Origin of the sequence: Leptolyngbya sp. KIOST-1 (assembly GCF_000763385.1) — a bacterium.
Taxonomy (GTDB): domain Bacteria; phylum Cyanobacteriota; class Cyanobacteriia; order Phormidesmidales; family Phormidesmidaceae; genus Nodosilinea.
This window is the reverse complement of sequence record NZ_JQFA01000005.1, coordinates 226,964-283,001: the sequence shown is the minus strand read 5'-3', so window position 1 is coordinate 283,001 and position 56,038 is coordinate 226,964. Positions and strand designations below refer to the sequence as shown.

Genomic DNA, 56,038 nt, shown 5'->3' with positions numbered 1-56,038 from the left:
CGATCGCAGTCACTGGGGCGTAATTCAGATGACTGGAGGCGATCGCCTGCGCTTTATCCACAACCAGACCACAAACACCTTCACCCAACGCCAATCAGGGGAAGGCTGCGACACGGTGTTTGTGACCTCCACCGCCCGCACCATCGATCTGACCACCGTCTACATCACCGATGACGCCCTGCTGATACTTACTTCTCCCGGCCAGGATCAGCGCCTGATCGAGTGGATGGACCGCTACATCTTCCCAGCTGATCGGGTATCGCTTACGAACCTGACCCAGACCATGGCTGTGTTCTCGTTGGTGGGTCCCGGCAGTGCTGGCATTCTGAAGCAATTAGGCATTGAACCAGGCGCTGACCTGCCCTACGGCCACCATCAGAGCGTTGACGTTCGGAGCGTTTCTGTCCGGTTGGCGGTGGGGAGTGGTCTGGGGCTGCCGGGGTACACTCTGCTGGTGCCGGCTGAGGGGGTTGCCCATCTGTGGCAGTGGCTAACTGAGACAGGCGCCACCCCAGTGGGGGAAACTGAATGGCAGCAGCTGAGAATACGGCAGGGCCGCCCGGCTCCAGGCCATGAACTGACTGAGGAGTACAACCCGCTGGAGGCAGGGCTATGGCAGTCTGTTTCCTTTGATAAGGGGTGCTATATCGGGCAAGAGACCATTGCCAGGTTAAACACTTACCAGGGGGTGAAACAGCAGCTCTGGGGGATTAAGCTGCATGGTTCTGCCAGGGTTGGCGAGGTTATCCGGGCCGGGGATGAAAAAGTTGGTCTGCTCACCAGCGTGATTGATACCCCCGATGGCTCTATGGGACTGGGCTACATTCGCACCAGAGCAGGGGGAGCGGGCCTGGAGATTGTCGTAGGTGAGACTCGTGGGGTAGTCGTTGAGGTTCCCTTTTTGGCACGAGGATATTTGGCGGCAGACGGCTGAACTCTCTGCAGCTTAAATGGGTAGTCTAAGTGGACACCCTGATTCCATATAAACTTGGTAAGCCGAGCATTGCCGTACAAGATTGCATTCCTATGAGTCAACCCAAACGAGCCCTAATCACTGGCGTCACCGGTCAGGACGGATCCTATCTAGCAGAGTTGCTTCTAGAGAAAGGCTACGAGGTTCACGGCATCATTCGCCGCACCTCGACCTTTAATACCGATCGCATCGATCACATCTACATTGACCCTCACAGTGCCGAAGCTCGGTTGTTCCTGCATTACGGCGACTTGACCGACGGCACTATGCTGCGGCGCATTCTCGAGCAGGTGCAGCCTCAGGAGGTATACAACCTGGGCGCCCAATCCCACGTACGGGTGAGTTTCGACTCCCCTGAATACACCGTTGACGCGGTAGGGATGGGCACCCTGCGACTGCTCGAAGCCATTCGCGACTACCAGCACCGCACGGGGCTTGAGGTCCGTTTTTACCAGGCCGGGTCTTCGGAGATGTTTGGCAAGGTGCAGGAGATCCCCCAGAAGGAGACGACGCCCTTTTACCCCCGTAGCCCGTACGCCTGCGCCAAGGTGTTCGCCCACTGGCAGACGATCAACTACCGCGAGTCCTACGATCTGTTTGCCTGCAACGGCATTTTGTTCAACCACGAATCGCCCCGTCGCGGCGAGACCTTTGTCACCCGCAAAATCACCAGGGCTGTGGCGCGGATTGTAGCTGGTCAGCAGAAAAAACTGTACCTGGGTAACCTTGACTCTAAGCGCGACTGGGGCTATGCCAAAGACTACGTGCGGGCCATGTGGCTGATGCTGCAGCAGGACCACCCCGATGACTACGTTGTGGCCACCAACGAAACCCACGCCATCAGTGAGTTCCTCGATATTGCCTTCAACCACGTCAACCTCGACTGGCATGACTACGTGGAGTTTGACCCTCGCTACCTGAGGCCTGCGGAAGTCGATCTGTTGATTGGTGATGCCACCAAGGCCCGGCAGGTGCTGGGCTGGGAACCGAGCGTTAGCTTCGAGGAGTTGGTGCACCTTATGGTCGAAAGCGATCTGGAGGCCGTGGGTATCTCTCACGAGAATGGCACCTCTGCCGATGTGGCAACGATTCGCAAAGCCCTGTTAAACCTGGCGCCTTAGGGTTCTACCGCTAAAGCGGTTGCAGCGCTCAGCGTGGGCACCTACCCCTAAGGTGTGTCATCAATTGTGGCCAAAAGCTCGGTATATCACGCTTTGTCACGCCCGACCCAAAAGCCAGGCTAGGGGCTGCAACCCTTAACTTTTAGGCGTTTGGCAGCTAACCGATGACAGCCCCTAGGGATGGTGTCTTGCTTCTGGATGGCCTACCGCAGGCAAAGAATGGCCCAACCCAGCACCAGTAAGGTTGACGCCAGGCTGAGATACCGGGTGCGAGAGCGCCGGGGGGCTGACTCCGCTGGTGGTCCGGCGGGGCGCTGCCTGAGCCGACGGAGGAGCAACCCGACAACCAGAGCCAGCAGGCTCCACCACAGGGTGACGGGCAACCAGTGCCAGGGGCCCAGCTGATAGCTAAGGGCCAGCAGCAGCACGGTTTCGGCAGCGGTCTGCACCTGTTTAAGGCGATCGCGTGACCGTGGTGGGCGAGCCAGCTGCCAGCTCTGGAACAGCAGCATCCCGCCCAGGACAGCCATGACCAGCAGCGAGCCCAGGGGGAAGTCACGGGTCGGCAGCGGTTCTCCCGCCAGCAGCGCAGTGGCGATGCGATCGCCCAGATCGTCGCTGGTGTTGGTGAGCAGCACCAGCCCCCGCCCCGCCTCCGGCAGCCAGCCTAGAAAGGCGTAGTAGCCGCCCGTGCGCCCATTGTGCATCACCATGGGCGCATCCCCCAGCGCTGTAAAAATCCAGCCCAGGCCAACGTTAGGCTGGCAGTCGGTATCCGGTATTTGCAAACTCAGCGCCAGGGGGGGCCAGTCCGCCGCCATCGCCGCTGTCAGAAACCGCCCCATATCGGTCAGGGTTGATTTGAGCGCCCCCGCCGGGGCATAGGCATCGAACTGCCAGTTTGCGGTGGGCAGGGCGTTCTCCCGGTGGCCCTGGGCCAGGCGCTCCTTGGCTGCGGGGGGAAGGTCAAGGTAGGTATCCGTCAGGCCCAGGGGAGTCAGCACCTGAGTCTGTACCAGGTTTTCGTAGGTATCCCCCGCTGCGTTGGCCAGGAGTTGACCCAGTAGCGCCGGTCCCAGGTTGGAGTATTGACAGATCCCAGGCTCGCTGGGAGCAGCGGCCCCCAGGGCGCGGTAGAGTTCTGCCGTCCGACTGCCGCGGTAGGGGTTGGCGGGGTAGAGGATACCCCACAGCGCCCTGGGAACGGGAAGGCGGGGGAGCCCAGCGGTATGGGAGGCTAGCGCCTGGAGGGAAATGGAGTGGCCGGAAGCAGTTCCCGGCACCAGGGCTTCCACCGTGGTGTCCAGGGCCACTGCCCCCTGGTTGACCTGGTTGGCCAGCAGCAGCGCGGTGAAGACCTTGGTGATGGAGCCAATCTCAAACAACGTGTCTGCGCTCGGAGCCGGATGAGCGGGGTTGCCCGTTTCCCCGGCAAAGGCGGTCTCGGACCCCTCGGGGGTAATCAGCAACGCGGCCACCCCCTGGGACCCGCGACCCTGAGCGGCGTAAGCGTCCACCTGCTGCTGGAGGGTGACTGTGGGCTGGGCCAGACCGGGGGGCCAGCCGTTGAGCAGAGCGAGCACCGCCAGCAGGAGACCGATGCAAAGCTGATTCCAATGACGCATTCCCAGGTTCCGGCACGGCTACTGGTATTTTATCGGCGATCGCGGTTGCGCCCAGGGCCATGACCCTTACCACCGCTGAAAACTGGAGTACTACGGCGTAGGGTCACCGCTGGTGATTGCCCAAAAAAAGCCCCCGCCAGGGGAAGGCGAGGGCATCGGATAATCTGCCTATGCAGGATACGCAGCAAACTGCCCCTGTCAAGGGGCGAGGGTGTGGACTGGTTCAGACCGCGATCGCCCTTTCATCTGGAGCCTATAGCCATCAGTGGACTAGATCTCCGATGCCGAACCTTTCTGCCAAAAATTGGGGGTAAAAAATTAGATGTAGTGTATAATCTGCCGGAACGCGACGCTCGAACGCTAAATATGCCGAGTGTCACGCGCCATCTGCCCTACTGCCTACCATGAATGCAACCCCCTCCAGTTTGGATCCCTGGGCTCTAGACAGCCTTGAGGTTAGCAAAGCCAATTTTTTGCCCCACGAGCCAGGGGTGTTTATGGCCTACCGTAAGCGACGGATTCTCTACATTGGTATAGACGGCAAGAGCATTCGCAACGGCTGGTTTAGAAAGCAGCCCAGCACCTTTCTGGAGGAGACCGATACGATTAGAATTGCCTACCAGGTGCTGCCCCACTCATCTACGGCAAGTTTGGAAGCCCTGTACCAGGATCTGGTTGATAGCTACGACCCCCACTACAGCGGAAAAACCCAAACATCCCTGCGGGAGTACCAGGGGGTGATTAAAAAACTCATGACTGAAAACAAAGCGCTTAAGACCCTAATCAAGAAAGAAAGGGCTGTCCACGCCATGGGGTTATGCCAGTCAAAAGTCTACTTAGTTGCCAAACTGCTGAGCGATTTAGAAGCTGGCCTGAGCGGATCCAGGAGTCTGGAAGCCTGGATGCAGGAGGACAAAACCTCGCAATCGGTCCGGGCGGTGCTGGCGGTGCTTGAGGAAATTGAGGTGGTCATTGCGCCCTACGACACTACCTCACCTGGGAACCAGTAAACGCTCAGATTTTGCAAACAGCCTATTTGGATAAGTTGAGTCCAGACGGGTGGGCAGGCCTCACGCTATGGTGTCTTTTGTAGGGTTTTTTGTCCCGCCCAGGTCGGCACGGGTAGCTGTAACCGCTAGGGTTTGAACCTGAAGGTCTGGTCCTCTGGGCCGCCCCTGGGACAACGGCAGCAGGGAATGTTCGCCAGAAAACACAGACCGGGCACCGAATTGGGCCAGCACCGAACAGGATAACGGCTGGGACTACTCAAAGTTCTGGATTCAGGGGGTAAGTTCGTCGCCGAGGGAGTTCAGCAGGCGCAGGATGGTCTGTCCGTGCAGCCGCAGATCTTCCAGGCTGGAGGCGATCGCCCCAGTGCGGTCAGGGGATTGGCTGAGGCGATCGCTGTAGGCCAGAATGGTGTGTGCCGCGTGGATAGCGGTACTCAGGGAGGGGCTAGACGGTGGGTCTGACGGTGCCTGGTTGTGGGTCAGCACCTGCCTGTGCAGCTGCTGAATAGCGAGTTGGTGCTGTACCCGAGCTGTGACCTCAGCGTCATGGAAAGGCTTGGTGATGTAATCGACGCCTCCGACCTCAAAGGCTCGAGTTTTATCGCTGGCGTCGTCCAGGGCGCTGAGAAAAATAATGGGAACGTGTCGAGTCACCGCACTGGCCTTGAGCTGACGACAGACTTCAAAACCATCCATGGTGGGCATCCGGATGTCGAGCAAAATAATGTCCGGTGGAAAGGCCTTAGCTCCAATCAGCGCCATCGTTCCACTTCTGACCGCTCTTACTCGGTGTCCCTGACTAGCCAGGGTATTGGCGAGAATGCGCAGGTTGTCTGCCAGATCATCGACAATCAAAATGTCGCCCTGGCAGAGCGGAGGACTAAAATCCATTCTCTTGCATAATACTTTTGCGCTATAGCAATTTCAGTTGACTTGTATCGGTAGGGTAGATAGAGAATATAGCGACGGCGATTGTGCTTAGGACACCACCCCTTGGCCCTGGACATAACTGGAACAGCGCAATGGCGTATAGCCATCGCTGCCGGGATGTGGATTAGGCCCTAGCGATTCTGGCGATCGCTACAGTAGACAAAGCACAGCCTTTTTAATCTATCCAAAATTTGTAAGAAAGTAATATGGTCGCCCTTCAGGGGTTGGTATCAGCGGCGTCAGGGGACGGCGGCTTGCCGGAGCAAGCTGTGGATAACATCAAAGGCAAAGTTGTGGCGATGCAGACTGAGCAGTTCGGCCAGGGGGGCTTGATCGGGGCCGAGCTGACCAATCAGCTCGATCAGGGCATCATTGTCGAGCCTAAGGGTGGCCTCTTGAAACCGGCGGAGCAGGTCTGGGGGTAGCGATCGCAGGGCGGCAATCGCCGCTGGTTCGCTCATCAGGGTTGACGGCGCTGTCGCAGACTCTACGGTATAGGCGTACTGCACCCCCAGGTGTTCCCTCAGCCTGGACAGGATGTCGTTTAGCTGAAAGGGTTTGCGGACAAAATCATCGCAGCCACTGTCCAGGGCCTGGGCCCGGTCTTCTTCAAAGGCGTTGGCAGTCAGGGCCACGATCTTGGTGGTGGGTCGGTGGTTTAGCTGCTCCTGGGTGCGAATGTGCCGGACTACCTCGTCCCCTTTCATCATGGGCATGCGCATGTCGAGCCAGATCAGGTGGGGTTGCCAGGTCTGCCAGAGGGCGATCGCCTCTCGTCCGTCCCGGGCTTCGCTAACCTCAAACCCGGTGGAGCGCAGGAGATGGGTCAGCAGACGCCGGTGGATGTCATCGTCGTCGGTCACCAGGATGCGGTAGCTGGGTTGGCCCGGCAGCAGCTCAGCGATCTGGTTGGGCAGCACCGCTGCCGGCAGGTCATCTGCCCCCGCCGCGACCGGTACGGCCAGGGTAAAGGCAAAGGTAGATCCCTGGCCCAGCTGGCTCTCGACGGTGAGGTTGCCCCCCAGCAGCTGCACAAACTGGCGGCTGATCGACAGCCCCAGACCAGTGCCCTCGTATACGCCGCAGCCCTGATTCACCTGCACAAAGGGCTCCAGCAGGCGATCGAGGTTTTCGGCCGCAATGCCAATGCCGGTATCGCTAACGGCAAAGGTAATGGCCAGGCTGCTGCCGACGGCGGGGCTGGTGGCCGGGGGAGACACTGGGGCAACCCGCAGGCAGACCTGGCCTCGCTCGGTAAATTTGATCGCATTGCCCACCAGGTTGATCAGCACCTGGCGCAGTTTGGGTTCATCGCTGCACAGGTACCGGGGCAGTGCCGGATGGCGATCGACGCTAAACGTCAGGCCTTTATCCCGGGCGCGGAGGCCAAACAGATCGGTCAGAGTGCTGAGCAGATTGTCCAGATCAAAGCGCAAGGGAGTGATCGTCACCTGTCCGGCTTCGATTTTGGCCATTTCAAGAATGTCATTGATCAGATCGAGCAGGTGTTCGCCGCTGCGGTTGATGATGTCGAGGGATTGCCGATTGTCGCTATTCAGCTCAAAGTCGCGGGCCATCAGCTGAGAAAAGCCCAGAATAGCGTTGAGCGGCGTGCGGAGTTCGTGGCTCATGTTGGCCAGGAAAGTGCTTTTGGCCCGGCTGGCCAACTGGGCGGTCTCCATGGCCTGCTGGAGGGCCAGGGTGCGCTCCTGCACGCGCTGCTCCAGCTCCTGGTTCATACTCTTGAGCACGTTTTCGGCCTGCTTGCGATCGCTGATGTCCTCGTAGCACCCCAGTACCCCCACCACTACCCCGTTGGCGTTGGTCAACGGCACCTTGCTGGTTCGAATCCAGGTATCCTCCCCGTTTCGATTGGTGGTGAGTTCTTCGTAACCCAGCCGGGGAATTCGACTCGCCATAACTTCAATATCGTTAGCCCGGTAGTCGGGGGCATGGGCCGCCCAGGGCAGTTCGGCATCGGTTTTGCCGATGATCTGCTCGGGGGTGAGCCGATAGTCCTGGGCAAAGGCCGGGTTGCAGCCCAAAAAGCGCGATTCGCGATCCTTCCAAAACACGCGCTGGGGAATGGTGTCCAGCACCATCTGCATCATGTTGCGCGACTCCTGCAGGGCCTGCTCAGTCTGCTTGCGATCGCTGATATCGATAATCACGGCAATAAAATACTGCGGCTCCCCGGTCCCGTCGCGAACCAGCGACACCGAAAGGGTGGCCCAAACAATGCTCCTGTCATGGCGCAGGTAGCGTTTTTCCATCATGAAACTTGAGGCTTCGCCCGCCAACAATCGCTGGACCTGGGCGCGGTCGGCGGCCACATCGGCGGGGTGGGTTAGCTCGATATAGGACTTCAGAAACAGCTCGGAGTGGGTGTAGCCCAACAGCTCGCAGAATCTTTGGTTGACCCGCACCAGTTGCCCGTCGAGGTTGCCCTGCACCATGCCCGCCGCCGCTTGCTCAAAGGTAGCCCGGAAGCGCTCCTCGCTTTCGCGCAGGGCGTGCTCGGCCCGCTTGCGATCGCGAATATCATGGACAACCCCCAGCAGGTACTGGGGACGCCCCAGCCCGTCGCGGACAATTGAGACTGCCAAGCTGACCCAGATGACCGTCCCGTCGCGGTGCAGGTAGCGCTTCTCCAGGACATAGGCCGTTTGCTCGCCGCTGAGCAAACGGCGCACATTGTCGTTGTCCGCATCGACATCGCTGGGGTGGGTTAAGTCCATGTAGGTTTTGGACAGTAGCTCTGCGGCCGAGTAGCCCAGCAACTCGCAAAACTTCTGGTTGATCTTGACGATGTGCCCGTTCAGGTCGGTTTCGATAATGCCAAGGGCCGCCTGCTCAAAGGTGCTGCGGAAGCGCTCTTCGCTCTCGCGCAGGGCCTGCTCAGCCCGCTTGCGATCGCGAATGTCCCGACCGATGGTGGCCATACAGAGGGGAGCCTGCGACTCAGGATCGCGCACCAGGAATAGGGCCTGCTCAGCCAGGATCGCCGCCCCCGTTTGGCCATGGCGAAGCATTGACTCTCCCTGCCAGTAGCCCTGGTCCATCACCAGGGGCAGGGCCTCCTGCTCGAGCTGAGCTGCCGCCACCTCAGTGAGTACGGTTGTCATGGGGTTGCCCACTATGTCGTCTGGTGTCAGGTCCAACAGCCGCTGCCCAGCCCGATTCAGGTAGAGCAGATCGCCCTCAAGACTGGCCATGGCAATCAGGTCGGGGCTGTTCTCGACGATCGCCGCCAGTTTTTGAAGCTCCTGGGTGCGCTCCTGCACCCGCTGCTCCAGCTCGTTGTTGAGCTGATGCAGCGCCAGCTCCGCCTGCTTCAGGTCGGTAATATCGGTCGTGGTGCCCAAAAAAGTCGCTGGCTGACCCTGCTCGTCCAGGTGCAGCTGCCCCCGCGACAGCATCCAAACCAGCGATCCATCTTTGTGCTGAACGCGGTATTCCTGCTCATAGCTAGGAAGATTGCCCCTGATCAAGGCATCAAAGCTGCTCTTCATCAAGGCCACGTCGTCGGGGTGAATATTTTGCTGCCAATTTTCCAGATCGGGGGTGATTTCAGCGTCGCTGTAGCCCACTGTGGCTTTGATGCTGGGGTCAACGTAGAGGAAGCCGGTTTTTAGGTCCAGCTCCCAGACCCCGGTTTTTGACGCCTGGGTGGCGCGGCGGTAGCGGTCTTCGGTCTGCGCCAGGGCTTGCTCCGCGGCCTTTCGGGCCGTCACGTCGGTGAGCATACCGAGGGCACCCACGTACTGGTGGTCGTCAAACATGGGGCTGATCGAGACTAGCGCCCACACCTCACCCCCGCCCTTGTGCCGAAACTTGAAGTCCAGCTGGTCACCATTGCCCTGCTTCAGTTGCTCGATCTGGCGCTGGGCCAGATCCCAATCCACCTCGTCGATAAAGTGAAACACCGGCTGGCCCAGCATTTCGTCGGTGGTATAGCCCAGCATGGTGGCCATTTTGGGGTTCACAAAGGTGGTGCGGCTGTCGGCGTCAACCACCCAAACCCCCTCGTTGGCGGTGTCCAGCAGGCGTCGATAGCGGCGCTCACTCTCCTGCTGGGCCAGTTCAGCCTGCTTGCGGGCGGTGATGTCGTACATCACGCCGGCGGCCCGAAGGATTTCTCCCGCCTCCGTATAGACCCCCCGGCCCCGGTCCGCGACCCAGCGCAGGGTACCATCGGGCCACCGCACCCGATATTCCAGGGTGAAGGGCTGTTGGGTGGCGATCGCCTGCTCCATGTCTGCCAACACAGCCGCGCGATCGTCGGAGTGAATGGCCTGGAACCAGTCGTCATAGGTCGGCAGCTGAGGGCCGGGCGATACCCCCATCAGCCGGTAGGCCTGGTCGTTCCAGCTCACCTGCTCGGTCGCCCCATCCCAGGTCCAGATGGCGATCTGGCCAAACTCCAGGGCCACCCGCAGCTGCTCCTGACTCTGCTGCAGAGCCGCTTCAATCTGCTGGCGATCGCTGATGTCCCGCACCATCGCCAGCACCCAATGATCCTGGTAGGGGACAATCCGCACCTCCTCGTACTGGAGGCGATCGCCGAAGCGCAGCTGCTGCTCAAAGCGCTGGGGCTGTTTGGTCGCCAGGGTGAGCTGAATGGTGGCAAGCCACTGCTGGGCCAAGTCCGCCGGAAAAATATCGCTCAGGTAGGAGCCCACAATGCAATCGGCATCGATGGAAATCAGCTCGCCAGCAAACTGGTTAAACGAAAAATCGACATACTGCCCCTCGTCGGTCAGCACCGTCATCACATCCGGCACCGCCGCCAGAATGGCGCGCCTGTGGGCCTCGCTGTCCCGCAGCGCTTTGGCGGTCTGGAGGCAGTTGGCGGGGGCGGGGGCGGCCAGCTGACGGTCGAGCTGGCTGACCTGGTCAACCTGCTGGCGACAGTCGCTCAGATCGGCCTGGAGTTGGGCTATCTCCTGCTCGTAGCGGTAGCGCCGCAGCGCCTCAACCACCGTCAGCCGCAGGCCAGGCCCAGACCAGGGCTGGGCCACATAGCCGCAGATCTGGCCAGAGATAGCGGGAAATATCTGGGCGAGGAGCGCCAGCCCAGGGGTGGATTGGGGGGATTGTGCCCCTGCGCTCTCCAACAGCACCACTAAAGCCCGGGGCCAACGGTGGTGGAAGGCTGCGAGCCAGTCGGCGGCCACCAGGGCCTGACTGACGATCGCCAGCGGCACCTCGGCCTCGGCGCCGTCGATCGCCTCAATCTGGGCGATCGCCTCGGTGGCGTTCGTCGCGATCGCCATTCGATAGCTCAGCCCGGCCTCTGTCAGCTGCGCCTCCACGAAGGCTGGCGTCAGCGCATTGTCGTCCACACAGAGAATAGTAGCCATGGGCAGGGGAGCCGGGATTGAAAGCGTTAGGGAAATAAGCCGACCAGACGGCGGCGCTACCGCCCATGCAGACAGGGCCAAAGCGTAGAAACCGCTTCCCCTCAACCGTCAAACTGAGCCGTTGACATTCAGGCCCCCCCGACGGCGACTCGACCCTGAGGGTAGCTTCAACCGCTGACCAGCGCAGTCAGGAACTGTGCGAGGTCGGCAATGTACCCAACCAGAGTTCACTGCCTTCTAGGATAATTCCCAAGTCCAGGGCTATAGCCTTCAGTTGCCTGATTTACCTGGGCCCCAGTGCTCTCTCTGGAGTCGCAAGCGGTTAGCCGTTCCGGAGGCCCCACCCCTGGCTCCCGGTACCCTCGTCTAGCGCCCGCTCCTGCGGAGGCTTTGGTGGTCCCTCCAGCGGACTGGAGCCGTCTGGCCCCCCAGACCCTGGCCCATCAGTTTCTAAGCCATAGCGGTATTCGATCGCCAGGTGGGCGGCTATCTTTTGAAGCATAACGCCGGCATTGAGAGGTTTGGACACAACATCATCACAGCCAACGGCCAGGGCGCTAAGGTAGCCCTCCCCAGCCCTGGCGGCCAGGGCAATAATTTTGGTCGGTTTAAACTGCTCCATCGGCGTTTCGGGCCGTAGCTGGCTTTGCTCTATGTGGCGCAGGCGACGGGTGGTTTCGTAGCCATCCATCGCCGTCATCTGCAGGTCCATGCAGATCAGGTGAGGTTGCCATGCCGCCCAAATCGCGATCGCCTCATCCCCGTTGGTGGCCACCCGCAGATCAAACCCCAGCGGGGCCAGCAGCGTCTGCAACAGCACCCGGCTGGTCCAGTCCTCTTCCACAATCAAAATGCGACAGGGCGGCTGGTCCGAAGCCAGGGCCACCACTCGCTGGCCTGGGGGCAGTGGTTCTGTTACCCACTTCTTCGCCATCCCCAGCATGTCATTGATCAGACTGAGCAGGTGCTCACCGCTGTTGTAGATCAGGTTGGCCCCCTCCTGATGCTGGGCCGGTAGCGCTGTATCTTCAACCAGCAGTTGGCTGAGGCGCAAAATATTGTTGAGGGGGGGGGCGCAGATCGTGGCCCAGGTCGGCAATCAGCCGGTCTTTTAACCGATTGGCGGCTTCGGCGGTTTCTTTGGCCTGTCTGAGCTCAGCTGTGCAGGCCTCCACCCGCTGGGCTATTGTCTGGGCTCGCAGCGCCAGTTGCTGTACCGTATGGGTAAGGCGGACCTGAGTAACCTGAGTCTTGATCAAGTAATCGTCCGCCCCCTCTGTTAGCCAGGTCATAGCGTCTTCGGCCTGGGTTGGTTCGAGCAGGACGACTACCCCAGCGGTGGGCCACTGGGAGGACAGGGTAGCTAGGCTCCCGCTTCCAGCTCGGCTGTCCAGCAGAATGACATCGGGGATAGGCCTGTTTCCCGGCCTGCACCCGTCGAGATTTTCCACAAATTCGACCCGGAAATAGGCGGAATCTCCCAGCCACTGATAAACAAGCGCTTCGGAGGCTGTTTCACAGGCCAGGCACAGGATCGTCGTTGGAGCTGTTGTAGGAGAAGGGTACATACAGGTAACGATAAAGGCGGGCCAGGGCCAACACCCTAACTATTGAGGGTAATTGGCTATGACCCGCCTATCGAGAAAGTCGATTGTTCAGGAACATCTCCATAATGAAAAATAACTGTGACAATCTTGTGAAACCAGAACATTTTTCTGGATCACTTTTTTCTGGATCTATAGCCATCGCCTAAATTTTGGGGGTCAGGTTTCTGGGGCCAACGGGAGGCCGTAGGGCCGGAGAAGAGACCTATTCCTCTTCGTTGTAAGCCGCTTCGCAGCTCGTCTCCGCGGGGAAGGCATCGCCCAAAACACTCAGGCAGGTCTGGTTACCCCCCTGTCCCTTAGCCCGGTAGAGGGCTCTGTCGGCTGCTTCCAGCAGCCGATCGACAGGTTGGGACAGGCTGGGAATCTGGCTGGCGACTCCCAGGCTCAGGCTAACTTGCTCAAACTCCGGGCGCGGTACTACCAGCCGCAGTTCGGCAATCGCCCCCTGGACCTGCTCGGCCACCTGGGCTGCCCCCTGCAAATTGGTGTGGGGCAGCAGAATGGCAAATTCCTCCCCGCCGTAGCGAGCTACCATATCGGCCGGACGCTTGACCACCGAAGCGATCGCCTCGGCCACCTGCCGCAGACACTCATCCCCAACCCCGTGGCCGTACAGGTCGTTAAAGCGCTTAAATCGATCGATATCGCCCATAATCAAAGCGACCGGCGCCTGGAGGCGGGCCAGGCGCAGCCACTCCGCCTGCAGGTATTGGTCAAAGGCCCGCCGATTGGCTACCTGAGTCAACCCATCCTGGGTGGTCAACACCTGCAGCTCGGCAATGGTTGTCTGCAGTTGGTTGACGACCTGGCTGTACTGGGAGATGTCTCTCAGGCGGGCCACCAAACCATCGCCCAGGCGGGTGGCCATCAGCTCAAACCACAGCGGAATGTCGCCGTTGGGTTCGCAGAGTAGCTCATACTGAAGCGACTCATGCCGCTCAACCACCTGAATAAACAGATCCAGCAGGTTGTCGTGGGGAGAGTTGCTCAGTAGTTCGGAGAGGGTAGTCCCAGCCAGGTCGGCGGGCGATCGCCCTAGCCACTGGGCCAAGGCCGCATTGCCCACCAGGCAATCAAAATCTTCAATTTTGCCCTGCCGGTTGCGAATAGCCCTGAAGGCTGCAATGCCGTCGGCCAGGGAGTTTAGTACCTGGTTGAGCAACTGGTAGGACTGCTCTATGCGGGTGAGCGATCGCTGCTGAACCGCATTTTCCTGGCACAGTCGATTGTTTTCATTCTGCAGGCGAGTGTGCAGTTGCTGGGTCTGAAAGTGATAGCTGACCCGTGCCAAAACCTCCTCAATTTGAAAGGGTTTGGCAATGTAGTCCACCGCTCCCAGCCCAAAGGCTCTCACCTTATCCTCCACAGCATCGACCACACTGAGAAAGATGATCGGAATCTCGCGGGTTCTGGCATTGGCCTTGAGCCATTGGCACAGTTCGTACCCATTCATCTGGGGCATCCGAATGTCCAGCAAGACCATATCGGGCAGCGCGGTCTGTACCCGGGTCAGGGCCAGGGCAGCACTTTTGGCACAGCAAACCACATACCCCTCCGAAGACAGCGCCTGCAGCAATAGTCGCAGATTGTTAGGGGTGTCATCGACCACCAGAATTTCTTTTGGCCGTTCTCTCTGGCCTACTAGCGCAGACTCGTGCGACATAGCTCAGGAACTCACTCCGTAATCAGTAGGCGATTGTAATGGTTACTACCCTCCTCTAAAACTTGCTATCCGTAAGTTTAGACCGTTACCGATCCAAGAAATGCCTGTGGTGTCGCTCCTGGATTCATTGCTCTCCCCTCAACGGCATGCCGCCAAACAAGCCCTAACCAGAGCAGCCCTACGGATCTCTATCCTGAACGCAAACAATTGCCCTGAAGCCAACTTATAGCGATGGCTATAGCAGGCCAGGGTGCGATCAACTCGCCATACCCGCACGGGTAAGGATCCACGCGGGCATGGGGGGCTCCTGTGGATGGCCCAATGAAGGGCGGTAACCGCCGCTGACGGACCGTCTTGCAAATTCTAAGGGCTCTGGCGGCCAACCATAGCGATGGCTATTGCGCTTAGGACATTAGCCTCTTCCAAAGGCAAAAACTGGGGCGGCGCAATGGCCTATAGCCATCGCTTCAGGGGCATTGGCCATGTCCAAACCGTTCTGGCGATGGCTATATTAGCCTGTGGGACAATGTCCTTCCCAGCATCGCTAGGTTACTGACTAGGGTACTGACGGTGCAGCAGGAAAAAGAACGGTTGTGTTGCCCCCTTCAAGTCCATCAGCCCTAGCAGGGTATGGTCATCAACCTTACGAAAAACATCGTTGATGGGCAGGGTGTCGTAGATCATGGTGGCGCTTTCCTTGCCGCGGAAGGTCGTCATCCGCAGGCGGGCACAGGAGCGATCCGTCGAAAATAGGACAATGCCCAGCTGAAATAAATGGCCCAGGGCTGAGGCCTTGGGCAGGGGCCAGCGATCGAGCCAGGGGAGTAGGGGTAGCGCCCAGAGGGGATTGACGCTGGTGGTGCCGCCCCCGAGAGTCTCAAATACCAGCGGATGGACATCGTCAGCGGTTTCAAACCGTTTGCCATACCAGTGAAAGGCCTCCAGAGCACCGTCTAAGGGGTGCTGGGTGGGAAAGCTCGCCCCTTTCCAGGCGCCCATCATACTGTCAATCCCGACCGCATCGAGACTGTCGAACAGCGCCAGCGCCTCGGCTGGGGTGACTTCGCCCCTCTCAACTGCTTCCGAAAAGGTTTTCACGGCGAAATCTAAGGGGATTTATAACAACAGCGTCTGTCCAACCAGGGCCAGGGGGAACCAATGCCCCAGGCCGATTGAGCACCAACCCTTCTCTGCGTGTACCCGGCTCGCAGGAGCGTTGCCGCGCAATCTCCCTACGCGATCCCTGGGTTGAATTGGGATTTCCGCCAAGCGGATTTGGTGCAAGCTCACCCGCGCCCCGGGTCAGAGCCTTAATTGTAGAGCGTAGAGCCCAGTTCGACTCAGAGCCCCCTACTAAAAGGTATAAAAATCTGCAACCGTCAGGCCCTCTTCGCCACTAATATTGCACAGCCGATCGCGTGTAGTCCCGGAGGGGAATGGCCCGATTTAGCGCCAGGTTTTTTGCAAATCTAAACAGGCTGTCGTAGTTTCGCTGCCGACAAACTAAACGTCCATCGCCAGCATACTGGCTGCCGTAGTCGCATAGATCAATGGCAATGTCAGACACGTAGACCGCGAACGTTCGAGTTGCTGTAGTCATTGGGGTTGGCAACCTTTTATATGCAGATTTTTGGCAGGGTGAACAATCCGTTCAACAGCCCTCAAAAGGCTTTGAGTTGAGCCGGATCGACGTAGTAGCAGGCCGCGCTGTCTAGACAGATGCGAGCCCATCCGGCATCGCTGACATCAACCAGTTCGTAGGTGGTTTCTTGAATAAAAAAACCGCGATGGTCTCTGGTGCCAGGCAGCACAGAGTAACGGTATTTGCCGTCGTTTAGGGTATTCATGGTGGGTTGTTATAAAGACTTTTGTTGGGCAGGAGGATTTTCCTACCCTTTAAGTTTAGATGAAGCAAGTATGAGACAAGTCTATTTTTTGCGAATTAATTTTAATCTTTACTTTAAATTTCTAAATTGTTGTTTCAAATACGTTTTCAGTCCTTGGGGCATCAATACCAGGGACAGCGGCGGCTCTAATCGATAGGCGATAGCGTCACAATCCGCTCGGCTACCCGCAGTTTGGCCGAGCGCGCCCGGGGGTTTTGGCTGACTTCAGCGTCGGTTGCAATGACAGGTTTTTTGGTGATCACCTTGAGGTCGGGGGAGTTTTTGAGTGAATGCTTAACCAGCCGATCTTCGAGGCTGTGAAAACTGATGATCACCAGTCGTCCCCTTGGGGCCAGCCAGGTGGGGGCCAGCTTCAGCAGGGTTTCTAGCACCTCCAGCTCGCGGTTGACCGCAATCCGCAGGGCCTGGAAGGTGCGGGTGGCGGGGTGAATGCGGCCGTAGCGGTAGCTGCGGGGCACGCAGGCGGCAATTGCCTCGGCTAGGTCGGTGGTGGTTTGCCAGGGGCGCTGATCGACAATTTTGCGGGCAATCCGGCGCGAAAGTCGCTCTTCGCCAAGGGTGTAGATCAGATTGGCCAGCTCGGTTTCGTCCCAGTGGTTGACGATATCGGCGGCAGTGAGGACCTGGCGCGGGTCCATGCGCATGTCGAGGGGGGCGGGGTGCCGAAAGCTAAAGCCGCGATCGCCGCGATCCAGCTGCACCGAACTCACCCCCAGGTCGGCCAGAATACCGCTAAAAGCCGCTCCCCCAGGCGTGAAGTCGGCAAAGTTGCCGTGCCAGAGGCTGGCCCGATCGCCAAACTCGGCCAGGTTGGCGCGGGTAGCCGCGATCGCCGTGGCATCCTGGTCGATCGCCACCAGGCTCACCGTCGGGTCCGCCTCTAAAATCAGGCGACTGTGGCCTCCACCCCCCGCCGTAGCATCCAAATAGCGCCTGCCGGGCTGAATATTAAGTCCTTCGATCACCGACTCAGGCAGCACCGGCACATGACTAAACTCTGGCTCTGCCATCAGCAATCTCAATCCTTGCCCCAGGGCGTGTTATCCATTCCGGCTACAATCCTTCGCCTTCAGAAAGGCTAGGGGTTGTAGCCGCCGTCTCGGCGGCCATCACCAGCGAAATGATGACAGCCCCTGTGTCGCAACCTGTATCGCAAACTTAGGCGATACCCATTAAGATACTCAAAGATATAGCAGAACCGTACTTTGGCCATTGGGTAGCCCCTATGTCAATTATTGAAACCAAGACCGAGCCCATGGTGCTCAACATGGGTCCTCACCACCCCTCGATGCACGGGGTACTGAGGCTGATTGTCACCCTCGACGGCGAAGATGTAATCGACTGCGAGCCGGTAATTGGCTACCTGCATCGGGGCATGGAAAAGATTGCCGAAAACCGCACCAATATTATGTTTGTGCCCTACGTCAGCCGCTGGGACTACGCGGCGGGCATGTTCAACGAGGCCATTACCGTCAACGCCCCCGAAAAGCTAGCCGACATCGAGGTGCCCAAGCGAGCCAGCTATATCCGCGTGATCATGCTGGAGCTGAACCGGATTGCCAACCACCTGCTGTGGCTGGGGCCCTTTCTGGCCGACGTCGGTGCCCAGACCCCCTTCTTCTACATTTTCCGCGAGCGGGAGATGATCTATGACCTGTGGGAGGCGGCCACCGGCTACCGCATGGTCAACAACAACTACTTCCGCATCGGCGGGGTGGCCGCCGACCTCCCCTACGGCTGGCTCGACAAGTGCATCGACTTCTGCGACTACTTCATGCCCAAGGTCGACGAGTACGAAAAGCTGATCACCAACAACCCCATTTTCCGCCGTCGCATCGAAGGAATTGGCACCATCACCCGCGATGAGGCGATCGCCTGGGGGCTGTCTGGCCCGATGCTGCGGGGCTCTGGCGTCAAGTGGGACCTGCGTAAGGTGGACCACTACGAGTGCTACGACGACTTTGACTGGGAGGTGCACTACGAAACCGCTGGCGACTGCATGGCCCGGTACCAGGTGCGGATCCGCGAAATGCGGGAGTCGGTCAAGATCATTCGCCAGGCCTGTGCCCAGATTCCCGGCGGCCCCTTCGAAAACCTGGAGGCCAAGCGCATGGCCGAAGGCCCGAAGTCGGAGTGGAACAGCTTTGACTACCAGTTCATCGGCAAAAAAATCGCTCCCACCTTCAAAATTCCCGCCGGGGAGCACTACGTGCGGCTGGAAAGCGGCAAGGGTGAGCTAGGCGTCTTCATCAAGGGCAACGACACCATTTTCCCCTGGCGGTTCAAGGTGCGCGCCGCTGACTTCAACAACCTGCAAATTTTGCCCCACCTGCTCAAGGGGGTCAAAGTAGCCGACATTATGGCGATTCTGGGCAGCATCGACATCATTATGGGGTCGGTGGATCGCTAGGCGGGCGCTCTACACTTGCCCTCGAGTAGCCTCAAAAGGGCCAAAAGGGGCCATACCCCAGCGCAGGTTTTAGAGCGGATCGACTACTATAGCGGTGGCTACCCTGCCTGGAGAACTGGCCAGGCCTCTGGCCGTGGGCTGGGTCAGCTTCAGCTCAGCCCCCCTGTTCCTGATCATCCCGTCGCCTGTGACCTCTCTCCCCTCTACTCCGTCCCGCCAGCTTGCTCGACAGCGCCGCATTCGGCAGGCCAAACGACGTCGGGCTGTAACCCTCGCTGTTTTGCTGCTGGTGGGAGTGGGGGGCCTGGGCCTGCGATCGCTGCCCACCCGCTCCCTGCGACAGCTGCAAAGAACCGTGTGGGTCAGCCACCCGGAGCCGCTGGCCATGTCTGGCGGCGATCCTTACATTCGGGCGTTGATGCGTACCATCTCGGCGGCTGAGTCCAACATTAACCAGCCCTACAACGTGCTCTACGGCGGGAAAATCATCCCTCAACTCAACCGTCATCCCAATATCTGCATCGAGATTGTGGCTGGTCCCAATCGGGGACGCTGCACTACCGCTGCCGGTCGCTACCAGTTTTTGACCGGCACCTGGCAGGAAAAAGCCCGCCTTTACCATCCCAAATCCTCGAGCTGGTTTGGGGCCTGGGGCGACTACAGCTTTGACCCCGAATCGCAGGATTTGGTGGTCTATCACTGGCTCAAAGATACTTCGGCCTGGAATTTTGACATTGCTACGGCCCTGCGCGATGGCCAACTGGACGCAGTGCTACGGCGCCTCTCTGGCACCTGGACCAGCCTCGGCTACGGAATTGAGTCCAACAGTATGACGGCCCGTTTGCCCCGCATCTATGACAATTTGCTGAGGGAGGAGCTGGAGCAGTCTTCTTCCACTCAGCTGCGCCAGTAGTCTGAACTATTAGTATGAATATTAATCTGAATAAAGACCCGACCCGCCGATATGGATATACCGGTGGGCCGGGGGACTCAACATTAGCCTGGCCAAGGGGGAACTACAGCCCAGACAGCCCCCATTCCGCAAAGTCATGACCAACCGGTTATCATCCCAGCGGCAATGCCAAGAGCGCCGTTATCATCACCAGGTAGAGGGGTATCGCCACCGAGATGAAGCTGCTGGCAAAGCGCGTATCCAACTGATTTTCCTGGACAAAGATCAGCGTCAACAGGCTGGGGGGGAGTCCCGACCCCACCAGCACCGCTGCCCGCTCCACCCCGTCCAGGCCAAAGACCATCGTCGCTACCCAGCCCAACCCCAGGCCAGCCCCGACCTTGGCCAGAGCCAGCAGCAGGTACCGCCAGCCTTCCCCCAGCTGCAGCTCAAACTCCATGCCCACCAGCAGCAGCACCAGCAGCAGGAAACCGTTGCTTACAATATCCAGCAGGCCGAGCAATAGGGCGTCGGTAGCGCCCAGAACGTTTAGCAGCAGCCCCAGCAGAATGGCCCAAAAAAACGGCGTTCGGGCGAGCTTTGTGCCCACCGCCCGCGCCGTCACCCCGGCCTGGCCAAACCAGGCCGACAGGCAGTACACCACCGTCAGCAGATAAATAGCCTGGGCCAGATCAAACAACACAATTCGGCTCAACCCTACCTCACCAAAGGCCAGCAGCATAATCGGATAGCCCAGGGCACCCCCCTCAAAGGTGGGGAACGTGGTGATTAAGGCTCCGGCCCTGGCCCGATTCCAACCCAGCCAACGCAGTCTGAGGCCGGCTATGGTCGTCAGTCCCAGGACCACCAGCAGAGCCGAGAGCGGCAAATAGACGAGGTCAGGCGCTATGGCGGCGGTGGCCAGGGCCCTGAGAATGACCGCCGGCAGGGCCAAATGGGTGAGCAACCGGCCAATGGTTTTGGCATCGCCTGGGCCCAGCACCCCAGCTCGTTTTAGCCCATAGCCGATGCAGCCAACTAAAATCATCGGCACAAGTTGAATAAGCATAGGCGTGCGGCGCTGGCGGGACTTTCACCATCATCCCCCAGCTGCGTCGCCGGCTGAGGGCTGCTCAAGGGGGGGTGAGGAGTTGGACCGCCTCACCGAAGCTGGTGAGGTTACAGGGGGGGAGACTTCCGCCTTTTTGTATAAATTGAACTTTCTAAAATTGCCGATAATAGTGGGACTAGTTTCACCAGGGGCATTCTCCGTGCCCCTGGTTGGGGAGGTTAGCTCTCCCAGGTCTGAGCGCCCGTCAAGCCTACGGTGGGCTGAGAACAGCTACCTTGCCACGCGGCCGGAGCCATAGAGCTAGCCAGGAACCAAACTCCTCTGAGCCTGAAAATCGTCTGCGCTAAGGCTACAGAGTGTAATGTGTGGAGTATGGCTAAATGAACGAAAAACCGACGTCTGACTCGATGGCGGTGCCGAGTTCGCTGTTTTTGATTCCCTATGCGTTTTTGTCGGCCTCCAGTCTGGGAGACGGGATGCTCGACGAGGTGGTGATAGATGCGCTGTGTGCGATTCGCCTGCACCTGGACATGGAAGTCGCCTTTATCTCTGAGTTTTCGGAGGGCTATCGGCGCTTTCGCTACGTCGATTCGGCTTTGGAGAACTCGCCCATTGCCGTCGGAGATTCAGGCCCGCTGGAGGAGAGCTACTGCCAGCGGGTGGTCGATGGTCGGTTGCCCGAGCTGATTCAGGACGCCAGTCAGGTACCGGCGGCGTTGGATCTAGCGGTTACCACTGCCCTACCGGTGGGTGCCCACCTGAGCGTGCCCATCCGCCTGGACAGCGGCGAGGTCTACGGCACCTTCTGCTGCTTTAGCACCCGGCCCAACTTTACCCTGGGCGATCGCGACCTGGCCATCGTGCGTCTGTTTGCCGACTTTACCGCCCGCCAGATTGGGCGCGAGTTTGCCGCCGAGCGCGATCGCCGGGAGATGACCCAGCGAGTGTCCTCGGTGCTTCAGGCCGAAGCCTTTACCGTCGTTTACCAGCCCATTATCGACCTGCTGCGCAACCGGGTGGTTGGCGTTGAGGCCCTGACCCGGTTCTGGTCGCGACCGATTCGCAGCCCCGACATCTGGTTTGCCGAAGCCTCCCAGGTGGGCTACAGCGAGCAGCTTGAAATAGCGGCGATCGCCAAAGCGCTGGATTGCCTCAACGCCATTCCCGAGGATGTGTACCTGTCGCTCAACGTTTCGCCTGAGAACATTCTCAACGGCGCCATTCATCGGGTCCTGGAGGGGATCCCCCTCCACCGCATCGTGCTGGAGGTGACCGAACATGTCGCCATCCCGGACTATACCCAGTTTGACGAACAGCTATCCCGCCTGCGCTACCCCCCGCCGTCGGCAGGGGCAGAGCCCAGTGCCGGCGGCGATCGCGGCCTGCGGCTGGCCGTCGACGATGCCGGGGCGGGCTACGCCAGTTTTCGCCACATCCTGCAGCTCAACCCCGACATCATCAAGCTCGACATCGCCCTGATTCGCGACATTGACACCGACACTACCCGACGGGCCCTGACCGCTGCTCTGGTGGGCTTTGCCCGCGAAACCAACAGCCTGCTGATCGCCGAAGGCATCGAAACCGAGGCAGAGCTAGCCACCCTCCAGCAGCTAGCGGTCAATACCGTTCAGGGCCACCTGCTGGGGTATCCCCGTCCCATTGACGAAACCAGTGCCCTATTCTAGGGACCGTCATCCCCTGGCGGTGTTTCAAGCAATGGCTGCAACCGCTAACCCGGTTGTCGGGGCGGGTGGGGCAAGGCCTGGGGTGGGAGGTTCGTGACCGGGACGGCTGACCCGACCCAGACCCCCTGGCGGGATCCGGCACTCCTGCCGATCGCATCTAGCAATTCACCGTGTATTCTATAGTGTCAGTCCGACCCGAGACCCCGATCCGTAGCCCCAGGCAGTTATCTAAGGAGACAGCGTATGTGTGGCATTGTGGGATACATTGGCACCCGGCCCGCCGCCGACATCTTGATGGATGGCCTGCGTAAGCTCGAATATCGCGGCTACGACTCCGCTGGCCTCGCCACCGTGTACGAAGGTGAGCTGCACTGCGTGCGGGCCAAGGGCAAGCTGCAAAACCTCCAGGACAAACTCGACGGCCAGGCCAACCCCGCCCGCCTCGGCATTGGCCACACCCGCTGGGCCACCCACGGCAAGCCCGAGGAGTACAACGCCCACCCCCACCGCGACGGCTCCGGGCGGCTGGCGGTGGTGCAAAACGGCATTGTCGAAAACTACCGCGAGCTGCGGGAGACCCTCAAGGCCCAGGGCCACCAGTTTGTCTCCGATACTGACACTGAGGTGGTGCCCCACCTGATCGCCCAGCACCTCAGCGAGCTTGGCTCCGCCGAGATCCAGGGAAAATCCCCGCTGCTGGAGGCCACTCGCCGCGCCTGCCAGGAGCTGCACGGGGCCTTCGCCCTGGCGATTGTCTCCGCCGACTATCCCGACGAGCTAGTGGTGGTGCGCCAGCAGGCTCCCCTGGTGATTGGCTTTGGCCAGGGCGAGTTTTTCTGCGCCAGCGACACCCCGGCGATCGTGCCCTATACCCGGGCCGTGCTGCCGATGGAAAACGGCGAACTGGCCAGCCTGACGCCATTGGGAGTAGAGGTGTACAGCTTTGGGGGCGATCGCCAGCGCAAGCACCCCATCACCCTGAACTGGAACCCGATCATGGTGGAAAAGCAGGGCTTCAAGCACTTCATGCTCAAAGAAATCTACGAGCAGCCTGGCGTGGTACGCACCGCCCTGGAAACCTACATCAACAGCGCCTGGACGCCGGATAGTGCCAACACCCCCCTCTCCCCCATTGGCCTGGGCCTGCCCGACGAGGTGCTCGACGACCTGGAACACCTGCAAATTGTGGCCTGCGGCACCAGCTGGCACGCCGCCCTGGTGGGCAAATACCTGATCGAAGCGCTGGCCAACCTGCCGGTGATGGTGCAGTACGCCTCCGAGTTTCGCTACTCGCCCACGCCGCTGATTCCCAACACCCTCACCGTGGGCGTCACCCAGTCGGGGGAAACCGCCGACACCCTCGCCGCCCTGGAGATGGAGCAGGAGCGCCGCGCCGCCCACCCCGACCCCCGCTTTGCCCCCCGCATGGTGGGCATCACCAACCGTCCCGAAAGCTCGCTGGCCCGGCTGGTGCCCCACATCATCGACACCCATGCGGGCATTGAGATCGGCGTGGCGGCCACCAAAACCTTCACCGCTCAGGTGATGGCCTTTTACTTCCTGGCCATCGATCTGGCCTACCGCCGCCAGACCCTGGGGGGCGATCGCATCGAGGCCATTCTCAACGGCCTGCACCAGCTGCCCGCCTACATCGAGCAGGTGCTGGAAAGCCAGGAGCGCTACATCGAAGATCTGGCCCACGACTTCAACGAAACCCAGGACTTTATCTTTTTGGGCCGGGGCATCAACTTCCCCATCGCCCTGGAGGGGGCGCTGAAGCTCAAAGAGATCAGCTACATCCACGCCGAGGGCTACCCGGCTGGGGAAATGAAGCACGGCCCCATCGCCCTGCTGGACGCCAAAGTGCCGGTGGTGGCGATCGCCATGCCCGGCAGCGTCTACGACAAAGTGCTCTCCAACGCCCAGGAGGCCAAGGCCCGCGACGCCCAGCTGATCGGCGTGGTGCCCATGAACGACACCGATGCCGCCGAAACCTTCGATCGGCTGCTGCCGGTGCCCCCGATAGACGAGCTGCTGTCGCCGATCGTGGCGGTGATTCCGCTCCAGCTGCTGGCCTACCACATCGCCGCCCGGCGCGGTCTGGACGTTGACCAGCCCCGCAACCTGGCCAAAAGCGTGACCGTAGAATAGGGAGAAAAATAGGGGGGATGGCTCTTTTGCTACCCCCCCTTGAGGGAAGCCTGCATTTACGGAGCGGAGCTGGGCGGGCTCACTTTACCCCCCGCAGGGCCAGCATCCAGCGGTTGGGCTTGCTCTTGGTGCGGGCGGTCACGTGCCAGACCCGGCTGCCGGAGAGGTGGTTGACCACCGCTACCATGCCAATCAGCGCCTTGAGCCAGAAGTAAATGGGCGACAGCAGGCAGTACAGCACCCCGTGGCGGCGGGTGTAGGTGCAGGCGGTGGGGCGCAGCTCCATGGCCACCGCCACCTGAAGCAACACGCTGAGGGTGAGTAGGCCCATCAGCACCAGGTTGAGGTTCTCGAAGTTGAGGTCGCGATCGCGATCGCTGAGGTAGATGCTGAGCAGCATGGGCACCACCTGCCACACCAGGGCGTAAAATCCCTGGCTGAATAGCAGCATCAGCGTCCAGTAGGGTTTTTGGGCGGCGTCCAGGTGGGGCGATCGCAGCACGGCCCCCAGGTACAGCCCGGCCACCTCCAGCCAGCCCTGGCTCCAGCGCTGGCGCTGCAGCCACAGTCCGCGCAGGTTGTCAGGGGCCAGTTCCGTGGTGACAATGGCCGGATCGTGCACCGGGCGGCAGCCCTTCAGCAGGCTCCGTACCGTGATGTCGATATCCTCGGTCAGGCGGGTGGGGTGAAAGCCCAGGGGGCGCAGGGCCGCAGTGCGCCAGTAGCCGTTGGAGCCGCCAAACAGCGCGGTATCTGCCAGCAGCGATCGGCCGTAGTGGCTGACCCCGTAGATGCACTCAAACTCCACCGCAATCAGCTGAGTCAGCCAGTTGTCCTGGGCATTGCGGACGATGTTGCGCCCCTGCACCATGTCGTAGCGGCCCTGGTAGAGCCAGGCCCAGGCCCGGCTGAGGCAGTCGGCGGCCGGATGGTGATCGGCGTCAAAGATGGCGGTCATCTCGCCAGTGGCCACCTGCAGCGCCGCGTTCAGGTTTTCGGCCTTGGAGTGGCTGTGGGCCACCGGCAGCAGCACCAGGGCCGGGTAGCGGCGGGCCAGGGCCTGCAGGTGGGTTTCAACCGGCAGGCGCACTGGGGTGTTGTAGGCCAGAATAATTTCCCATCCCTGGGCGGGCGGGGTCACCTGGGTCAACCAGTGGAGCAGGGTTTCCTCAATAATGTCCTGCTCGTTGGGCAGGTAGGCAGCCACGATGATAGAGACAAACGGCAGGGCAACCTGGGCGGGCAGCCGCTCGGGGGTGAGGGCAGGCCGAGCAACGGTTGAGGGCGGCCGGCGGCGCGGCCGGATAGGGCCCCAGCGCTGCAGCAGCCCCCGGTTAAACCAGGGGTTGGACCGGCGACAGCTGTAGATCACCACGGCGGTTTCGGTATTGATCACCACCAGTCCAACCAGGGAGACCACCAGCAGCGCCCCCTGCAAAATTCCCAGACTGTAGTTGTGATTTAGGGCAACAATGTACACCGCCACCGGTATCCACAGTAGCCAGGTGCTCAACCAGAGTAGCCGCCTGGCCGTGGCCAGAACAGGCTCAGCAAACAGCGCCAAGCTCGACTTCATAGGCGGGGAGTAGCTCCTTAGGGGTGGGTAAAAAGGCCAGCAGGGCGATGGTATAAACCCGTGGGTCCGCTGGCGGAGGACAGCATTGATCTCAGATTGATCGGGGTGGCTAACCCCTGGTGCCGCGCCTGGACAGGCCAGTCCGCTGGGATAGACTCAGTTGACAGGTTGATCAAAGGTCTAATCCCTATCGTGATGGCTCTCCCTGGGCCGCTAACGACCGTAAACCATTATGACAAGGCCGATAGGTTGGTAGGGAACCCCCAACCGGAACCACTGGTATCCCAACTCCAACCGGCGCTGCCCATCTGCTGATTGTCCCAAAAAAGAACGTTTTTTCGTGATCCCTGGGGGCGATTCCTGGACCCCAGGCGCTAGTCTCGCAGGTCACTATCCTGGCGATCGCGGCGGTAGCGGGGGTCGCGCCAGGCCCCGCCTACGCCGCGCAAAATGCCGCGCCCAATCAGTCCAATGCCCCGCCCGATCACGTCGGTGAGGACGTAGACAATGCCGCTGCCCACCAGCGATACCGTCGAGCGAAACCGGGGGGCGATCGCGTCGCGGGCCTCCACCGCCAGGGTGACCGCCCGCTGCACCCCCGACAGCTGCTCCAGTTCGTCGCGCCGGGGCGAGTAAATGGTCTCGCTCTGGAGGCCGCGCTCGGTGAGCACAAACAGGCGGTGCTGGCTTTCAAAAATGGCCTTGGGCTCGTTGATCAGCCCGTCCCAACGGTAGCGCCAGGACAGATCGTTGCGGAAGCGCTCGATGTCGCGGCTGGTGATCAGGCGGCGGTGGTAGAGGTTTTTCTTCAACAGTTCCACGTCGGCAAAGTGGTTGAGCACCGGCTGCACCACGGCATTGGCCAGCTGAATCAGCAGATGCTCCAGCAGGATCTGGCTGCGGGCCATGGCATCGGGGCTGGCGGCTTCGTAGATGCCCCCGTCCACCATCAGCGATTCGTTAAACAGCAGGTGCCCCAGCAGCTCGGGCACCAGGGGGATGCGATCGAGAATGGCGGCCTTCACCACCGGGGCCTCCCCCACCAGGGTCGGCACCACCGGCTGCTCCAGGTTGCCCACCTGGAGGGTGTAGTAGCGGCCAAAGAAGTCGGTGATGGTGGCCTGCCACAGATCCTGCAGCACCAGGGAACTCTTTTCGCCCAGCTGACCGGGCAGCACTCCGGCCTGACGCAGGCTGTCGAGGCTGTCTTCGACCTTGCGCAGCACCAGGTAAAATAGCTCCCGCTTCTTGTCGTCGCGCAAAATGTCGGTTTCCAGGGGAATTCCGCTGGTGTTGTTGAGCTGCCCCTGAAATTTTTTAAATACCTGCTCAAAGATCAGGGTGGCCAGGTCGCTCTGGTTGAGGGCAAGGCGGTCGGCGGTCGCCACCGCCAGGGCGTCCTCCTGGGGACCTGCCGCTTGCTGGGGGGGGCGGGCCAGGCGGGGGGGAGCGGCGGTGGACACCAGCCCGTCCCGGCGCATCTCGGTTCCAGGAAGGTCGCCTTGCCCTGGCCTCGCCGCCGTCCGCTCGGTTTCGCCGGGGGTGGCCAGCAACCTGCACATCAGCCAGCGGGCCGCCCGCAGCTCTCGGTAGCGCCCCGACAGCACGGCCTCCTCCAGCAGCGTCCCTCGCCCCCGCCGCTGTTCAGCTTCAATCTGGGCCATGGCCGCCTCAATTTGCCGCACTGACGATCGCCTGAGGTTGAGGCGCAGGGCCACGAGGGCATTGCGCGATCGCAAGGCGCCGGGGTCGGGTCGCTCAGTCAGGGTCACCCTGGGCGAGAGCTCGGGGGCTGGGCCGGGGGCAGTGGGCAGTGGGTCGGGCTGGGCAGGCTGAGGGGGCGACCCCAACTGCTGAATCAAAGCCCCCAGCTCGGCGACGGCCAGGCTGCGGGGGGCAAAGCCGTCGGCACCCATCTGGCGGGCGGCGGCCTCCAGCACTGGCTCGGCCTGGGCGCTGAGCACCAGCACGGGCAGGGTGGGGTAGCGGGCCTTGATGTCGGCACAGAGCTGTAATCCGGGCAGCTGGTCGGGTTGCCCCGCCCCCAGGCCCAGATCGAGAATTACCAGGTCGAGGTCGGGGCGGGGTGGGTCGGCCTGGTCCCAGGCCTCGGCCCAGGCCGGGGGCGGTTCGGGTGCCCAGCCCTCGGCGGGGGAAGCCTCGCGCTCGGCGGGATCGGTGCGGCTGGTCAAAATGGCCAAGGTATCGTCAGCCCGGGTGGCCTCGGCCACAACGCTGTACCCGGCAGTTTGCTCCAGCCAGATCCGCAGGCCCAGGCGAAAGACCGGGTCTTCGTCTACCAGCATCAGGCGCAGGGGAGCAGTTGTCATTCTGACTCAGTCGTTGCGGAACTTCCCCCACCGGGCACCGGGCGACCCTCTGCCTCCCAGATCGACCAGATGTAGGCCCGCTCGGCCTTCCAGAGGGCGATCGCGGTTCTGGCCTCGCCGGAGAGGGCCCGCCCTGGGGCAATCTGGCCAGCCAGGTTGATCGCCGCCGTCAGGCTGCCGCCGTAGGCTAGCTCCTTAGCCCGATCCAGAATCGGCTTGTCTTCGGCGATTTGAATCGAGGCGGTCCACTCCTGCACCAGCCCCTGGGCGCGGCTGTGGAGGGCCCGGCCGGGGGCGATTTTGTTGGCCTCGGCGATCGCCTCGCTGAGCTGATCCTGCTCGGCCAGGGCCACCGCCGCATCGAGGATGGGGCGGTCCTCGATCACCTGAATCTCCTGCTGCCACTCGGCGATCAGGGTTTGGGCCTCCACCCGCAGGGCGCGACCGATCTCCACGGCGGCGGCCCTGGCGATCGCGGTTTCGAGCGCGGGAATGGTGCCGGGGCGAGCCAGGCGGCGGGCCTCGGTGAGAATGGGGCGATCGGCGATGCGCTGCAGGTTGGCCTGCCACTGGGCTACCAGGGTCTGGCCCTGGATGCGCCGGGGGCGATCGATCGCAACCAGCTGGGCCTGGTGCATGGCCCACTGGTAGGTGATTCGCTGACCCAACCGGGCCACCCGATCGCTAAACGTCAGCCGCCTCAAATCCTCTAGCTGTTCGCTCAGCTGCTCCCTTGATGCCTCTGATGCCAGATCGCTCGTCCCGTAGGGACTGGTTGTCGGGAGCCGATCGACGGCGCTGAGCGCCGCCATCAGCCCAAACAGCTGGCCGTAGCGGGGGACCAGCCCTTCGCCGCTGGGTTCGGCCTGCTGGGCCAGAACCTGGGCGTGGCTCAGGGCCAGCAGCTCCTGGGCGGCAGGCAGCAGGTCCGGGCTGGGGGGCACCACGCGGGCCAGCTCCATGGCGCTGTCGCGGTTGCCCACCTGCCAGCGCTGAAGGGCAACATCCAGCACGGTTTTGCTCCAGGCGTCGATGTCCTTTTCGGCCGCGGGCCACACCTGGCTGCGCAGATCGATGGCGCGGGCCAGATCCACCGCCTGGCGCAGGTTCTCGATCTGGTTGGTGTTCGCCAGGTCGCGGGCCTGCAGCAGCTGGTCCCAGGCCCGCTGCTCAATCAAAAACTGCTGCTGCCAGAACACGTAGCGAGTGGTGCGCCAGTAGTCGCTCTTGAGGGATTTAAACGCCTGCAGGTGGGTTTTAGCCAGTTCCCAATCGCTGGCCGCCAGGGCGGGTTTGAGCTCAGCCTCGATCGCCCGTCCCTGCTCCCAATCCTGCCGCCACTCAAAAATCACCGCCTGGGCCGGTTTGCGCAGGGGCGTATTGAGGGGAATCTTTTCCGCCAGATCGACCGCTGCCTCCAGCTTGCCCGCCTGCGCCCAGCGGTTGGCCAGCACCAAAATTTGCTCCGAGGCATCCTTCAGGACATCCTGGGCCTCGTCGTACTTGGAGTGGGTTCTGGGCCAGTTGGCGGTCAGCAGCACCGACTGCACCAGGCTGTTGGGTTCCCCCGTGCGGGCCTGGGCTTCGGCACAGAACAGCAGGTCACTCTCCGAGTGAAAGGGGGTAATTTGATCGCAGTCGGGCAGGGGCGGAATGCGGGTCAGCCACATCAGAGCCCAACCGCAGAAAACCCCCGACCCAGTCAGCAACAGCAGCCACAGGGTCAGCCAAAACCATTCCCAGGGCTTGACCTGGCGGTTCGGTTTAGGCCGCTGCCGACGCGAACTCAAGGGTGAAGAGGCCGGTGTAGATGCCATGACGTCGAACTACCGAGAGCGAGCTGTAGAATCTAGACTGTCAGGACGACATGGGTTGGCCTGCATCGGCTCAAACCGCCGCTGAAAGCAGAGATGCTGACACATTGTAGAAGCAATCGATAGACTTGAACCCTAGATTTTAGGCCTATTTTTTTGAGGAGGAATAGCACCGGTATGGCGGACGGCAGCAACAACCCCTTGAGCAGTTGGCCCCCCAGGGCTATGCCAGTGAAACATTGGCCCTGGCGGGCGATCGCCCTGACGGCCCTGCTGGGGCTGGCGGTTACGCCAGTGGTCGCCAGCGATCAGCTGCGGCAGGTTTTAATCAGTCGTCGCTGTGTGGGCTGTAACCTCAGTGGTATGGTGCTGGCCGGGGCCAATCTAGAAGACGCTGACTTGACCGGGGCCAACCTGGCCGGGGCCAACCTCAGCCAGGCCCGCCTACCCCGCGCTCAGTTGCCCCAGGCCGACCTGCGCCAGGCCAATCTCAGCCAGGCCGTAATCAGCCAGGCCAACCTGTCGGAGGCTGATCTGGCCGGGGCTAACCTGGACCGAGCGACCCTCACCGGTAGCCGTTTGGTCAATGTCCACGCGCCCGGGGTCAACCTGGCGAATGCTGAAGCCCGCAACAGCAACTGGTCCGGCAGCGACCTCAGCGACAGCCGCATGGATGGCGCCTCCCTGGCCCAGGCGGGCTTGGCCCAGGCCAATCTGAGCCGCGTTACCCTGACCGAGGGTCGCCTTTACCGCGCCAATTTGATCGGAGCCCGGCTGGAGGAGGCCGACTTTACCGGGGCCGACCTGCGGCAGGTGCTGATTCGAGATGCCCTGGTCACCGGTGCCAACTTCACCGACGCCGATCTGCTGGGGGCCAATGTCGCTCGCACCGACTTCAGCACCGCCCGGTTCTGCAACACCCGCATGGCCAACGGCGAGATCGACAACCGGGACTGCCCGACACCCAGCCCCTAGGAGCTGTCATCAATTAGTCGCCACCGTAGCCACTGTAGGGTGGGCACTGCCCACCGCAAGGGAAACGTTTGCTGGAAGTTGCCCTTGCCTTGACCCGCAGATGAGGGTGCCAAGGTCACAGGTCAACATTACAGGACGTTTGCGGAGGGATCTAATGCGGTGACCTGAGCCGTTGGGATTAGACTTTATCCCAGTAACTAGCGGTCCTTGAGGGAAGCATGCCTCCACATTTGCGTCCACATTCCCTGTCCCGGCGGCGATTTTTGCAGGGGTCGACGGCGGCAGCCGCGGCGGTAACCCTGGCCAACTGCCAGCGATCGCGGCCCAACTCAACCCAGTCCAGCCCTGGGTCAACGGGGCCACTGCACATTTACACCTGGGCCGACTACGCCGACAGCGAGGTGTTCGATCGCTTTACCCAGGCCACGGGCATCCCCATCGTGGTGCAAACCTACGACTCCAACGAGCTGATGCTGACCAAAATGCAGGCCGGCGGTGGGCAGCAGTTCAGCATTCTGTACCCCTCCGACTACATGGTGCAGCAGATGGTTGAGCTGGGGCTTTTGGCCGAGCTGGACCACAGTCGGCTCAGGGGGCTGGAGGACCTGCGCGGCCCCTGGCAAAACCCGGCCTACGACCCCAACAACGCCCACAGCGTGCCGCTGAGCTGGGGCACCACCGGCCTGATCTACGACACCACCCAGCTGGCCACGCCCCCCACCGACTGGGACTACCTGTGGGAGCAGCAGGCGATGCTGGCGGGCAGACTTACCCTGCTCGACGACCTGCGGGAGACTCTGGGGGCCAGCCTGGCCTCCCTGGGCTATTCCTACAACGCCACCGAGCCCCAGCAGATCGGGGCGGCCTTTGAGCGGCTGCGGGCGCTGAAGCCTGCGATCGCGCAGTTTCTTAGCTTTGGCTGGGAAGACCAGCTGGTCACGGGGGATCTGAGCCTCTGCATGACCTACTCGCACCTGGGCAATGTTCTGCCCGCCGAGCACCCCAACCTGCGCTACGTCATCCCCGCCTCGGGCAGCTCCCTGTGGACCGATACGATGGTGATTCCCAGGGATGCGCCCCACCCAGAGGCGGCCTACGCCTGGCTCAACTTCATGCTGGAGCCCGAAAATGCGGCCCACGCGGTGGAACGACTGCGCTTTGCCACCCCCAGCCAAACGGCTTTTGCCCTGCTGCCCCCCGAACTGCAAGAGAGCGAAACCCTGTTCCCGCCCGAGTCGGTGCTGGCGAACTGCGAGGGCATTGCCCCCCTGGATGCCGCCACGGCTGAGCTGTTCGATCGCTACTGGACGGAGCTGACCAGCGCCTAGCGCCTGTGATCAGGTTGATGGGTACGGGCTTCGCCCTTTGCCCGTCCCAGGTTTAGTCACTACCCACTTACCTCAGGCGCTGATTAAGGGCGTGGCCCGGGCCTGAAAGTTGGCGCTCATCAGGGCCGCTACGGCTGCCTCGGGGTCTTTGACCCGAAACTGCGCCCCCAGCCGCACAAACTGGCGCTGCTGGTTGGCCCCAATTACCGCAATCACCGGCACCCGCGCGTACTTGGGGTCGTCGCCCTGGTTGTTGCGAATCACGTTGCGAAGGCGGTGCTGCTGCTCGATGTCGCCCGCCAGGCGCGGGTCTAGCTCCACCATCACCATCCGCACGTCTTCGACGGGTTCGGCGTCGTCGATGATGAACTGGACGCGATCGTCGCGGCGATCGACCTTGCCCCAGATCATCAGCCGCCGGTCGGCGGCAATGTGCTGACCGATGCGCTCAAAGGATTTGGGGAAGACCACCGCCTCGGACTGCCCCGTCAAATCTTCGAGCTGCACGATCGCCATTCGGTCGCCCTTCTTGGTCACCACCGGCTTGACGCTGGCCAGAATCACGATCGCGCTCAGGGTGACGTTGTCGGGCTGCTCGTGCAGCTCCGCCAGGTTGATGGGGGCCAGCACCCGCGCCTGTCGCTGTACCGACTTGAGCGGGTGGTCAGAGATGTAGAAGCCCAGCAGTTCTTTTTCCTGGCGCAGCTTTTCCTGGGCCTCAAAATCGGCCACCGGAGGCGCTTTGGGCGCGGTTTCGTAACCCGCTGTGGGGGATGCGGCCTGACTGTCGCCACCGCCCAGCATCATGTCGAACAGGTTGCCCTGGCCAATCTCGCGATCCTTGGCCCGCCCCTGGGCCCACTCGATCACCAGGGGCAGATCCTGCATCAGCTGGTTGCGGTTGGGGTCGATGGGGTCGAGGGCTCCACTGAGAATCAGCGATTCCAGGGCGCGGCGGTTGACGGCGTGCAGATCGACGCGATCGCAAAGCTCCGCCAGCGACTTAAACGGCCCCTCCTCTTCGCGGTGCCTGAGAATGCACTCGATCGCCCCCAGACCCACGTTGCGAACCGCCGAGAGGCCAAACAAAATGCTCTTGCCCTCGGGGGTGAAATCGACCAGCGATCGGTTGATATCGGGGGGCAGCACCTCAATGCCCATGGCGATGCAGTTGGCGATGTGCATCTGCACCTTGTCCTGGTCGCCGCTGTTGGAGGTCAGCAGCGCCGCCATGTACTCCACGGGGTAGTTGGCCTTCAGGTAGGCGGTCTGAAAGGTGACAAACCCGTAGGCGGTGGAGTGGGACTTGTTAAAGCAGTTGGCGGCCACCGGACCGTCGGCCAGCAAAAAGTTGTGGTCGCGGGCCACCCCAATGTCGTAGACGGGCTGCACACCCAGCGATTGACGACTGACGATTTTGACCACGGCTTATCCCTTAGATAACAACTGCGCTCCGCCCCCTGGGGAACTAGGCGTCTGGCTCCACCCCCAGGGCCCTCAGCTGCGCCGCTAGACGCTCGGCCCGCTGGGCTTCCTGCTCCGCCCGCTGGGCTTCCTGCTCGGCGGGAGTGAGAACCCACTGCTGGTCGCGATTATACCAGCGCAACCAGAGACGGTGGATGCCCTGGTAGGTTCCTTCCCAGAGGCCCAGGCCCAGCTCAGCGTCCTCAAACCATACCCCCAGCCCCTCCAGGGGAATCGGCTGGTAGCGGGTCATCATCAACCCGAAGGCCTGTAGCTCGTCAGTGTAGCGGTTAAAGACGATGTAGTAGGGAATTCTCAAAATTTGCTCATAGACGGTCCACTTGTTGGGTGGTTTGCTGGCGTCGCGCAGGGTGCGGCCCAGGTCTTCGGCTTCGGTGCCGGGTGAGATCAGCTCGACGACCACAAACGGGGTCACCCCTTCCTGCCAGGTGACGTAGCTCAGGCGCAGGTCCCGTTCTTCGTAGAGGCGAGGCACCCCCAGCACGCCAAACCAGTCAGGGCGCTTGTACCACTGCACGTGGCTGGCGTCGTAATAGAGGTTGAGGTCGCTGGCCGAAAAGACGTGGTCGGCGGCGTAGGTCGGGGGACGGAAGGTCAACCGCAATAGCTCCGGCTGGAGCAGGTGAAACTCATCGGGCAAACCAGGGTCCTCCGGGTGCTCGCTGGGGAGGTCGTACATGGTGGGCAGGGTGGCTTTGGCCGGCTGCGGCGGGTCGGTTTGATACATAATGCCGATACCAGGATTGCGGACAGGGGGCTTCCCCTATTATCTCGGTTAAGCGGGGAACAGGGATTGATTCGCTCAGGGGAGGCCTGAATCTCCAGGGCCAGGGCTGGTGAACCCGGCGCTGGGTGGCGTTGTTGGGTGGCGGCTAACGCGGTTCGAGACTTAAATTGTGCTGAGGAGGAGGGCAATAGCCGTGGCTGAGCTGGACCTATTTGCTGGACGGGTGGCGGTGTTGGCCACCATGCACCGCAAGGAGCAGGCGATCGCGCCCCGGCTCGAAACCCACCTGGGGGTCAGGGTCAGCGTACCCTCTGGGTTTAACACCGACGCCTTTGGCACCTTTACCAACGACATTCAGCGCCCTGCCGATCAGCTCAACACCGCCCGGCTCAAGGCCGAGGCCGCCCTGCGACACACGGGCGAGACCCTCGCCATCGCCAGTGAGGGCAGCTTTGGGCCGCACCCGCAAATTCCCTTTGTGCCCTGCGATCGCGAGCTGGTGCTGCTGTGCGATCGCGAGCACCAGCTGGAAATTGTCGGCGAAGCGCTGACCACTACCACCAACTACCGCCACCAGACCGTCCGCAGCCCCGCCGAAGCCCTCACCTTTGCCGAGGCGGTCAGCTTTCCCAGCCACGGCCTGGTGGTCAAAACCGAGCCGGCCGGCATCATTGTGGCCAAGGGGATTACCAGTGTTGCCGAGCTGGTGGCCGCCGTCGAGCAGGCCCTGGACCAGTCGCCCACCGCCCACCTCGAAACCGACATGCGCGCCCTCTACAACCCCACCCGCATGCAGGCGATCGCCCAGGCGACCGACGATCTGCTGCGCGCGATCGCCCAGACCTGCCCCACCTGTCACTACCCCGGCTTTGCCGTGGTCAAACGGTTTCCCGGACGACCCTGCGGCCTGTGCGGCACCCCCACCCTGCTCACCCTTTCGGTGCTGTACCAGTGCCAGCACTGCCAGCTTCAGCAAACCGCCCCCGCCCCCGATGCTCCCCTCACCGCCGATCCCAGCCAGTGCCCCTACTGCAATCCCTAGGGTCGCCTTGGGCAAATCCGCCGTCTTAGGGGTTTCTTATCGTTGTTGCTTACGCTATTCATGCAATCAATGCCCTCTTGTGAGTCAGCCATGAGCAACTACACTCCCGCCGAGCTTCAGGCCGTGGTCAAAGCCCCCATGATGGTCGGGCTATCGGTGGCCCTCGTGGACATCGGTATTGTGTCTACGGCGATGGAGGCGGCCGCCATGTCGAAGCAAATTGCCGCAGCCGCCGAAAAATACCCCGCCAATGCCATTATTCAGGCCGCCTTTTCCGAGGCGGCACTCAAGCGCGACGAGGCCAAACTCGAGAAGCCCGACATTAAGCCCGAGGACGTGCAGTCGGGGGCCATGGTTGACCACGCGATCGCCGATATTGCCGCCGCTCTGACCGCGGTGGCAGGTAAGGCTAGCGAGGCCGAAATCGCTGAGTACAAGCAGTTCATCTACGACTGCGGTGTGGCCGTGGCTGCAGCCGCCGGGGAAGGGCTGTTTGGCCTGGGCCGCAGCAAGATCAGCACCGCCGAAGCCGCTACCCTGGCCCGTTTCAAAGTCGCTTTGGGGCTTTAGGCTTGCTGCCCCTGGGGAAAAGCCCTGGCCTACCATCCCTCAAGGGAGGTAGGCAGAAACCTCGAGCAGCCAGAATTCACCCCCTGGGTCAAGCCGTGCACTGTGCACCGTCCGCCCTTCCCCTTCCCCCCAAATACCTTCTTGCCAAAGATAATTTTTGCTTACCGAAGCCTTATGTTTCTATGCCACGGTCGAGAATAGTCCCTGAAGCTGGCCATGGGACACCCTGTGGCCGATTTTATCGATGAGTTCGCCCACGACATTGCCTTTGGAGGAGAGTGTTATGAGTTTTACCCGCTGGTTGCGTCGGTTGGCCCCCCTGATGGTGTGCCTGGTGCTGCTGGTTACCGCCTGTTCATCCGCCCCGTCCAAATACGACCAGGTGCAAAAAGACACCACGGGTTTCAGGGCTCCGGCGGCGGTGGACAAAAAGGCGGAAAAGGGGGGCACCTTCAACCAGTTTTTCCCCGGCGATCAGGGTAACTACAGCGTCATTCCCTACCAGGAGAAGAAGGGGTTCGCCGAGTACAAGCTGGAACAGGGCGGCAAAACCCTGGCCATGCTCACCATTAGCGACACCACCGGCATTCCAGGGTCCGCCGAGAAGTACAGCGCCGCTGCGGAATCGGTCAATGGGTTTCCCGCGGTGGATCAGGGCAGCACCGCCACCGGCGTCCTGGTAAATGGTCGCTACCAGGTCAAGGTGCTCTCCCGCGACCCCTCCTTTACCAAGGCAGACCGGGTGGCCTGGCTGCAAAAGTTTGATCTTCAGGGGCTGGCCCAGCTCAAGGGAGCGATTACCCCGGCGACTAAGCCCACCAAGACCCTGCCCAAGACGCCCAGCGCCGCTGCCCCCCCGGTTACTCCCGAACCGGCTCCGGCAGGGGCTCAACCCGGCTTTAAGCTGCCCAGGGTGCAGCTTCCGGGCCTGTCGCCCAGTCTCCAGCCCGCCTCCTAGGCGGCAGTCCCAGGCAGTGATGACATCCACAGCACAATAAGGGCAGACCTAAGGAGTAAGTTGTGAGCAAAAAAATCTACGAAATTGTGGACAAGCTCCCCACTGGGGGCCTGACCGTGCGGGCACTGAAAACCCTCGACACCTTTGTGCCCGGTCAGTGGAACAACCTGGTCGGCTTTGACAACACGATCAAAACCGTGACCGGCGAAACCGACGAGGCCATGGTGCAGGCGATTGGCGAACGGGCGATCGCCCTGTTCAACGACAAAAAGCAGGGCTACCAGAGCGCCCTCTGGCTCTACGAAACCGTTGATTCCGCCTCGGGGCTGCTGGGGGCGGCGGCGCTGGCCAACCGCATCGGCCAGGATACCTTTTTGGGCTTTCTCAAGAACCTCTCCCCCAAGCCCGAAAAAGCGCAGACCATCGACCTGGTGGTGAAGCTGGTGGCCGAGGTGGTCGCCTTCTGCAAAATCAGCGGCATCCCCGGCGACAGCCTGGGGGACTTTCTGTCCGCCCTGGGTGACTACAGCAGCGAGTCGCTGATTCGGATGGCGGCCCTGGTCAGCTTCGACGGCATTATTCCCCTGGGGGCCGACTTTTCCACCAAGGCGCTCAACGCTATCAAGGGCATGGGGCCAGCCGACCTGGACGGCAACCAGACCTTTAAGGGGGTTAAGGACGAAATTCCCGGCGGCAACGACAGGGCCAAGCTCGCCTTCATGACCGAGAGCTTTGAGTCCACCAAGGGCTGGATGGATCGCTTTGTCCGCGACCACAACATCACCCAGAGCGGCCTGGTCGACAACCTGGGCGGCTTCATTGAGGGCTCCAAGAGCAAGCTCGACTACCTGGGCGCATTCCTCGACATGTCGGTGAAGTACTACGAGCACACCGGCACCCAGACCCTGGCCCGCCGCCTGGTCGAACGGGCGATCGCCGAAATTTAGCCCCCTTGGAAACTGTATGGACACAAACCGCATGGATACCTACTTCAAAGTCCTCCAGCGTCTGGTGAGCGGCTGCTTGACGGTGCTGTTGCTCTTGACCCTGACGGTCTGGGGCGGCGAGGCCCAGGCCAGCACCCTGGGGGACGACCTGGCCTCGGCGGGCCAGAGCTACCTGTCCTCGGTGCTGAAGGACTACGCCAAGGAGTCGCAGGATACCTACGGCAACTCCCTGAAGAAAGCCCAGAAGCTGGTCAATGGCCTGGCCGAAGATTTGGAGAAAGCCGCGGACCCCGACGTGAAAGTGAGCGATCGCGCCGCTCTCCTCACCAGCGTCAATCAGTCGGAGGCCTCCCTGGGCGATCTGGCCGCTTCTTTCAGCGATCTGGCTACCGACAGCGAAGCCTTTGAGCAGCGGCTGCAGGGGGCGATCGAAGACCTGCTCCAGCGGGTCAAGGGCGACCTGCACACCCAGCTCAGCCAGAACGAGGACACCTACAAGGCGATCGCCGCCACCCTGAGCGACCTGGCCACCAGCGCCGGACAGATCGATGCCGACAACCTGCGCGATCAACTGGAGGGCGTCAGCGACAACATCCTGTCTCTCAATACCGCCTTCGACCTCGGCAGCCAATCGCTCAAGGCATTGGCCAAGTAACGCCAATTGTTCAACGACTCAGGCCCGGCTGAACTGGTCAGCCGGGCTTTTGTTGTATGGCCGCCACGAGTTCTCCGTACAGATGAACCTATTGATACATCGCCTACTGAGTGGTAAATTAATACAAATGTATTAGTTAAACCCATGGTTCTTTTACCGTCTGAACGCCGCCTATACGATGGCCTGAGGCAATGGATTCATCTACACGGCTATGCCCCCACAATTCGAGAGATGAAAACGATGTTGCAAGAATCGTCTAGCTCCTTTGTGCAAGATTTGCTGGACAGGTTGCAGCAGAAGGGATTTATTGACAGGCAGCAGGGTTTAGCACGGGCCATTCGCCTGCTATACGGCGAGCTTCCCCTGAAGGGAATCATTCAGGCCGGCTATCTCACCGAGCACCCCGAACGATATTTTGAGCAGGTGCGTCTGGACGGCAACCGCTATAAACCGAGTGATTACGCTCTCTCAGTCCGTGGTGACAGCATGGCAAACGCCCAAATTTATGACGGTGATATTGTAGTCATTCACCCCACAGAGGACCTCTGGGCCATTCGCCCAGGCCGGATTGGCGTGATCTGGATCGCAGGGGAAGGCACCACCCTCAAGCATGTTTACTACGGTGAAGGCGACACCCAGATCACGCTGCGGCCAGCTAACCCGGCCCACCCTACGCGCACGTTAGACCGCGCCCAGGTAGGGGTTCAGGGCGTGATGGTGGGGCAGCACCGCAACGACAATGGCCTATGGGTTGCGGTAGAGCCTGTTCGACATCAGGGATAGCTGAAGGGGCAGGAGTTTTCCGCCAACCCGCCCAAGGCTACCCACCGGGCTGCAGGTTAGGTAGGCCTAGGGGTTCCAGGAAGTTTTCCAGCGGTTCTACCAGCCCCCGTTCAACGTCAAGCCCCGCATTGACCATAAACAGCTGAAAGGGCTCGCTCTGGCTGAGGTAGGCGGCATAGCCCGATCGCAGGTAGAGGCTGTACTCCGGGCGGCGGGCCACGTAGCGACCAACAAAGGCCAGTCCCAGGGCATTCAGGTAGCGATCGACGACTTCGGGCTCGGCCAGGGTGAGACCGGGCAGGGTGGTCAGCAGGTGGGAGAGACCGGCGTCGAGGGCCGACAGATCCACGTGGGCCTGCCCTTCGATCAGCGCCAGCGATCGCTGCTCGGTGGTGTACCAGGGAAAGGTGCGAAACTGCTCAAACACCGCCGGAGTAGCCGGGTCGTGGCTACCGGCGATGACCATCACCGGCACCGCCACTGCCGCCAGCCCCTCTGGGCCAAACACACTGCTGTTGACCGGGTTGACCAGCAGCACCGAGTTGATGCGCGGATCTCGAAAGCGGTAGGGCTGCCGGGGCAGGTCCAGGGCCTGGCACTGCAGCAGCAGCGAAATATTGAGGTGAATGAGGCTGCGGTTGCACGCCGACTCCAGGTGGTCAAAGCTGATCTCGGCCCCCGCCACCGCCAGGGCGGTGTAGCCCCCCAGGGAGTGACCCCCAACCCCCACCTGCTCCAGGTTGAGCCGCCCCTCAAACTCGGTGGCGTTGAGCTGCTCTAGCTGGTCGAGCACAAAGCTGATGTCGAGGGGGCGATGGATAAATTCTTGCAAATCAAACACGTCAGAGCTGAGGCCAGCCTGAAACTCCGCCACCTGCCGGGTATCGCTGCCCGGATGCTGGGGCAGCACCACCACAATGCCGTGGGAGGCGAGGTGGCTGGCCCACCGGTGCCGGGACTCGGGGCTGGCGCTCAACCCGTGGGAAAACACCATTACCGGGGCCTGCCCCCGCCACTGCCGGGGGCGCACCACATCCATGTAGAGCTGGCGCTGACGCTGGGTGTCGGTCAGGTTAAACCGCTGAATCTGCACCCTGGCAGAACCCGGGGCGGTCAAGTCCGCCAGGCGGGCATAGTCAATCGGCTGCTCCTGGGCGGTCCGCTGGGCCGTCAGAGCCCCCATCTGGGTCACAGAGTCGGTGGTGGCAAGGACGATGCGATCGACGGCATTGGCGACGGCCATGGCATCTTGCACATTGATCTGCATGTCCGTGGGCAGCGATCGCACCACATTGATGGCCGACAGCCCCTCCGGCGAAGTCGCCGCCTGAATCAGGGCTGCCCGCAGCGACAGCTTGCCGTTGTCGCCCACCCGGGTCCGCAAAATGCTGCCCACCTGTTCCAGCAGCTCTTCCCCCAGACTGGTGTAGAGAAAGCGCGACAGCAGCACCCCGTCTACCTCCAGGGGGCGATCGAGATTTTGCCGCAGCTGCTCAACCTCGACCTCGCTGAGCCCCACCAGGTTGACGTAAAAGGCCAGGTCGTCGGTGAGCTGCCCCGACTCAATCAAGGTTTCAAGCGAACGGGTCTGCACCGATCGCTCCACCGGGCCGTAGCGAAAGAAAATCGCCTCCGCTGCCTGCACCGGCAGCCCAGCCAGCAGCATTGCCCCCAGGCTCAGACCGCCCAGGACCAGCGCCCGCCCCCTCACCCGTTGCCCGGCCATTGCATTACTCCCAAAAGATTTCTACTCCGCTCCCCAAATCACGTTGAAGAGAACAGAAGCCACCCCGCGTCTACACCCACCTACGCACCCACTCCCTACTGCATCCGCCAATCGGCATCCAGCGATCTCAGCCGCCGCAGAACCACCATATTCGGCCCCACCACCGGGTTGCGGGCCACCACAGCCCCGTCGGGGTCACGCAGCTGCAGGGTGCCAAAATTTAGCCCCTGGGCCTGGGCAAAAATGTCCTGGGCCACCTCGTCCTGCTGGCTAGAGAGCAGCCCGTACCAGGCCTCAGCCACGTTGACCCCCAGCGTATTCTCCGGCAGGTTGACCTCCACCGACTGAATCAGCCCCGCCCCGTAGGAGCGGCTAATGTTGCTGACCCGGTTCTGGATGTCGGCGATCAGGCTCTGCTCGGGGGTGGGTTCCGCCCCCTGAGTCGGCTTTGGGGCTGGTTCTGGAGCCGCTTCTGGAGCAGTCCCTTCGCTCGCCTCACCGTAGGGCGAGGCTTCTGTCGCCGAGCTCGGTTCCTCGGCGGCTGGCAGGGTTGGGGCGGTGGCTACCCGCTCCCGCTGCCCCAACCCCAGCGGATTCCACAGGGCCAACAACAGCATCAGCAGGCCCAGGGCAATGGCGGTCAGCAGCCCGTCTGAGAGCTGGCGCTGCAAGTCGGGGGGCAGCTGCGATCGCACCCACCGCACCCCCTTTTTCCATAGCGTTGTCCCCTCGGCCAGCAGCAGCAGCAGCTGATCGACTACGCCCAGTTCCTTGGGCTGGTAGGGAACGCCTGTATCGGCCCAGACATCCTCGGCGGGAGCCGCCGCACGCTGGGGAGTAGAGGCCCTGGTCGTCGGGCGCTGACCCCGGTCCGAACCTCGATCTAAATAGGCGGGTTGGGGGTCGGGGGTGGGCACCGGCAGCGGATCTTCGACATTCTCCAGGTCGCTGTCGGTCCAGGGGGCCGGGTCGGGGCGGACGGGGCGATCGGGGCCAGTCTTAGCATTCTCCAGATCGGTCCCGGCATCGACTGGGAACGCCATACCATCATCCGCTTCCTCGGCATCCGGGTGGCGCGGGGGCGGAATCGGCGGAATTTCTGCGGGAAAGTTGGGGTCTTGGGTCATGGGTTAGCCCACCTGGCCACGATTGCCATACGCTGCGGAACAGTCCCGTTGGGGCCTATCCCTCTCAATACTGCCACGTTTCCTCAAAATCTTTGGGTAGAACTCTGGTGCAGAATCAGGCGGTTGCCATCGGGGTCGTAGGCGTAGACCTCGCGCCCGTGGGAGGCGGTCATGACTGGGCCGGGGGGCGGATAGCCCAGCTCGGTCAGGTGAGCGATCGCCGCCGCCAGATCCACCACCTCCAGGCAGAGACTGAACCCGCCGCTGGTGGGATCCTGAAATTGAGCAGTCTGGTCGGCTTTGGGCTTAAAAATCGCCAGCCTCAGCCCCGGCAGCTGAAACTCCCCATAGCGATCGCGCTGGTAGGGACGGGCCTCCTGGTCCAGCAGGGCGCTGTAGAAGGCGACGAGGGGTTCAAACCGCTCGCTGGCCAGGGCCACAAAGGCACCGCTACAGCCCAGGGATCCACCGCCTGCAGCACCGCCCACAGCCCGCTCCGCCCCCTAATCCAGCTCCCACTCCGCCGCGTACTGAAGCATCAGCGGCGGCAGGTTCAACTCTTTGGGGGTTTTGCAGCGGGCCTCAAACACCGCCAGAATGTCCTTCATGGCGGGGTTGCCCTTGCTGTTGCCGGTAATGCCGCTGGCGATGATCACGGCGCAGGCCCCGTTACAGTCGTGCTGCCAGGTATTCCAGCGCTCCAGCAGACGGCGATCGGTACTGCCGGTGGTTTCGTACTCGGCGAACAGGTGCAGCTCGCCGTCGCCGGTTTGCAGCAGCCCCAGCTCAAAGGCTTCGCCGCTGAAGGGGTCACTGCCGGGGTTAAAGCACACCGCCTGCACCCCCTGGGCCTGCTGCAGCTGCTGAATCAGGGTTTTGGCCTTGGGCCGCGAGGTCTGAATCAGCACCACGGGCAAGTCAGGCCCGTCGGCGGTTCCCTTGAGAATCTTGAGGGTGCCCTGGGACTGAAAGGTCACCGCCGGGTCGTGGCGCAGGTTGTCGAGCAGCTGCTGTCGAAACTGGGTCAGGATGATGATTGCCCCTTCGGGTACGTAGTCGTCGCGCAGCACGGGGAAATTGACCAGTCCGGTGGGGCCGCTGGCTCCGTCCAGGGCCTGGTCGGTCTCGGCCATCAGTTCTTCGGTGACATCGGGCAGGGTTCTGACCGTCACCTTCAGCGGCAAGGCGCTGCCGTTACGCTCCGGGTTGGGAATTTTGTAGCTGCCCTTGAGGGCTTTGAGGGGGGGCTTTTCGAGCTGGGCCCGGTAACGGCTGACAAAGCGCTGAATCGCCTCCATCGCCACCAAAAAGGTGGCCCCCTCTTCGTCGGCGAGCTGGCTGCGCATGCCCTCCAGGGGGTGAATGCTGCCAAAGTCGGGCTGTACGGCTTCGGGGGCATTGCCCAACCAGCTCGCGGGCTGCAACCCATCGCCAAAGGGCTCGTCGTCAAACAGCTCAAAGTTGAGAAACAGGCAGTCCTGCTCTAAAAACGCCTCCTGCATCTGCTTGGACGACTGCTGCCCCATCAGCACCCGCTGCCGAAACTGCTTCAGCGAGTCGAGGGAGCGGTACATCAGCAGACCGTACTCCACGCCGCCCATGCCCAGCATCGACACGTAGAGGGTGTCAATGTCCCAGGCATTCAGCTCGACCGCCAGCACCTGCTGCTCGTTGAGGGTGTTCCAGGGGGCCAGCTCCCAAATTTCCATGGCCTTGTCGATCATGGCCTCGGCGTAGCGGGGGGGCAGCTCGGCCTCGGCCATCTCGGCGGACTGCTGGAGGGCGTTAAACAGTTCGTCAATCAGGGGCAGCTCGGGGGCGTAGTCGATCGCGATGTCGAGCCCCTGCAGGGCACCGCGCAGGTAAAACTGAATTTCGCGATCGCTGACCACAATCTTTTGGGGCCGGGCCGGGGGCAGGTTGCCCTGGGGCGACTCGATCGCCTGAAGCAGCGTCCGGACCACCGGTTCGTAGCCGCTGCTGCTGGGCACAATGGTCAGCCCCCGCACCGCCCCGTGGCTGCTGTCCACCCAGAGAATGCAGTCGCTGGTTTCGCTGTGGCGCTGGCGCAGGCCGCCTTCGTCATCCATGAACCCGCCGACCGAACGGCGATCGCCCTCCCAAACGCTGGCCACGCGAGGCAGCCGCTTGAGGCGATCTAGGGTGATGCGGTTCAGTCGGGTCATGGGCTAAGAGTAACAAGGGCGGAGGGAAATTGGCGTGAAAGTCTGGGAAGCCAGAGGCCCAGGGAAAACGGGTGGGGTGCCTCGGCTCGCTCAAGCCATTAGCTGTGGCCAGCATAGCCAAGTTTAGTAGCCAAACGCCCACTCTGCCCGCTGGCCTGGGGCGATCGCCGCCTGCACGCCGCAGGTATCGGCCTAACAGCGCCGGCGCTGAGACAGCCCCGCGCCCCCCCGGGCGGCTGCTATAAACTATAGAAATTCTTGGCGGCAACGGCTAAGTCCAGGGCGCGAAAGTGTTAGATTTCAAAACAATTTGGCCGCTCCCGTTCTGGTTGGGGGTGAGTCTGTTTATCATTAGAGATGTTGTTGTCCTAAAACTACAAGGTTGCAATGGCCCAAGCCACTGAACAAACCCGAGGCATTTTAATGTCAGAGACGGCCCTGCGGCACGTCAAGGCACTCCAGGAATCCCAGGGCAATAAAGCACTCTGCCTGCGGGTGGGGGTACGCCAGGGGGGGTGCTCTGGCATGTCCTACACCATGGATTTTGAAGATCCAACCAACATCAACGAGCACGACGAAGTTTACGACTACGACGGCTTCCAGGTGATCTGCGACAAAAAGAGCCTGCTGTACCTCTACGGCCTCATGCTCGACTACAGCGACGCCCTAATCGGCGGCGGCTTCCAGTTCACCAACCCCAACGCTGTGCAGACCTGCGGCTGCGGCAAATCCTTCGGCGCGTAGTTGCGGCCTGCGGTACACGGTACATGGTGCACGGTTTGCCATAGACCGCAGATCGTACACCTTGTACCCTCCTATTTCCCGCCTGGCCACCATTCGTGGTTAGCTAGATGTTGGCCCAGACATTGACCGACCATGACCCAAACTGTAGAAGCCCTGTTTGATGAGGGCATTGAGCGCTACAAAAAAGGCGAAGACCCCACCGAACTGATTTCGGTCTTTAAAGAGGTGTGCGATCGCGCCCCCAAGAGCAGCGCCGCCTGGGCCTGCCTGGCCTGGCTCTACCTGCTCACCGACAAACCTAACGCTGGCCTCAAGGCAGCCCAAAAATCGGTCAAGCTCAACCCCCAGGACCCCCAAGGACGGGTCAACCTGGCGGTGGCTATGCTAGACGCGGGCAAACCCGGCGTGCGCGAGCATGTCGAAATCGCCAGCCAGGTCATGGCTGTGGCCGATGACCTGCGCACCGAAGTGATGCAGAGCATTGACGACGGTCTCTCCCGCAAACCCGACTGGAAGAACCTGGCCCGCGTCAAGCAGTGGCTGGAGTAGTCAGTTGTCACTAAATTAAAGCCTACTGCCCGTACCAGGCCTGCCGCCACTGCTCCATCTGGTCGATCTCCGCCTGCTGGGAGCTAATGATGTCGTCGACCAGGGCCAGCAGTTCGGGCCGGGTGCTCTTTTGTTGCAGGTCTGCCGCCATATCCACCGCTCCCACATGGTGGGGGATCATGGCGTTGATAAAGCGCAGGTCAAACTCGTCGTCGGCCCCACCCAGGTCCACATCCATCCGCATGGCGGCGATCATTTCCTTGGTCATAGGCATGTCATGGTTCATGGCGGCGTGGTAGGCGATCGGCTCGGCAGGGGCGTCGGGATACCAGGCGGCGCGCCACTGCTGCATCTGGGCAATTTCCGCATCCTGGGCAGCAATGATCTCCTCCGCCAGTTGGCGGATTTCGGGCCGCTGGGAGTGCTGGAGGGCGGCTTCGGCCATGGTTACAGCCCCCTCGTGGTGGGGGATCATGGCGTCGATGAAGCGCAGGTCGTAGGTGGCATCGGCGGGGCCGAGATCCATGGCGTGGTCGTGGCCCCCATGGGCGTCGCCGTGCATCGTGGCGTGGTGGTCGTGGTGGCCCCCCTGGAGGTCGCTTTGCTGCGCGTCTCTGGAACCGCCAGCGCAGGCCGCCAGGGGCACCAGGGCCGCCAGGGCCAGCACCGATGCCAGGGTTCGGTTGGTTGCCATGGGTCGCTCTCCTTCTGCGTTCTCTACCCTAGGGTAAACACTCCAGTGGAGTGTAGGGTCAAGGGCGCGACAGGCGAAGGATGGGCAAAGCTTGCGTGCCCATGGGGCGATCGCATCTGGTGCCCTCTACCCTGGAGGCTGTGCATGGTGAGCTGAATCGGGTCATTACCCAATACTCGACGGTGGCATTGTCGAAGGCGTTTGTCGTGGTGACAAAGGATGGACACCGCTTTAGAACGCTAGCTGCTTAAATTAAATTGGCCCAGCGCTTCTTTTATCCTGCTGCCTTCATCCTTTCTCCATGCTGCACCGACGCTGGCAATGGCTTCGGCACCTGTGGCAGCGGTGGTTTGCCCCGCCTGCCCCGCCGCCCCCGCCACCGCTGGATGACACGGGCTACGAGTTTTTGTTTATGCGGGCGATAGATGGCCTGGCGGAGGGATGGGGTGAGGTCCAGGTGTTGGCTCACCTGGGGGAGCGGGTGCATGACCGCCGCTTTGCGGACTGGCTGCGGCGGTTTGGCTATACGCACCTGCTGAAGTCGCTAGAGCCAAATCGGAAGCTAGGGGCGCAAATGGTGCGGTTGGGGAAGACGGACTACTCTGCTGTGTATTAATAGGCATTCTAGTTCTCGACGGCTTTAGGTAGTGTGCCTTAGGCTAGAGTGGGTAAGACGCACAACCCCTACTGTGTACTGACCAATGGGCAATCATCCTCTCCTGAAGCTCGATATCTCGGAACTCAGCATTGCTGAGCGTATCCAACTGGCTGAAGACCTTTGGGACAGCATTCTGGACAATTCAGAAGAGTTAGTGTTAAGCGAGGCTCAAGAGCAAGAGTTGGATCGGCGGTTAGGGCAGTATCAACAAGACCCAACTGCTGGTTCAACCTGGGAAGAAGTGAAACAACGCTTGGGTTTGCCGATCGCATCTAGCTGGCTGAAAACGTTGTTCTAATCAAGGAGCCTAGGGCGATATGGATAGAATTTCAGTTGATCCTCAAATTCATTTTGGTAAGCCCTGTGTAGCGGGGACTCGCATTACCGTGCAAAACGTTCTAGAGCTTTTGACCGAAGGGCTTTCTTTCGAGGAGATTACCGCCGACTACTATCCAGAGTTATCGGCTGAAGATATTCAAGCCTGTTTGCGCTACGCTATTGCTCTGATTGCGGCTGAGGACATAAACCTTGTACCGGCTGCGATATGAGATTTTTGCTAGATCAGGATGTCTACGCCAAGACAGAGCGATTTTTGCGAGACGAGGGACACGACCTAGTTCGTGTGGCAGAACTGGGTATGTCCCAGGCCAAAGATGAGGCAATACTCAGCACAGCTCAGGCGCAGGAAAGAATTTTGATCACTCGTGATCGAGACTATGGCAATTTGGTTTTTGTACGATCGCTCGGTACAGGGGTAATTTATCTGCGAATGGTGCCCTCTACCCTGGAGGCTGTGCATGGTGAGCTGAAGCGGGTCATTGCTCAATACTCGACGGTGGCATTGTCGAAGGCGTTTGTCGTGGTGACAAAGGATGGACACCGCTTTAGGACGCTAGCTGCTTAAATTAAACTGGCTTAGCGCTTCTGTTATCCTTCTGCCTTCACTCTTTCTCCATGCTGCATCGACTCTGGCAATGGCTTCGGCGGCGGTGGCGGCGGTGGTTTGCCCCGCCTGCCCCGCCCGCCCCGCCGCCCCTGCCCCCGCTGGATGACACGGGCTATGAGTTTTTGTGGATGCAGGCGATGGATGGTCTGGCGGCGGGGTGGGGCGAGGCCCAGGTGCTGGCCCACCTGGGGGATCGGGTGTATGATCGCCGCTTTGCGGACTGGCTGCGGCGGTTTGGCTATACGCGCCTGCTGAGGTCGCCGGAGCCCAACCGGGAACTGGCGGGGCGGATGGTGCGGCTGGGGGAGATGGGCTGTGGGGAGTTGGGGGTGCTGGCGGGGGCGATCGGGCGGGAGCTGCTGCGGGATAAGACTCCAGATGGTGAAAAACCGTTGTCAGATCAAGCAGTAATTGCCCAATCTTCTGCAAATGGGCCTCGATCTGTAGAGAATGCCCCAACAGGCGCTGAGCAAACCGCTGAAAAGTTAGTTAAAAAAGCTATTCAGACTTATCAAAACGGCGATATAGCTGGGGCAATGACTGCTATAGAACACACTACACAAGCTTTCCCAAACTACTATCAAGCCTGGGGAGTCAAGGGTGTTTTAATGTCTGCGGCTGGAGATATCAAGGGATCGATCATCTGCTACGATGCCGCCTTAGCCCTCAATCCCAGCGACCACAACGCGCTATCCAACAAAGGGAATGCGCTAACGGCCTTGGGCCAGCACGAGGCGGCGATCACCTGCTACGATGGCGCCTTAGCTCTTAATCCCAATAGACACGATACTTTATCTAACAAAGCAATTGCTCTGCATGCGCTGGGCCGATATGAGGCTATGATCGTTTGCCTTGATGCCGCCTTAGCCCTAAAAGCTGACGATCACGAAGCGCTCTCCAAGAAAGGGAATGCGCTGTATGCCCTGGGTCAGTATGAAAAAGCGATCAACTGCTGCAATGCTGCCCTAAACCTCAAACCCGACGCTTACGAAACGCTTTACAATAAGGGAGTTGCTCTGTGTGATTTGGGACGATTAGAAGGGTCGTTAGCGAGGCTATCTGAAGGAATCGCCTGCTACGATGCCGCGTTAACTATAAATCCCGACTTGTATCAAGCGCTTAACAACAAAGGAAATTCGCTGCTTTACTTTTTCCAGTACGAGACAGCGATCACGTGTTGCGATGCTGCATTAGCCATCAAACCCGACTATCACGAAGCCTGGATAAACCGAGGAAGTGCAGCCGGGGCGTCTGAGCGGTGCCACACCTCTGTGCGTCTGACTCTGCCAGCGACGCTGCAAGACCCTGCCCTCGACCAGCGGGGCTATCCAGGGCAGATTGCCGCCTACCAAATGGGGTTACGGCAGGTTAATCCCCTCCTAGACCCTCTGGGCTGGGGGGAGTTGCACCGAGTCATGGGGCGGGCCCACTTTTTTCACGGGCGCTTTACCGAGCAGGCCAACCACTTTTTTCGGCAGGCCATTGGCGAGTACAGCCAGGCGCTCGCCACACTCACGGCGGCGGCGTTTCCCCGGGAACATTTGCAGGTGCTGCAAGACGCCATTCGCGCCCACCTGGGTTTGGGCGATGCCGCCCAGGCGGCGCGGCTGCGGGAGCAGGGGCTAGCGGTCTTTCGCACCCTGCTCAACAGCCAAACCTCCCCCCGCCAGCGAGAGCAGCTAGAGCTACAGTTCTCCGGCTTTAGCCAACTGGCCGTAGACCTGCTGGTGCAGCAGGGCTCCACCGCCGCCGCCCTGGAGGCCGCCGATCGCTACAAAAACCGCACCCTCACCTGGCTGCTGGCTACCTGGCAAGACACCGTCCCCAGCCCCAGCGCAGCCGAGATTGCCGCCCTGGCCCACGGCTCCACTGCCTTGGTGCAGTGGCACCTCAGCCCCGATGCCCTCACCCGCTTTGTGGTGCTGCCCGGCCACCCAGAGCCATCCATCACCGCCTCAGTACAGACCTCCCAAAAATTAGAAACCTGGCTCAAAGCCTGGGATGCCGACTACACCGACTACCGCGCCAAGGGCAAAACCGTAGACGCCTGGCAGCGGCAGCAGCACCCCTGGCGACAAAACGTGCCGGGGCGGCTGGCCACCCTGCGGGAGATTCTAGACATCCCCGCCCTGGAGCAAACCCTGACCCAGGCGGGCATTACCCACCTGCGGCTGGTGCCCCACCGCCACCTGCATCGGCTGCCCCTGCCCAGCCTGTTCACCCCGCCCTTTACCATCACCCACCTGCCCAGTGCCCAGGTGGGGCTGGCCCTGGGGCAGCGGGCTCCCTTCTGGCCCGTCACTCCCCAAACGCCCCTGCTCAGCATCGAAGAACCCGCCAACGCCGAGCTGGCCCCCCTGGTGTTTGCCGAAATCGAGTCGGCGCTGATTGCCCAGGGCTTTGCCCAGGCCACCCGCATCGCCGCCGACGAGGCCACCCAGGCCAGGGTGACAGCAGCGCTGGAGGCGGGGGCTCCCCTGACCCACCTCACTGGGCACGGCTTCTTTGACGATCGCCAACCCCGCCAGTCGGCCCTGGCCCTGGCGGGCACCGACCAGCTCACCGTCGAGACCATCCGGAGCCTGAAACTTGGGGGCTGCGGCCTGGTCAGCCTGGCCGCCTGCGAAACAGCGGTGACGGGCACCGAGACCATCCAGGCCGAGTACGTGGGGCTGGCCAGCGCCTTTCTCAAAGCCGGAGCCAGCGCCGTGCTCAGCACCCTGTGGACGGTGGAGTCGGTGTCCAACGCCTGGTTGATGGTGTATTTCTACGAGCAGCTCTTGGCTGGGGCTTCCCCGGCGGTGGCGCTGCATCGAGCACAGACCTGGCTGCGCGGGGTCACCTATGCAGATCTAGCCACCTGGCTACAGACCCACCTCACTGCGGATCTTAAAGCCGCCGATGGCAGTGTTTACGATGCCCTGGCTATTGAAATTCAAGAACTCCAGACCAATGCCGATAGAGTAGGATTAAAACAAGATCCTTACAGCGACCCTTACTTTTGGGCAGCCTTTATTCTCAGCGGGTTCTGCGATGAAAGCCACTGATGCCCTCACCCTAGAAGCCTGCCTGATCGCCCTGGCCAAGCTCGAAACCGAGCTGCCCATCGAGTTGCACCAGCAGGTGCAGGCCCTCGGCCAGGCGCTAGAGGCCCACGATCCCAATGCCGTGAGTCAACTGCGCGAGTTAGTCACCCAGCACCCCGACCTGCACCAGCACTACGACATGGCCCGGCTCACCCTGCAAGAGCAGTACCGCAGCCAGGAGCGGGCCAAGGGCTGGCAGCCCGGCCCCCATGGAGCCAGCAGCACCGCTGCTCTGGCTCTGGAGCAGGTGGCGGTGCCCATCCTCAGCGCCGACGACTTTCGCAGTGCGGCCCAGCGGGTGCTGAGGGGGCAGGGGGGCCATCAGCCGGAACTACAGCCATTTTTGCGATCGCTCCAGCGCACCGTGGCCACCCTCGACCCCCTCTCCGTGCTGCTGATGAAGGAGCTAGAGCGCAGGCCCGCCACCCTCGAAAACCTCTCCTACGGGCTCAATCTGGGGCTCGACCAGGTGCGGAAGCTGTGCAATCGACTGCGCACCAGCGGCTACGTTAGCCCGCTGACCAGCGGCTTTTTGACCATGGTGCTGCCGCTGGTTGGGATATACCCCCACAAATCGGCCCCGCTCGATGACCAAACCTTTCTCACCCTCACCGCCAAGGGCTATTTCAAACTCAACCCCGTGATTGAGTTCCACCGCGACCAGGCTTGATGGAGTACCGGGCGTGAGTCAGTGGATATCGACGTGGGGAGCCTGGTTGGTGGTGGCAGCCCTCCCAGGGCTGCTCAATATTGCCGTGGCGATCGACGAGCTGCTGAAGGAATGTCGTCGCCTGCCCTTCTTCCAACCCCTCCGCAGTCCTGGGTTTTGGTTCTGGGCCTTTTTGCAGTTTGCCATTCCAGCGGGGCTGTTTTGGCTGCTGGTCGACCTCCAAACCCGGCCCCCCATTGACCTCAAACTGTGGGGGCAGGCCCTGGGGTTTGGCCTGGGGTTTGTGGTGGTGCTGAACAGCCGCACCGACATTTCGGCGCTGCCCACCGTGGATATCAAGCAGTTGTACAACCTGCTGATCAAGTACGCCCGCAATCAAATTGCTGCTGGTCAGACGGGCAAAACCGCTCGATTTTGGGCTGATGTCACCGATGACCTACAGCAGAGCACCGCTGACTTTAACTCTGGGTTTCAATACCTGGCGCTGTACTTTGAAGAAGATGTATCACTCACCGCCGACGAGAAACAGCGCTATCAGGAGCGCATTACGCTAGCCAAAGCCGCGTCCCCTCGCAACGAGCAGGTCAAAGCGATTCGCAACCTGCTGGAGGTACGCCGCCCAGATTTACCGGAGGCGCTGCGCCGCTTCGGCGGCTCGGAGAAGTTGATTCAGCGGTACTTTCCCAAGCGTTGACGGCCTCAGGCCAAGAAACCCTCAGGTAGTAGGGATTCTGACGATAGAGCTGGCAGATTGCCGAACTGGGCTTCCCTGCGTTGATAAAGCGCAAAGCGTACGTAGGTGGCATCGGCGGGGCCGAGATCCATTGCTCACCGGCGGGGGCAAATCTGGCTACCGCTGCCCCCGCTGGCTTACTCGTGCCTACTCCTGTGGGGCAATCCGCCGCGACATCAGGCTGATGTATTCGCCGCTGCGCCCGGTGGGGATGGGGTCAAGCCAGGCGATTCTGTCGCAATAGCGCAACACCTCCATCTGGTTGATAGCACCGACGACGGCGGCGTAGTCGCCCAGCAGGATGTGGCAGAGGCGATCGGGCTGGTAGGTGGGCAGCCGGAACGGGGTGGAGACGGTCAGGTCTCCGGCGTTGGGTTGATACATGGACGGTTTCTCCGTTTTCGGGTTAAGGAAAACGGGGAACGCTCTAGCGGTCCCAGGTGAGGGTAAAACAAGACGCTAGCTTAGAATGGCTCCTAAGGGCATCTCACTTACCTGTGCTAAGAGGGATGTCTCAGGGGATTTGAGAGGCTGCCACCTCTCTCTTCCCCGCCTAGAAGTCATTCCCCGCAAAAGCATAATAAGCTAAGTGGCTAGGGAGTTCAACCGTATTGACGAAGCAAAAACGATAAACTTCGGTGGTTTCTATGATTCAAATTCAGCTTAATCTGCCAGAGAGTGCTTTCTCGGCTTTACGCAGCACCCCCGATGAGTTGGGCCGAGAGTTGCTGATTGCTGCTGTGGTGAAGTGGTACGAAGTAGGGTTGATTTCCCAATCAAAAGCAGCAGAAATTGTGGGCATGAGTCGGCAAGAGTTTTTAGCCGCCCTGAATCGTCTTGAAGTGTCGCCGTTTCAAGCTACCCCTAAAGAATTTGAAGAAGAACTGCACCGTGGTTAGACGATGGGTAGTAAGTGAATCACTGATTATTACTTTGGTTAAAATTGAAGCATTCTGTTTGAGTGGCCTAAGATACCGCCCGCAGGTGGGGGGCATCAGCAAAACTCAACCCTAAACTATGAAGGGGATTTATAATTAGAAGAAAATGGAGGTTTCAACGTCGCACAATGGAGTTCCAATTCGTCTTTCAGACGAGCGGTGGAGTCATATTATTCGGAGACATCCAGAAATGGAAGGCTCTCAAATTCTCGTTGCTGAAACCGTTTCTGAACCCGATTTTATTCAGGCAGGGGATTCGGGTGAACTCCTTGCCATTCGACTTTATGAATCAACTCAGCTAGGGCGTAAATATGTTGTGGTTGCTTACCGAGAGGTCAGCGCTACCGATGGTTTTATTTTAACGGCTTATCTAACTCGTCGCCCATCACAACAAAGGGAGGTTTTATGGACACGTTGAAAATTCTACAAGCATCTGATCAGGCTAACTGGGATTATGACGATGAAGCAGATGTCTTATACCTGTCGGTTGGTGAACCACGCCCTGCAGTTGGCATCGACATTGGCGATGGTGTAGTGCTGCGCTACGACGAAGACACTCAGGAAGTTGTTGGCCTAACAGTGATTGGGTTACGAGCCAAGCTTGCTGAGGCGGCCTAGTTATATCAGGAGCGTGATTATATGGCTAGAGGAATAAGTGATCTTCGCTACGAAATGGTGATTGTGTGGTCAGAGGAGGATGACTGTTATCTGGTGAATTTACCTGATTTTCCTGAACAGACCTATCGCACCCACGGCGGCAGCTATGAAGAAGCTGCCAAGAATGGACAAGAGGTTCTACAACTGCTGCTAGAGGAAGATGGATTGCACCTGTATAAACTCAGACCTGCTACAGCTTGAAAGTTTAGGATTTCAGCAACTGTAGGTTGGGTGAAACGAAGTGAAACCCAACACAGGTTCTATTTGTTGGGTTCCGCTGACACTTTGCTTAACCTGCCGTGCTAGAGCGAGACTCCTAAACCATGACCAAGCGAGATAAGCTACGCGAACGACTGAAGAACAACCCAGCCAATGCAAGGTTCTCAGATATTCGCAAGCTTTTAGAATATGAAGGATTTACACTTGACCGCGTCACGGGTAGTCACCATATTTTTTTGAAAGACGACATTACGTTTGTCGTACCTGTTCACAATAACAAGGTCAAGACAGTTGGGAGCATGTCAGGTTTGCAAGGTCGGCTGAAACAGGTGAGGATGCAAGTGTTGACCTAAAGGCCTAACTGATGACCCCTGAGAAAGCCACCCAACTCAAAACTCATCTCGCAGCAATCGCTCAATTGCTCTACGAGGAGAGCGATCCGGCTGACATGCAGACTCTAGAAATCACCACGGTGAACAGCATCACCCGCGTATCAAAGCGCTGAAAGCCGTAGCGAATGGCCAGATCGCCCAGCCCGCCGCCGCCGACTACCCCCGCCATGGCTGAGTTGCCAATCAGGCTGATCACCATCAGGGTGAGGCCCAGCACCAGGGCGGGCAGCGACTCTGGAATCAGCACATTGCGGACGACTGGCAGTGGGTAGTTGACCACCGTACACGCCAAATCTTGCGCCTTCCACCAGGAAGTTGTTGATCCCGAGACCCGCCGTCCAGCTAAAGTCGTCTCCCCCGGTGAACGAGGTAAACGCCCCGTGGCCAGCGATAAAGAACCCGCCAAAGTTGAGGTTCACCAGCCCTGCAAAGGTATCGGTGGCGGTGGGAACCGCAAAGCCAGCGGCCGCACCATCACTGTGCAGATAGGCCGCCGCTAAATTGAGAATTCCAGCGTTGACCAGATTAAGCTGAGCGATGTAGCTCTGGTTTCGGGCAGCGGCAATACCAACGGCAGGGTTGGTAGCACCGCCAGGATTCGAAGCGGTGTAGCCCAAGTCCAGAATCAGGTTGTCGGTGAAGGCGATGTTCAGGCCAACGCCAGCACCGTTAGACGTGCTGCCAAAGGTGTCATAGAACTGAACGCGACCCGCGTTGGCCACGGAAGGGCCATCGAAGGGGCGGGTAGCGGGGTTTACCCAGTCCCTGCCAGCGTTGCCTCGCGCAGAAACAGTAGCATTGATGCGGTTGCCGAGGGGAAAGCTGTAGGCGAAGGTGGTGACATCGACGTTAAAGCCACCGCCAGCAGCGGTAGCTAGACCGCCCAGAGGGTTGCCGGGGCCACCCGTGATAGCGTTACCATCCCCGGCCTGTAGACGAATGCGCAGGCGATCGCGACCGGAAAAACTCGTGTCAAAGTTCAGACGAGCCCGAGAGGCAACACTGGTGCTGGTTTCGGGAGCCAGGGTGTCAAAGGGCGTGATTAAGTTGAATACCGCCTCACCGCGCAGTTTGGTGGTAGTCGAGAACTGCTGAGCCCGCAGGGTCGCGGTTT

General features: G+C 60.8%; 54 protein-coding genes (2 of these 54 cut by a window edge). 31 read left to right on the top strand and 23 right to left on the bottom strand.

All coding sequences use genetic code 11. The features are described 5' to 3' along the window. Window positions 1–934, top strand: partial view of a YgfZ/GcvT domain-containing protein gene (locus NF78_RS27480; protein ID WP_035994740.1) — the 3' portion only. 119 nt of this gene lie to the left of the window's left edge; only the last 934 of its 1,053 coding nucleotides appear in the window; the start codon falls outside the window, past its left edge; the stop codon is at window positions 932–934. Window positions 935–1,026: 92 nt separating this feature from the next. Further along, window positions 1,027–2,094: a GDP-mannose 4,6-dehydratase gene (gene gmd / locus NF78_RS27475; protein ID WP_035994737.1), complete on the top strand. Its 1,068-nt coding sequence runs from the start codon at window positions 1,027–1,029 to the stop codon at window positions 2,092–2,094. Between the two features lie 203 nt (window positions 2,095–2,297). On the opposite strand, the gene NF78_RS28695 is transcribed toward gmd, so the two are convergent. Beyond that, window positions 2,298–3,719 carry a serine hydrolase domain-containing protein gene (locus NF78_RS28695; protein ID WP_052051071.1) on the bottom strand — a complete coding sequence of 474 codons (1,422 nt, stop codon included), beginning with the start codon at window positions 3,717–3,719 and terminating at the stop codon, window positions 2,298–2,300. Window positions 3,720–4,123: 404 nt separating this feature from the next. On the opposite strand from NF78_RS28695, the gene NF78_RS27465 reads away from it, so the two are divergent. Further along, the gene (locus NF78_RS27465; RefSeq protein WP_035994735.1) at window positions 4,124–4,729 is read left to right on the top strand and encodes a hypothetical protein; all 606 of its coding nucleotides are present in this window, start codon (window positions 4,124–4,126) and stop codon (window positions 4,727–4,729) included. 270 nt (window positions 4,730–4,999) lie between these two features. Here the strand turns inward: NF78_RS27465 and NF78_RS27460 are convergent, their stop codons facing one another. The 9 genes from NF78_RS27460 to rsmH all read right to left on the bottom strand — a co-directional run bounded on the left by NF78_RS27460 (window position 5,000) and on the right by rsmH (window position 17,209). Next, window positions 5,000–5,620, bottom strand: coding sequence for a response regulator (locus NF78_RS27460; RefSeq protein WP_035994732.1), 621 nt, complete (start codon window positions 5,618–5,620; stop codon window positions 5,000–5,002). 278 nt (window positions 5,621–5,898) lie between these two features. Next, the gene (locus NF78_RS28690) at window positions 5,899–11,022 is read right to left on the bottom strand and encodes a PAS domain S-box protein (RefSeq protein WP_052051070.1); all 5,124 of its coding nucleotides are present in this window, start codon (window positions 11,020–11,022) and stop codon (window positions 5,899–5,901) included. A 322-nt stretch (window positions 11,023–11,344) separates the two neighbouring features. Further along, complete coding sequence (locus NF78_RS27450; RefSeq protein WP_035994728.1) at window positions 11,345–12,076, bottom strand: response regulator; 732 nt, start codon at window positions 12,074–12,076, stop codon at window positions 11,345–11,347. Then, on the bottom strand, window positions 12,051–12,314 hold the full coding sequence (locus NF78_RS31670) for a hypothetical protein (RefSeq protein ID WP_156120004.1): 264 nt from the start codon (window positions 12,312–12,314) through the stop codon (window positions 12,051–12,053). The genes NF78_RS27450 and NF78_RS31670 overlap by 26 nt, the downstream gene beginning before the upstream one ends. A gap of 517 nt (window positions 12,315–12,831) precedes the next feature. After that, complete coding sequence (locus tag NF78_RS27440) at window positions 12,832–14,292, bottom strand: diguanylate cyclase domain-containing protein (protein WP_052051069.1); 1,461 nt, start codon at window positions 14,290–14,292, stop codon at window positions 12,832–12,834. A gap of 549 nt (window positions 14,293–14,841) precedes the next feature. Beyond that, the gene (locus tag NF78_RS27435; protein ID WP_035994723.1) at window positions 14,842–15,390 is read right to left on the bottom strand and encodes a DUF4334 domain-containing protein; all 549 of its coding nucleotides are present in this window, start codon (window positions 15,388–15,390) and stop codon (window positions 14,842–14,844) included. Window positions 15,391–15,688: 298 nt separating this feature from the next. Then, the gene (locus NF78_RS31665) at window positions 15,689–15,892 is read right to left on the bottom strand and encodes a hypothetical protein (protein WP_156120003.1); all 204 of its coding nucleotides are present in this window, start codon (window positions 15,890–15,892) and stop codon (window positions 15,689–15,691) included. 61 nt (window positions 15,893–15,953) lie between these two features. Further along, complete coding sequence (locus NF78_RS27430; protein ID WP_035994720.1) at window positions 15,954–16,139, bottom strand: hypothetical protein; 186 nt, start codon at window positions 16,137–16,139, stop codon at window positions 15,954–15,956. A 185-nt stretch (window positions 16,140–16,324) separates the two neighbouring features. Beyond that, entirely contained in the window at window positions 16,325–17,209 is an 885-nt protein-coding gene (gene rsmH / locus NF78_RS27425) for a 16S rRNA (cytosine(1402)-N(4))-methyltransferase RsmH (protein ID WP_035994718.1), read from the bottom strand. A 215-nt stretch (window positions 17,210–17,424) separates the two neighbouring features. Between rsmH and NF78_RS27420 the strand changes: the two genes are divergently transcribed. Together NF78_RS27420 and NF78_RS27415 are read left to right on the top strand one after the other, a co-directional pair. Then, the gene (locus NF78_RS27420; RefSeq protein ID WP_035994715.1) at window positions 17,425–18,609 is read left to right on the top strand and encodes an NAD(P)H-quinone oxidoreductase subunit H; all 1,185 of its coding nucleotides are present in this window, start codon (window positions 17,425–17,427) and stop codon (window positions 18,607–18,609) included. Window positions 18,610–18,796: 187 nt separating this feature from the next. Continuing rightward, a complete protein-coding gene (locus NF78_RS27415; RefSeq protein WP_263970720.1) occupies window positions 18,797–19,522 on the top strand; it encodes a glycoside hydrolase family protein in 726 nt (241 codons plus the stop codon). 151 nt (window positions 19,523–19,673) lie between these two features. On the opposite strand, the gene NF78_RS27410 is transcribed toward NF78_RS27415, so the two are convergent. After that, window positions 19,674–20,570, bottom strand: coding sequence for an AEC family transporter (locus NF78_RS27410; RefSeq protein ID WP_081973026.1), 897 nt, complete (start codon window positions 20,568–20,570; stop codon window positions 19,674–19,676). A gap of 383 nt (window positions 20,571–20,953) precedes the next feature. Here NF78_RS27410 and NF78_RS27405 point away from each other — a divergent pair, with 383 nt between their 5' ends. Further along, on the top strand, window positions 20,954–22,258 hold the full coding sequence (locus NF78_RS27405; RefSeq protein WP_197065015.1) for an EAL domain-containing protein: 1,305 nt from the start codon (window positions 20,954–20,956) through the stop codon (window positions 22,256–22,258). A gap of 243 nt (window positions 22,259–22,501) precedes the next feature. Next, window positions 22,502–24,409 carry a glutamine--fructose-6-phosphate transaminase (isomerizing) gene (gene glmS, locus NF78_RS27400; RefSeq protein ID WP_035994710.1) on the top strand — a complete coding sequence of 636 codons (1,908 nt, stop codon included), beginning with the start codon at window positions 22,502–22,504 and terminating at the stop codon, window positions 24,407–24,409. Window positions 24,410–24,488: 79 nt separating this feature from the next. Here glmS and NF78_RS27395 read toward each other — a convergent pair whose 3' ends face one another. From NF78_RS27395 to NF78_RS27385, 3 genes are all read right to left on the bottom strand, one after another. Further along, a complete protein-coding gene (locus NF78_RS27395; RefSeq protein WP_052051068.1) occupies window positions 24,489–25,985 on the bottom strand; it encodes a glycosyltransferase family 2 protein in 1,497 nt (498 codons plus the stop codon). Window positions 25,986–26,359: 374 nt separating this feature from the next. After that, window positions 26,360–28,315, bottom strand: a complete 1,956-nt coding sequence (locus tag NF78_RS27390) for a DUF3685 domain-containing protein (protein WP_035994708.1) — start codon at window positions 28,313–28,315, stop codon at window positions 26,360–26,362. After that, complete coding sequence (locus NF78_RS27385) at window positions 28,312–30,132, bottom strand: hypothetical protein (protein ID WP_156120002.1); 1,821 nt, start codon at window positions 30,130–30,132, stop codon at window positions 28,312–28,314. Before NF78_RS27385 ends, NF78_RS27390 begins: the two co-directional genes overlap by 4 nt. Window positions 30,133–30,354: 222 nt before the next feature. Here NF78_RS27385 and NF78_RS27380 point away from each other — a divergent pair, with 222 nt between their 5' ends. Both NF78_RS27380 and NF78_RS27375 read left to right on the top strand, forming a co-directional pair. Further along, window positions 30,355–31,104 carry a pentapeptide repeat-containing protein gene (locus NF78_RS27380; RefSeq protein ID WP_052051067.1) on the top strand — a complete coding sequence of 250 codons (750 nt, stop codon included), beginning with the start codon at window positions 30,355–30,357 and terminating at the stop codon, window positions 31,102–31,104. Between the two features lie 218 nt (window positions 31,105–31,322). Continuing rightward, entirely contained in the window at window positions 31,323–32,432 is a 1,110-nt protein-coding gene (locus tag NF78_RS27375; RefSeq protein WP_035994704.1) for a spermidine/putrescine ABC transporter substrate-binding protein, read from the top strand. Window positions 32,433–32,504: 72 nt separating this feature from the next. On the opposite strand, the gene NF78_RS27370 is transcribed toward NF78_RS27375, so the two are convergent. Further along, the gene (locus NF78_RS27370) at window positions 32,505–33,857 is read right to left on the bottom strand and encodes an OB-fold nucleic acid binding domain-containing protein (RefSeq protein WP_035994701.1); all 1,353 of its coding nucleotides are present in this window, start codon (window positions 33,855–33,857) and stop codon (window positions 32,505–32,507) included. A gap of 43 nt (window positions 33,858–33,900) precedes the next feature. Then, a complete protein-coding gene (locus NF78_RS27365) occupies window positions 33,901–34,644 on the bottom strand; it encodes a Uma2 family endonuclease (RefSeq protein WP_035994698.1) in 744 nt (247 codons plus the stop codon). 193 nt (window positions 34,645–34,837) lie between these two features. Here NF78_RS27365 and NF78_RS27360 point away from each other — a divergent pair, with 193 nt between their 5' ends. The 6 genes from NF78_RS27360 (at window position 34,838) to NF78_RS27335 (ending at window position 39,599) form a co-directional block, all read left to right on the top strand. After that, entirely contained in the window at window positions 34,838–35,686 is an 849-nt protein-coding gene (locus NF78_RS27360) for a DUF6671 family protein (protein ID WP_035994695.1), read from the top strand. A gap of 90 nt (window positions 35,687–35,776) precedes the next feature. Beyond that, a complete protein-coding gene (locus NF78_RS27355) occupies window positions 35,777–36,256 on the top strand; it encodes a hypothetical protein (protein WP_035994693.1) in 480 nt (159 codons plus the stop codon). A gap of 283 nt (window positions 36,257–36,539) precedes the next feature. Then, window positions 36,540–37,214, top strand: coding sequence for a hypothetical protein (locus NF78_RS27350; protein WP_035994690.1), 675 nt, complete (start codon window positions 36,540–36,542; stop codon window positions 37,212–37,214). Between the two features lie 62 nt (window positions 37,215–37,276). After that, window positions 37,277–38,161 (top strand): hypothetical protein, encoded by an 885-nt coding sequence (locus NF78_RS27345; RefSeq protein WP_035994687.1) that lies wholly within the window; start codon window positions 37,277–37,279, stop codon window positions 38,159–38,161. A gap of 16 nt (window positions 38,162–38,177) precedes the next feature. After that, the gene (locus NF78_RS27340; RefSeq protein ID WP_156120001.1) at window positions 38,178–38,816 is read left to right on the top strand and encodes a hypothetical protein; all 639 of its coding nucleotides are present in this window, start codon (window positions 38,178–38,180) and stop codon (window positions 38,814–38,816) included. A 144-nt stretch (window positions 38,817–38,960) separates the two neighbouring features. Next, on the top strand, window positions 38,961–39,599 hold the full coding sequence (locus NF78_RS27335) for a LexA family protein (protein ID WP_072016295.1): 639 nt from the start codon (window positions 38,961–38,963) through the stop codon (window positions 39,597–39,599). Window positions 39,600–39,636: 37 nt separating this feature from the next. On the opposite strand, the gene NF78_RS27330 is transcribed toward NF78_RS27335, so the two are convergent. The 4 genes from NF78_RS27330 to NF78_RS27315 all read right to left on the bottom strand — a co-directional run bounded on the left by NF78_RS27330 (window position 39,637) and on the right by NF78_RS27315 (window position 44,638). Next, window positions 39,637–41,325 carry an alpha/beta hydrolase gene (locus NF78_RS27330; protein WP_035994684.1) on the bottom strand — a complete coding sequence of 563 codons (1,689 nt, stop codon included), beginning with the start codon at window positions 41,323–41,325 and terminating at the stop codon, window positions 39,637–39,639. A gap of 95 nt (window positions 41,326–41,420) precedes the next feature. Next, window positions 41,421–42,452 carry a hypothetical protein gene (locus tag NF78_RS27325; protein WP_035994681.1) on the bottom strand — a complete coding sequence of 344 codons (1,032 nt, stop codon included), beginning with the start codon at window positions 42,450–42,452 and terminating at the stop codon, window positions 41,421–41,423. A gap of 83 nt (window positions 42,453–42,535) precedes the next feature. Next, entirely contained in the window at window positions 42,536–42,940 is a 405-nt protein-coding gene (locus NF78_RS27320) for a VOC family protein (protein ID WP_225885441.1), read from the bottom strand. Window positions 42,941–42,955: 15 nt separating this feature from the next. Further along, window positions 42,956–44,638, bottom strand: a complete 1,683-nt coding sequence (locus NF78_RS27315) for a DUF6930 domain-containing protein (protein WP_035994678.1) — start codon at window positions 44,636–44,638, stop codon at window positions 42,956–42,958. 387 nt (window positions 44,639–45,025) lie between these two features. Here NF78_RS27315 and NF78_RS27310 point away from each other — a divergent pair, with 387 nt between their 5' ends. Together NF78_RS27310 and NF78_RS27305 are read left to right on the top strand one after the other, a co-directional pair. Further along, window positions 45,026–45,382, top strand: a complete 357-nt coding sequence (locus NF78_RS27310; protein WP_035994675.1) for a HesB/IscA family protein — start codon at window positions 45,026–45,028, stop codon at window positions 45,380–45,382. Window positions 45,383–45,514: 132 nt separating this feature from the next. Next, window positions 45,515–45,931 (top strand): tetratricopeptide repeat protein, encoded by a 417-nt coding sequence (locus tag NF78_RS27305; protein WP_035994673.1) that lies wholly within the window; start codon window positions 45,515–45,517, stop codon window positions 45,929–45,931. A 22-nt stretch (window positions 45,932–45,953) separates the two neighbouring features. Here NF78_RS27305 and NF78_RS27300 read toward each other — a convergent pair whose 3' ends face one another. Then, entirely contained in the window at window positions 45,954–46,625 is a 672-nt protein-coding gene (locus NF78_RS27300; RefSeq protein WP_081973022.1) for a DUF305 domain-containing protein, read from the bottom strand. A gap of 80 nt (window positions 46,626–46,705) precedes the next feature. On the opposite strand from NF78_RS27300, the gene NF78_RS31660 reads away from it, so the two are divergent. From NF78_RS31660 to NF78_RS27260, 8 genes are all read left to right on the top strand, one after another. Then, window positions 46,706–46,876, top strand: a complete 171-nt coding sequence (locus NF78_RS31660; protein ID WP_156120000.1) for a hypothetical protein — start codon at window positions 46,706–46,708, stop codon at window positions 46,874–46,876. A 50-nt stretch (window positions 46,877–46,926) separates the two neighbouring features. Continuing rightward, window positions 46,927–47,241: a hypothetical protein gene (locus NF78_RS27295; RefSeq protein ID WP_035994670.1), complete on the top strand. Its 315-nt coding sequence runs from the start codon at window positions 46,927–46,929 to the stop codon at window positions 47,239–47,241. A gap of 85 nt (window positions 47,242–47,326) precedes the next feature. Continuing rightward, on the top strand, window positions 47,327–47,581 hold the full coding sequence (locus NF78_RS27290) for an addiction module protein (protein ID WP_052051065.1): 255 nt from the start codon (window positions 47,327–47,329) through the stop codon (window positions 47,579–47,581). Between the two features lie 19 nt (window positions 47,582–47,600). After that, window positions 47,601–47,831 carry a DUF433 domain-containing protein gene (locus tag NF78_RS27285; protein WP_035994667.1) on the top strand — a complete coding sequence of 77 codons (231 nt, stop codon included), beginning with the start codon at window positions 47,601–47,603 and terminating at the stop codon, window positions 47,829–47,831. Beyond that, the gene (locus tag NF78_RS27280) at window positions 47,828–48,187 is read left to right on the top strand and encodes a DUF5615 family PIN-like protein (RefSeq protein WP_035994664.1); all 360 of its coding nucleotides are present in this window, start codon (window positions 47,828–47,830) and stop codon (window positions 48,185–48,187) included. The genes NF78_RS27285 and NF78_RS27280 overlap by 4 nt, the downstream gene beginning before the upstream one ends. Window positions 48,188–48,237: 50 nt before the next feature. Continuing rightward, entirely contained in the window at window positions 48,238–51,276 is a 3,039-nt protein-coding gene (locus NF78_RS28685; RefSeq protein ID WP_052051064.1) for a CHAT domain-containing protein, read from the top strand. Continuing rightward, window positions 51,263–51,985: a hypothetical protein gene (locus NF78_RS27265; protein WP_035994656.1), complete on the top strand. Its 723-nt coding sequence runs from the start codon at window positions 51,263–51,265 to the stop codon at window positions 51,983–51,985. The genes NF78_RS28685 and NF78_RS27265 overlap by 14 nt, the downstream gene beginning before the upstream one ends. A gap of 13 nt (window positions 51,986–51,998) precedes the next feature. Continuing rightward, window positions 51,999–52,679 carry a hypothetical protein gene (locus tag NF78_RS27260; protein WP_156119999.1) on the top strand — a complete coding sequence of 227 codons (681 nt, stop codon included), beginning with the start codon at window positions 51,999–52,001 and terminating at the stop codon, window positions 52,677–52,679. A gap of 186 nt (window positions 52,680–52,865) precedes the next feature. Here the strand turns inward: NF78_RS27260 and NF78_RS27255 are convergent, their stop codons facing one another. Continuing rightward, on the bottom strand, window positions 52,866–53,102 hold the full coding sequence (locus tag NF78_RS27255) for a hypothetical protein (protein WP_035994650.1): 237 nt from the start codon (window positions 53,100–53,102) through the stop codon (window positions 52,866–52,868). A 263-nt stretch (window positions 53,103–53,365) separates the two neighbouring features. Here NF78_RS27255 and NF78_RS27250 point away from each other — a divergent pair, with 263 nt between their 5' ends. The 6 genes from NF78_RS27250 (at window position 53,366) to NF78_RS33190 (ending at window position 55,037) form a co-directional block, all read left to right on the top strand. Further along, entirely contained in the window at window positions 53,366–53,617 is a 252-nt protein-coding gene (locus tag NF78_RS27250; protein WP_035994648.1) for a UPF0175 family protein, read from the top strand. A 229-nt stretch (window positions 53,618–53,846) separates the two neighbouring features. After that, window positions 53,847–54,074, top strand: a complete 228-nt coding sequence (locus NF78_RS30170) for a hypothetical protein (protein WP_197065014.1) — start codon at window positions 53,847–53,849, stop codon at window positions 54,072–54,074. Further along, entirely contained in the window at window positions 54,062–54,274 is a 213-nt protein-coding gene (locus NF78_RS27245; protein WP_035994646.1) for a DUF2283 domain-containing protein, read from the top strand. The genes NF78_RS30170 and NF78_RS27245 overlap by 13 nt, the downstream gene beginning before the upstream one ends. A gap of 21 nt (window positions 54,275–54,295) precedes the next feature. Continuing rightward, complete coding sequence (locus tag NF78_RS27240; protein WP_035994643.1) at window positions 54,296–54,514, top strand: type II toxin-antitoxin system HicB family antitoxin; 219 nt, start codon at window positions 54,296–54,298, stop codon at window positions 54,512–54,514. Between the two features lie 122 nt (window positions 54,515–54,636). Then, complete coding sequence (locus NF78_RS27235; protein WP_035994640.1) at window positions 54,637–54,885, top strand: type II toxin-antitoxin system HicA family toxin; 249 nt, start codon at window positions 54,637–54,639, stop codon at window positions 54,883–54,885. Window positions 54,886–54,896: 11 nt separating this feature from the next. Then, window positions 54,897–55,037 (top strand): hypothetical protein, encoded by a 141-nt coding sequence (locus tag NF78_RS33190; RefSeq protein ID WP_156119961.1) that lies wholly within the window; start codon window positions 54,897–54,899, stop codon window positions 55,035–55,037. On the opposite strand, the gene NF78_RS27230 is transcribed toward NF78_RS33190, so the two are convergent. Then, window positions 55,026–56,038 carry the 3' portion of an iron uptake porin gene (locus tag NF78_RS27230; protein WP_052051063.1) on the bottom strand. The gene runs 40 nt beyond the window's last position, so only the last 1,013 of its 1,053 coding nucleotides appear in the window; the start codon falls outside the window, past its right edge — the gene reads right to left on this strand; the stop codon is at window positions 55,026–55,028. The genes NF78_RS33190 and NF78_RS27230 overlap by 12 nt on opposite strands.

What these genes read in the sequence shown, in the direction of transcription:
- gmd (WP_035994737.1), top strand. Translation starts at nt 1,027, where the DNA reads ATGAGTCAACCCAAACGAGCCCTAATCACTGGCGTCACCGGTCAGGAC.
- NF78_RS28695 (WP_052051071.1), bottom strand. Translation starts at nt 3,719, where the DNA reads ATGCGTCATTGGAATCAGCTTTGCATCGGTCTCCTGCTGGCGGTGCTC.
- NF78_RS27465 (WP_035994735.1), top strand. Translation starts at nt 4,124, where the DNA reads ATGAATGCAACCCCCTCCAGTTTGGATCCCTGGGCTCTAGACAGCCTT.
- NF78_RS27460 (WP_035994732.1), bottom strand. Translation starts at nt 5,620, where the DNA reads ATGGATTTTAGTCCTCCGCTCTGCCAGGGCGACATTTTGATTGTCGAT.
- NF78_RS28690 (WP_052051070.1), bottom strand. Translation starts at nt 11,022, where the DNA reads ATGGCTACTATTCTCTGTGTGGACGACAATGCGCTGACGCCAGCCTTC.
- NF78_RS31670 (WP_156120004.1), bottom strand. Translation starts at nt 12,314, where the DNA reads ATGACCTGGCTAACAGAGGGGGCGGACGATTACTTGATCAAGACTCAG.
- NF78_RS27440 (WP_052051069.1), bottom strand. Translation starts at nt 14,292, where the DNA reads ATGTCGCACGAGTCTGCGCTAGTAGGCCAGAGAGAACGGCCAAAAGAA.
- NF78_RS31665 (WP_156120003.1), bottom strand. Translation starts at nt 15,892, where the DNA reads ATGACTACAGCAACTCGAACGTTCGCGGTCTACGTGTCTGACATTGCC.
- NF78_RS27430 (WP_035994720.1), bottom strand. Translation starts at nt 16,139, where the DNA reads ATGAATACCCTAAACGACGGCAAATACCGTTACTCTGTGCTGCCTGGC.
- rsmH (WP_035994718.1), bottom strand. Translation starts at nt 17,209, where the DNA reads ATGGCAGAGCCAGAGTTTAGTCATGTGCCGGTGCTGCCTGAGTCGGTG.
- NF78_RS27420 (WP_035994715.1), top strand. Translation starts at nt 17,425, where the DNA reads ATGTCAATTATTGAAACCAAGACCGAGCCCATGGTGCTCAACATGGGT.
- NF78_RS27410 (WP_081973026.1), bottom strand. Translation starts at nt 20,570, where the DNA reads ATGCTTATTCAACTTGTGCCGATGATTTTAGTTGGCTGCATCGGCTAT.
- NF78_RS27405 (WP_197065015.1), top strand. Translation starts at nt 20,954, where the DNA reads ATGAACGAAAAACCGACGTCTGACTCGATGGCGGTGCCGAGTTCGCTG.
- glmS (WP_035994710.1), top strand. Translation starts at nt 22,502, where the DNA reads ATGTGTGGCATTGTGGGATACATTGGCACCCGGCCCGCCGCCGACATC.
- NF78_RS27395 (WP_052051068.1), bottom strand. Translation starts at nt 25,985, where the DNA reads ATGAAGTCGAGCTTGGCGCTGTTTGCTGAGCCTGTTCTGGCCACGGCC.
- NF78_RS27390 (WP_035994708.1), bottom strand. Translation starts at nt 28,315, where the DNA reads ATGACAACTGCTCCCCTGCGCCTGATGCTGGTAGACGAAGACCCGGTC.
- NF78_RS27385 (WP_156120002.1), bottom strand. Translation starts at nt 30,132, where the DNA reads ATGGCATCTACACCGGCCTCTTCACCCTTGAGTTCGCGTCGGCAGCGG.
- NF78_RS27380 (WP_052051067.1), top strand. Translation starts at nt 30,355, where the DNA reads ATGCCAGTGAAACATTGGCCCTGGCGGGCGATCGCCCTGACGGCCCTG.
- NF78_RS27375 (WP_035994704.1), top strand. Translation starts at nt 31,323, where the DNA reads ATGCCTCCACATTTGCGTCCACATTCCCTGTCCCGGCGGCGATTTTTG.
- NF78_RS27365 (WP_035994698.1), bottom strand. Translation starts at nt 34,644, where the DNA reads ATGTATCAAACCGACCCGCCGCAGCCGGCCAAAGCCACCCTGCCCACC.
- NF78_RS27355 (WP_035994693.1), top strand. Translation starts at nt 35,777, where the DNA reads ATGAGCAACTACACTCCCGCCGAGCTTCAGGCCGTGGTCAAAGCCCCC.
- NF78_RS27350 (WP_035994690.1), top strand. Translation starts at nt 36,540, where the DNA reads ATGAGTTTTACCCGCTGGTTGCGTCGGTTGGCCCCCCTGATGGTGTGC.
- NF78_RS27340 (WP_156120001.1), top strand. Translation starts at nt 38,178, where the DNA reads ATGGACACAAACCGCATGGATACCTACTTCAAAGTCCTCCAGCGTCTG.
- NF78_RS27335 (WP_072016295.1), top strand. Translation starts at nt 38,961, where the DNA reads ATGGTTCTTTTACCGTCTGAACGCCGCCTATACGATGGCCTGAGGCAA.
- NF78_RS27330 (WP_035994684.1), bottom strand. Translation starts at nt 41,325, where the DNA reads ATGGCCGGGCAACGGGTGAGGGGGCGGGCGCTGGTCCTGGGCGGTCTG.
- NF78_RS27325 (WP_035994681.1), bottom strand. Translation starts at nt 42,452, where the DNA reads ATGACCCAAGACCCCAACTTTCCCGCAGAAATTCCGCCGATTCCGCCC.
- NF78_RS27315 (WP_035994678.1), bottom strand. Translation starts at nt 44,638, where the DNA reads ATGACCCGACTGAACCGCATCACCCTAGATCGCCTCAAGCGGCTGCCT.
- NF78_RS27310 (WP_035994675.1), top strand. Translation starts at nt 45,026, where the DNA reads ATGGCCCAAGCCACTGAACAAACCCGAGGCATTTTAATGTCAGAGACG.
- NF78_RS27305 (WP_035994673.1), top strand. Translation starts at nt 45,515, where the DNA reads ATGACCCAAACTGTAGAAGCCCTGTTTGATGAGGGCATTGAGCGCTAC.
- NF78_RS27300 (WP_081973022.1), bottom strand. Translation starts at nt 46,625, where the DNA reads ATGGCAACCAACCGAACCCTGGCATCGGTGCTGGCCCTGGCGGCCCTG.
- NF78_RS31660 (WP_156120000.1), top strand. Translation starts at nt 46,706, where the DNA reads ATGGGCAAAGCTTGCGTGCCCATGGGGCGATCGCATCTGGTGCCCTCT.
- NF78_RS27295 (WP_035994670.1), top strand. Translation starts at nt 46,927, where the DNA reads ATGCTGCACCGACGCTGGCAATGGCTTCGGCACCTGTGGCAGCGGTGG.
- NF78_RS27290 (WP_052051065.1), top strand. Translation starts at nt 47,327, where the DNA reads ATGGGCAATCATCCTCTCCTGAAGCTCGATATCTCGGAACTCAGCATT.
- NF78_RS27285 (WP_035994667.1), top strand. Translation starts at nt 47,601, where the DNA reads ATGGATAGAATTTCAGTTGATCCTCAAATTCATTTTGGTAAGCCCTGT.
- NF78_RS27280 (WP_035994664.1), top strand. Translation starts at nt 47,828, where the DNA reads ATGAGATTTTTGCTAGATCAGGATGTCTACGCCAAGACAGAGCGATTT.
- NF78_RS28685 (WP_052051064.1), top strand. Translation starts at nt 48,238, where the DNA reads ATGCTGCATCGACTCTGGCAATGGCTTCGGCGGCGGTGGCGGCGGTGG.
- NF78_RS27265 (WP_035994656.1), top strand. Translation starts at nt 51,263, where the DNA reads ATGAAAGCCACTGATGCCCTCACCCTAGAAGCCTGCCTGATCGCCCTG.
- NF78_RS27255 (WP_035994650.1), bottom strand. Translation starts at nt 53,102, where the DNA reads ATGTATCAACCCAACGCCGGAGACCTGACCGTCTCCACCCCGTTCCGG.
- NF78_RS27250 (WP_035994648.1), top strand. Translation starts at nt 53,366, where the DNA reads ATGATTCAAATTCAGCTTAATCTGCCAGAGAGTGCTTTCTCGGCTTTA.
- NF78_RS30170 (WP_197065014.1), top strand. Translation starts at nt 53,847, where the DNA reads ATGGAAGGCTCTCAAATTCTCGTTGCTGAAACCGTTTCTGAACCCGAT.
- NF78_RS27245 (WP_035994646.1), top strand. Translation starts at nt 54,062, where the DNA reads ATGGACACGTTGAAAATTCTACAAGCATCTGATCAGGCTAACTGGGAT.
- NF78_RS27240 (WP_035994643.1), top strand. Translation starts at nt 54,296, where the DNA reads ATGGCTAGAGGAATAAGTGATCTTCGCTACGAAATGGTGATTGTGTGG.
- NF78_RS27235 (WP_035994640.1), top strand. Translation starts at nt 54,637, where the DNA reads ATGACCAAGCGAGATAAGCTACGCGAACGACTGAAGAACAACCCAGCC.
- NF78_RS33190 (WP_156119961.1), top strand. Translation starts at nt 54,897, where the DNA reads ATGACCCCTGAGAAAGCCACCCAACTCAAAACTCATCTCGCAGCAATC.